This window comes from Amycolatopsis sp. NBC_01286, from assembly GCF_035982555.1.
Lineage (GTDB): Bacteria > Actinomycetota > Actinomycetes > Mycobacteriales > Pseudonocardiaceae > Amycolatopsis.
Window position 1 is genome coordinate 627,084 of the sequence record NZ_CP108428.1, and the last position, 57,026, is coordinate 684,109.

A 57,026-nucleotide genomic window follows, 5' to 3' on the forward strand; every position below is an offset into this window, starting at 1 on the left:
TGCAGACCGGCGGAAGCCCGGCTGTTCCCTAGTCTTTCGTCAGCTCAGCGCGGGCGCGACCTGTGCGGCGAACAGGTCGATGCCGGCGCGGTCGTACGCGGCTTCCGGGAAGTTGAAGATCGCGTAGGACATGCCGAGCTCGCCCATCGCGGCGAGCTTTTCGGTGACCTGCTCGGGTGTGCCGGTGGTCGGGCTGTTCTCGAAGTTGGCGAACCACCGCTCGGCCGCGTCCGCCGGGGTGTACTTGTGCAGGTGGGACTTCAGCCACGCCAGCTTGTCCTGGACGTCCTTTTCGGTCTCCCCGATCACGACGTTGTGGTTGACCGAGCGGACGATCGCGTCGAAGTCGGTACCGACGTCCTTGCAGTGCTGCGCGAGGATCTCCGACTTCCGGGTGAACGTCTCGGCGTCGCCGCCGAAGTTCGTGTACTTCGCGTACTTCGCCGCGATCTTCAGCGTCTTCTTCTCACCGCCGCCGGCGATCCACAGCGGGATCCCGCCTTCCTGCGGCGGCAACGGACGCAGGATCGCGCCGTCCGTCTGGTAGTGCTTGCCGTCCAGAGTGGACGTCCCGGTGGTCCAGAGGTCCCGCATGATCTGCACGCCCTCGTCGAGCTGCCCGAGCCGCTCGCCGGCGCCCGGGAAGCCGTAGCCGTAGGCCCGCCACTCGTGCTCGTACCAGCCGGCCCCGATCCCCATCTCGACGCGCCCGCCGGCGATGGTGTCCGCGGTCGCGGCGACCTTCGCCAGGTAGGCGGGGTTGCGGTAGCCCATGCAGGTGCACATCTGCCCGAGCCGGATGGTGTCGGTCGCGGCGGCGAAGGCCGAGATCAGCGACCACGCCTCGTGCGTGGCCTCCTCCGTGGGTACCGGCACGGTGTGGAAGTGGTCGTAGACCCAGATCGATTCGAAGGGCCCGGCCTCCGCGTGCTTCGCGAGGCCGAGCATGGTCTTCCAGTGGTCCGCGGGCTCGATGCCGGCGAGGTCGATCCGCCAGCCCTGCGGGATGAAGAGTCCGAAGCGCATACCCCCAACTTAACGCGGCCGACGCCGGGACGCGGTGTGGTTTTCGGCGCTGCCCGGCTGGAGTTGCTCCAGGTCAGCGGCGGGCTTTCCCGGCGCGGGCGAGAAAGCCGTGAAGGACTCCTTACCGGCTCTTACGGCCGGGAAGGGGGCCTTCACGGCTTTGCTCAGGCCAGGATGACCCGGGCCAGCTCCGCCGGTGTCGCCAGCAGGCCGTGCTTCGGCAGCACTCGGACCGTGTAGCCGATCGCTCCCGGCTGGGGGAGTTTCAGCCGGGCCGCGAAGGCGCCGATGCCGTCGCCCTCCATCGGGACCGTGACCGGGTCGCGCAGCTCGTCGTCGTCGGCCACCCGGCCGACCACCGCCTGGATGTCCACTTCGGACGGTTGCAGGCCGGCCAGGTCGATGCGCGCGCGGATCGTCACCTCGGTGCCCACCACCAGCGGCTCGGTCGCCTCGACCTGCAGCTCCGAGTCGAAGATCTTCACCCGCGGCCACGACACCTCGATCTTGGTGCGGTAGTCCGCCAGCGACAGCGCGCCGCGGTAGCCGTCGCCGGTGGCCGCCGCGACCGTGCGAGACGCCGGGAGGTACCCGTGGTCGACGTACTCGCGGACCATCCGGGAGGCCTGCACCCGCGGGCCGAGCGTCTCCAGCGTGTGCCACACCATCGACAGCCAGCCGGTGGGCACGCCGTCGGCGGACCGGTCGTAGAACAACGGCGAGATCTGCTGGCCGAGCAGGTCGTAGAGGGCCGCGGCCTCGAGGTCGTCGCGGCGCAGCGGGTCGGCGACGCCGTCCGCGGTCGGGATCGCCCAGCCGTTGCTGCCGTCGTAGCTCTCGTCCCACCAGCCGTCGCGGATGGACAGGTTGAGCCCGCCGTTGAGCGCCGACTTCATCCCCGACGTCCCGCACGCCTCCAGCGGCCGCACCGGGTTGTTCAGCCAGACGTCGCAGCCGCGGTAGAGGTAGCGCGCCATCGACATGCCGTAGTCCGGCAGGAAGACGATCCGGTGCCGGACGTCCGCGCCGTCGACGAACCGGACGATCTGCTGGATCAGCTGCTTGCCGTTCTCGTCGGCCGGGTGCGACTTCCCGGCGACGACGACCTGGATCGGCCGGCGCTCGTCGAGCAGCAGCGTGCGCAGCCGGTCCGGGTCGCGCAGCATCAGCGTGAGCCGCTTGTACGTCGGGACGCGGCGGGCGAAGCCGACCGTCAGCACGTCCGGGTCGAACACCGAGTCCACCCAGCCCAGCTCCAGCGGCGACGCGCCGCGCTGCAGCCACGCCGCGCGCACCCGGCGTCGCACCTCGAACACGAGCTTCTCGCGCAGCTCGCGCCGCAGCGCCCACAGCTGGGCGTCCGAGACGCCTTCGCGCAGCGGCTTGTCACCGGAGTCGAGGCCCCACTCGCGGCCGAGCAGCGTGCTCAGCTCGCGCGCCACCCACGTCGGGCCGTGGACGCCGTTGGTCACCGACGAGATCGGCACCTCGTCGTGGTCGAACCCGGGCCACAGCCGGGAGAACATCTTGCGCGTGACGCGGCCGTGCAGCTGCGAGACGCCGTTCGCGCGCTGCGCCAGCCGCAGGCCCATGTGCGCCATGTTGAAGAGGCCAGGGTTGTCCTCGGCGCCGAGCGCGAGCACGCGCCGCGGGTCGATGTCGGGCACCAGCCGCCCGTCGGCGAAGTAGCGCTGCACCAGGTCCACCGGGAAGCGGTCGATGCCCGCGCTGACCGGGGTGTGCGTGGTGAACAGCGTCCCGGCGCGGACCGCCGGCATGGCCTCGTCGAACGCGAGGCCGTCGGCCTGCACGATCTCGCGGGCCCGCTCCAGCCCGAGGAATCCGGCGTGGCCTTCGTTGGTGTGGAACACCATCGGCTGCGGGTGGCCGGTGATCTCGCAGTACTTGCGGACGGCGCGGAAGCCGCCGATGCCGGCCAGGATCTCCTGCCGCAGCCGGTGGTCGGCGTCGCCGCCGTAGAGCCGGTCGGTGACGCCGCGCAGGTCGTCGTCGTTGGCCTCGGTGTCGGTGTCGAGCAGCAGCAGCGGCACCCGGCCGACGCGAGCCTGCCAGATCTGCGCGCACAGCTCGCGCCCGCCCGGCATCGCGACGCCGATCAGCACCGGACGTCCGCCCACCGTCAGCAGCTCGAGCGGGAACGCGTTGGGGTCGATGACCGGGTAGTGCTCGACCTGCCAGCCGTCGAGCGAGAGCGACTGCCGGAAGTAGCCGTTGCGGTAGAGCAGCCCGACGCCGACCATCGGCACGCCCAGGTCGGACGCGGCCTTGAGGTGGTCGCCGGCGAGCACGCCGAGGCCGCCGGAGTAGTTCGGCAGGGCCTCGGTGACGCCGAACTCCATCGAGAAGTAGGCGACGGCCGGCGGCAGGCCGGCGTCGTCGCGCTGCTGGTACCAGCGCGGCTCGGACAGGTAGTTCTCCAGGTCCGCGGCGGCGACGCGGGCGCGGGAGAGGAAGTCTTCGTCGACGGCGAGCTCGTCGAGGCGGGCCGGCGGCAGCGCGGTGAGCATCCGGAGCGGGTCGCGGACGGCGTCGAACAGCTCGGCGTCCATCGACGCGAACAGGTCGCGCGTCGGCGGGTGCCACGTCCAGCGCAGGTTGGTGGCCAGCGCGCCGAGGCCGGAAAGGGACTCCGGGAGGCTGGCGCGAACGGTGAACCGGCGGACTGCACGCATGGACAGCGACGATATCGGGCCGCCCCGCGCGCTGCTCGGGGAGTACTTCGGGGATTACGCGCACACGCCCCGTAAGCCCTGGGTATGGTCCTGCCCGTCGGGTACGGGCAGGCTGGGAGTGGAGCGAGTGAAGATGACCTCAGGGGGAGGACGGCGCGCGCTGGTCGCGTTGCTCGCGATCGCGGCGGTCGCCGTGAGCGGGTGCAACAGCAAGAGCGGCTCCGGGAGCGGGCCGGTCAAGGACACCGGCGCGGGCTCGGTCGCCGGGCTGCCGGTGACGCACTTCGAGAGCGGCCTCAAGTCCGGCGCGCCGACCCCGAGCCTCGACGTCCGCAACGCCGACGGCGGCGAGGACGACAAGCTCGCCACCGCCGCGATCGACGACGTCCAGACGTACTGGGGCGAGATGCTGCCCTCGGACTTCGGCGTCCAGTTCGAGCCGGTGAAGTCGCTGCTGTCCTACGACGCGAACACCGACACCGAGGAAACCGGCTGCGGCAGCGTCAAGAAGCTCGTGAACGCGTTCTACTGCCCGACCGACGACTCGGTGGCGTGGGACCGCGGCGTGCTGCTGCCGATGCTGCGCAAGCGGTTCGGCCCGATGTCGGTCGTCGTCGTGCTCGCGCACGAGTTCGGCCACGCCGTCCAGTACCGGCTCGGCGACAAGGCCGGGATCACCAAGAGCACCCCGACCGTGGTGAAGGAGCAGCAGGCCGACTGCTTCGCCGGCGGCTACTTCCGCTGGGTCGCCGAGGACAAGAGCAAGTACTACCAGGTGTCGACGTCCGAAGGCCTGAACCAGGTGATGGCGTCGATGTTCCTGATCCGCGACCAGGCGGGCACCAGTGCCGCCGACCGCGGCGCGCACGGCACCGCGTTCGACCGCACGTTCGCGTTCCAGGCCGGGTTCGAGAAGGGCCCGAAGGAGTGCGCGGCGATGAACACCGACAACGTCAAGGCCCGGCTCACCGAGCGCCCGTTCGACAAGGGCGACAAGGGCAAGGGCGACGCGAAGTTCAACGACCAGGCCGTCGAGCTGCTGAAGAAGAGCCTCGACGAGGCCTTCAAGGGCGCCGGCGTGGCCGCGCCGGAGATCAACGACGGCGGCAGCTGCAACACGACGGCGCCGGCGTCCTACTGCCCGGACGACAACTCCGTGAGCATCGACCTGGCGAAGCTGGCCGAGCTGGCCCAGCCGATCGACCGCGAGGCGGAGATGAAGGGCGAGGACCCGGGCGGCATGGGCGACTTCGCGGCGTTCTCCGAGGTCGCATCCCGGTACGCGCTGGGCATCCAGAAGGGCGTGGGAGCGTCGATCGACAACCCGAACGCGGGCCTGCGCACGTCGTGCCTGGTGGGAGCGTGGGCGGCGTTCACGAACCGCCCGGGCGACCTGCGGCTGTCGGCGGGTGACCTCGACGAGGCGATCGCGGACCTGCTGCAGCCGGAGAGCCTGGTCTCGGCGGACGTCAACGGCAAGCGCCCGGACAGCGGTTTCGACCGGGTCGAGTCGCTGCGTCGCGGATATCTCGAAGGCTCGTCGGTCTGCTCGAAGCAGTACGGCTGAGGTTCACCGGTTCGAAAGGCCCCCGCCGCGAGGTGGGGGCCTTTTCGTGTCCCGAGGGAGTCGGTGTCGGCGCGAACGGGCCACTCGCGCTCGTTGCGGTGCGAACGGCCCTTTCGCGCCCGTCGCGCGAGGGCACGAACGGTCCACTCGCGCCTCCGGCGGCACGAACGGGCCACTCACGCACCAACACGAACGGTCCTTTCGCGCGCCCTCTCTGCGACGGCCTGCTCGCGCCGGGCCACCACACGCGAAAGGCCCCCGCCGCGAGGTGGGGGCCTTTCACGTGCTCAAGCCGAACGCCGTGAGGGGCACCCTCAGGGACGTAAGAGCCATGAGGGTGCCCTTCAGGACACGGCTCAGAAGAGAGCGGAAGCCAGGTCGCGGCGGGCCTTCATGACCCGGTCGTCGGCCGGGTCGAAGAGGTCGAACAGCGCCACCAGGTGCTCGCGCGCCTTGTTGCGGTCGTCGCCCGCGGTGCGGCGGACCACGTCGATCAGGCGCTTGAAGCTCGCCTCGACGTCGTTCTCCGCGATGTCCAGGTCGGCCGCCGCGAGCTGGGCGTCCAGGTCCGCCGGGTCGGCGTCGGCCTTCGTGCGGGCGTCCGGGTCCGCGGCCTCCGCCCGGGCCGTGAACTTGACCTGGGCCAGCGCGTTCTTCGCCAGCTCGTTGGCCGGTTCGACGTCGAGGATGCGCTCGTAGGCGGCCTGCGCGGCGGCGAAGTCGCCCCGCTCGAAGGCCTCCTCCGCCTCGGTGAAGCGCGGGTCCTCCGGCTCCTCGACCGGGCCGCCGCCGTTGGCCTCCGCCTCGCGGATCGCCGGCAGCTTGTCGCGCAGGGCGTCGAGCAGCGCGTTGATCCACTTGCGGATCTCGGGCTCGGGCAGCGCGCCGGAGAACGCGTCGACCGGCTGGCCGCCGCCGATGGCGACGATCGTCGGGATCGACTGCGCGCCGAACAGCTGCGCGATCCGCGGGTTGGCGTCGACGTCGACCTTCGCGACGATCCAGGCGCCGCCGGACTCGCCGGCCAGCCGCTCCAGCACCGGGGACAGCTGCTTGCACGGGCCGCACCACTCGGCCCACAGGTCGACGATCACCAGCTGGTGCAGGGACCGCTCCACGACGTCGGTCTGGAACGTCGCCTCGGTGACATCGATCACGGCCCCGGACGACGGGGCCGGCGGGGGTGCGTCACCCTCCGGGCCGGGGCCGCTCGCGGGCGGGGCCGGCGGCCGGCGCGCCGTTTCGGCACGGGCCTTGAGCGCGGACAGGTCGACCGCGCCGGACAGGGCGGCGGACAGGGCCGCTGACTTCGCTGCAGATCCGCGTGGTTGTGTCACGGTTCCATCCTGGCACGCGCGCCGGAGTGTTTCACCGGGTGCCCGGCACGTCCGCTTGGCAGGACGGCGTGGCTGGGGCAGGCTCGGCCGCGTGCACATCCGGCGGGACGTCAAAGTGGGGCTTTCGATCGCCGCCGCCGTCCTCTGGATCGGCGCGGTGACGCTGCTGATCGTGCACGAACCGGACCCGGGCGCGGCCACCCCCGCCGAGCTGCGCGACCGCCTGGCCACCGCGCTTGCCGCCCACGATTCGGACGCCCTCGCCGGCCTGCTCGACTACCCCGGCTCCGGCGCGGACGACTTCGCCAAGGACTACGTCGAGGTGCTGGCCGGCAACGGCGTCCACAGCGTCACGGTCCGCCTGGCCCCGGACGAGCGGGCCCCGACCCGCGCCACGGTCGACGGCGTCCTCGCCGACGGCCGCCCGTTCAGCTACCCGCTGACGGTGACGACCGACGACGGCCGCTGGACCGTCGCCTTCACCCCGCCGCTCCCGTAAGCCCGTCGTGAGTGTTTAGGGCGGTTCTAACCGCCCTAACCACTCACGAGCTGTCGCGGAGGTGGGCTTCGATCCGGTCCACCTTGGCCTCGAGCTGGTCGGCGAAGCCGGGGCGGATGTCGGCCTTCAGGACGAGCCCGACGCGGGCCGAGCCCGCCCCCGCGGCCTCGACCGCGCGCTTGACGACGTCCATCACCTCGTCCCACTCGCCCTCGACGTTGGTGAACATGGCGTTGGTCGAGTTGGGCAGCCCGGACTCCCGGACCACCTTCACCGCGCGGGCGACGGCCTCGCTGACTCCGCCGTCCGGCTCCCCGCCGGACGGGCTGACACTGAACGCGACGATCATGCTCGGAAGTCCCTTCTTCGGTGCTCTTTCCGCCGGTCGGGCGACACGCGCCGGTACCCGCTGGTAACTTCGCGTGTCATGAACCGTCCGCTGCCGTTCGACCCGATCGCCCGCGCGGCACAGCTTTGGGAGGCCCGGATCGGGCCCTCCGGCACCATGGCCGCGGTCACCGGCGTGATGCGGGTCCAGCAGATCATCCAGTCCGCGGTGAACGGCGCGCTCAAGCCGCACGGCCTGACCTTCGCCCGGTACGAAGCGCTGGTGCTGCTCACCTTCGCCCGCAGCGCCAGCCTGCCGATGCGGGTGATGGGCGAGCGGCTCCAGCTGCACCCCACCAGTGTCACCAACATAGTCGACCGGCTGGAGCGCGACGGGCTCGTGAAGCGCGTCGCGCACCCGACCGACCGCCGCACGACGCTGGTGGAGATCACCGCCGAGGGCCGCAAGCGCCGCGAGACCGCGACCGCGGCGGTCACCGAGATCGACTTCGGGCTCAACGGGCTGACCGAACGCCAGACCGAGCAGCTGACCGACCTGCTGACGAAGGTGCGCCGCGCGACCGGGGACTTCACCGAGTAGCCGCCCGTACACAAAGAAAGGCCCGCGTCCGAAGACGCGGGCCTTTCTCACGTACTGGGATCAAGCGGCGACGGGCTCGCGCACCTGGAACAGGCCGACACCGCCGTGGGTCAGCCGCTGCGGGCCGTCGAGCTTGCCGTTGCGCAGCGCCCACTTCTCGAACAGCCAGGTGAACAGCGGCGGGATGCTCGCGAGCAGCGCGAGGACCAGGGTCTTGGGGCGCCAGCCGAGCGGCTTCGCCACGGACAGGGAGACGACCACGTACAGGACGAAGATCACGCCGTGCACCATGCCGATGACAGGCACGCCGCCCTCACCGGAGGAGTGCACGACGTACTTGAGGAACATCCCGACAAGCAGCGCGGCCCAGGAAAGGGCTTCGGCGACTGCGGCCACGCGGAACACTAGAGCGGCCTTGCTGGACACTGCTTCCTCCTGTGGGGTCTCACCACTTTGGTCCTGACACACGAAAAACGCCCGACACACCGTCCAAGGCGGACTGCCCCGGACGTCAACGGCGTTGTCGGACGTGCTGGTACCCAGTGTGAGGCGTGACGGCGCTCACCGGAACACCGGGGCCCGTGACCCTGCTCACGAACGTGGCCCGGACCCCTGTCCATTGTGGTCCGGACCACGTTCGCGAGCGGCGCTATCTAGTCAGAACACGGGGAAATCGGTGCTGAGGACGGCGAAGTCCCCCACGTCGCCTTCGCGGCGTCGGTGGTCAGGCCGAAGTCCAGCGTCGTGCCGCTCTTCAGCTGCTCGAGACCGACGTACACCTTGTCGGACCGCTTCGAGCCGACCTCGAGGCCCGAGACGTACTGCAGCTTCGAGCCGTCCGCGCCGGGCGCCTTGATCGTGACGTCGCGGCCGTTCCGCAGGTGCAGCACGGACCGCTCGAACCGCGGCGCGTTGAGCACGAAGTTCCCAGTCCCTGGGACGGCGGGGTAGAGCCCGAGCGCGCTGAAGACGTACCAGGCCGACATGGTGCCGAGGTCGTCGTTGCCGGTGACGCCGTTGGGCGCGTTCGTGAACAGCGTGTGCGCGGCCCGCACGACCCCGGACGTCTTCGCCGGCTGCCCGGTGAGCGCGTACATCCACGGCGAGTGCAGGTCGGGCTCGTTGTTCGGGTTGTAGCGGAACTGGTCGTAGTAGTCGTACGGCCCGACGACCCAGTTCTCGCGGACCGCCGCCGCCGGGTCCTTCACCAGCTCGTCGTAGGCGAAGAAGTCGTCCAGCCGCTTCCCGGTCGCCGCCGGGCCGCCCATCCGCTGGACCAGGCCGGGGACGTCCTGCTGGACCAGCCACTGGTACTGCCAGGCCGTGCCCTCGTGGAAGCCGTCCTGGCTCTGCGGGCTGTACGGCCCGGTGGCGGGGGTGAACCAGTCGCCGCCCGCGACCTTCGGCCGGAAGAAGCCGGTGAAGCCGCGGTCGGTCTGCGACGCGTCCCAGAGCGTCCGGTAGGTCCGGGCCTGCTCCGACAGCGCCGCGGCGTCGGACTTCTTCCCGAGCGCCGCCGCCATGACCGACAGCGAGCAGTCGCCGAGCGCGTACTCGAGGGTGGCCGACGCGCCGTGGTTCGGGTCGGTGTCCTGCCCCTTCTTGGGGAAGTTCGGGTCGTACTGGACGAACCCGTCCTGCTGGTAGCTCGCGTTGCCCGAGCGGCCCTGGAACGGCGACGACGCGGGCGGGATCTGCGTCGAGTTCTGCAGCAACGCCTGGTAGGCGCGCATTTCGTTGCCCGACAGCGCGCCGAACCGCCAAAGGTCCACCAGGAACGGCGTGACCGGGTCACCGGTCATCGTGTTCGTCTCCTGGCTGGCGTACGCCCACCGCGGCAGCCAGCCGCCCTGGTCGTGGATGGCGAGGATGCTCTTCGCGATGTCCTTCGCGCGGTCAGGCCGCAGCAGCGCCAGGAGCTGGTTCTGCGTGCGGTAGGTGTCCCACAGGGAGAAGAAGTCGTAGTACGTCCAGCCGATCGCGCGGTGGACCTTCTTGTCGAAGCCGTAGTAGCGGCCGTCCGCGTCGTTGGCGGTCAGCGGCTGCAGCAGTGTGTGGTAGAGCGAGGTGTAGAACACCGTCCGGTCGTCGGGCGTGCCGCCCTTGATGTCCACACTGGACAGTTCCCGCCGCCAGGTGCGCTGCGCGTCGGCCTTAGCCGCGTCGAACGACCGGATGTGCTCGGCCGCCAGGTTGACCCGCGCGCCCTGCGCGTCCACCTGGGAGATCGCGGTGGTCGCGGTGACCTGGCCGCCACCGCCGAAGGTCAGCCACGCGCCGCGCAGGCCCGCGCCGCCACTCGACTCGCGCGAACCGGGCGTGCCGCCGGTCGGCGACCACGTGCCCGAGGACTTGAACGGCTTGTCGAACTTCGTCGTGAAGTACGTCGTGTAGGACTTGCCGCCGCAGAACGCCTGCGACTCGACCGTGCCTTCGACGGTCCGGTCGTCCACGACCCGGATGCTGCTGCCGGTCACCGGCTCCTTGTCGTTGGCCTGCCCGACGTTGACGAAGACGTTGGCGTCACCCGGTTTCGTGAAGGTGTACCGCTCGACGCCGGCGCGGGTCGCCGCCGTCGTCTCGACGTCGACGCCGCCGTAGCCGGTCAGGTGGACCTTGTAGTAGCCGGGCTTGCCGACCTCGCCGTCGTGGGTGAACGGCGCCGCGTACTTCGTCTGGTCGAAGGTCGCGGCCTTCGTCGTGTCGAACGCCTTGCCCGGCCCGATCTCGCCGGTCGTGGGCAGCGTCGAGACGAGGCCGCCCTGCTCCCAGCAACCCGCGCCGGACAGGAAGAAGTGGCCGAAGCCGCGGATCGCGGTGTCGGTGTAGCGGTAGCCGGCGTAGTGCGAGGTGATGGGGCTGACCTGCGTCATCCCGAACGGCGCCGACGCGCCGGGGAACGTGTTGCCCTCGTCCTGCGTGCCGATGAACGTGTTGACGGCGTCGAGGGCGTCCCCGCCGGAGGCCGAAGCGACGGCGGGACTCACCCCCGTCGCCACGACGGCGAGCGTCAACGCGCCCGCCAGGACCTTGCTCCTCATCGAGCTTCCTCCCTGAAACGACGAAAAGCCGTGAAGGCCTCCTTCCCGGCCATAAGAGCCGGTAAGGAGGCCTTCACGGACCACAACTGCTAACCGACGGCGATGGCGAAGACGTGCAGCACGCCGCCGCTGACGTTCGACGGCAGCGTCACGCTGGCCACCGTCTTGCCCGCGTCGAGGGTGATCGGGTTCGTGCCGAACACCATCGTGCGGATCTGCTGCGGGTCAGTGCCCGAAGCGTTGCGGTACGGCGTCGACAGCACGATCCGGTTGCCGAACGACGGCTGCGCGCCGCCACCGCCGAGCGTCCAGTCGGACGTCCCGATCGTGGCGGTCGACTTGCTGCCATCGGTGTAGGTGATGGTCAGCGTGCCCTGCGCGTTGCCGTTCGACCCGGCGCCGAGCAGCGCGAGCCGGGTGCCCGTGCCGGTGACGTTGACCGTCTGGCCGTTCGCGACCGCGTTGTCGGGGTCGCCGACCGGGAACGACGGCCAGGTGAACTTGATGCCGTCACTGGTCACCGTGCCCCCCGGGGTGGCGCCGGCCGCGGCCAGCGCGTCGGCCGAGTAGCTCCAGCCGCCGCCGTCGAAGTTGGCCGCCGACGAGTCGGAGTCCGGCGAGATGCCCGCGTTGTCGACCGTGGCCAGCCAGCTGTTCGGCTGGGCGACCAGCACCGTGAGCACCGCTTGCGTCGAAGCCACACCCGGTGCCGAGAACGTCACCGGGATGCGACGCGCACCGTCGGCCAGCCCCGCCGGCACCGAAACCGTCAGGTCGGCGTGCGCCTTGCCGCCCGCCGGGACGGCGATGCTGCCCGTCGCCGGCGTCAGCGTGATCCCGTCGACGCTGCCCGCGGTGTAGGTCCAGGTCCGGGCCGTGCCGGAGAGGTCCTGGACGCCGACCGACGCCTTCGACGTCGAGCCCGCCGGCGTCACCGCGCGCGACGGGTCCACAAAGGACAGGCTCGGCTTCTCCTGCTCGCGGAACGACGGCGGCGCGTCGGCCGCGGCGCTGCCCCACGAGGTGGCCGTGGCGGAGCGGGTGTAGTCGAGCGTGCCACCGCTGGAGATGAGCGCCTCCGGCAGCCACGCCTTCGACGACGCGCCGCCGTTGACCTTCAGGCTGCCCACGTAGTCGCCGGTGCCCGGCGCGTTGACGGTGATCTTCTTGCCCGCGCCGGTGGTGAGCACGGCGTGCTCGAAGCGCGGGGTGACGAGCAGCGTCTCGGCGCGGCCCGGGATCTCCGGGTAGATGCCGAGCGCGGACCAGACGTACCAGGCCGACATCTGGCCGAGGTCGTCGTTGCCGATCAGGCCCTCGGGACGCGGGTTGTACAGCTCGTCCATCGAGCGGTGCACGATCGCCTGGGTCTTGGCCGGGGCGCCGGTGTAGGAGTAGACGTACGGCGCGTTGGAGTTCGGCTCGTTGCCCATGAAGGCGTACGGCTCCTGCGTGCCCGCGTTCAGCTTCGTGAAGAAGGTGTCCAACCGGGACTGCGTCGCCGCCGGGCCGCCGAACGCCGTCACGACGCCGCCGAGGTCGTAGGGCACCATCCACTCGTACTGCGCGCCGTTGCCCTCGACCCAGCCCTGCGAGCTGGCGGGGTCGTAGGTGCCGGCGAACGAGCCGTCCGCGTTGCGCGGCTGCAGGTGACCGGTGCCCGGGTTGTAGAGGTTCTGCCAGTTCTGCGCGCGCTTCATGAACGTCGTGTACGTCGCGCTGTCCCCGAGCCGCTTCGCGAACTCGGCGATGGAGAAGTCGGCGCTGGTGTACTCGAGCGTGTCCGCGCCGGCGCCCGGCACGTAACCGAGCTTCTGGTAGTCGTCGAGGCCCGGCCGCTCGGTGTAACCCTGCGTCGGCTGGGTGGCGCCCTTGATCATGAGCAGCAACGCCTTCTGGGCGTCGAAGTCACGCGCGCCGAACGCGTACGCGCTGGACACGATGATGTGGTACGGGTCGCCGTTCATCACGCCGGTGTAGTCGTTGGCCACCGTCCAGCGGTCCCACGACCCGCCCTGCTCGGCGTAGGCCATCATCGACCGGACGATGTCCGAGGTCTCCTTCGGGTCGATCGTCGCCAGGAGGGGGGCCTCCGAGCGGTAGATGTCCCAGCCGGAGAAGTTCGTGTACATCGCGTGGCCCTTGTCGGCCTTGTGGATCCGCCCGTCGAAGCCCGGGTACTGGCCGTCCACGTCGGAGAAGACGTTCGGCTGGATCAGCGAGTGGTACAGCGAGGTGTAGAACGTCGTCAGGTCGGCGTCGGAACCGCCGGTGACGGCGATCTTGCCGAGCTGGTCGTTCCACGCCTTGCGCGCGGACGCGGCCACGGTGTCGAACGACTTCTTCGTGTTCTCGGCCTTGAGGTTGGCCTTCGCGCCGTCGACGGACACAAAGGACAGTCCGACCTGGACGTTCACCTGCGCGCCGTTGAGGTTGGCGAAGGTGACGTACCCGCCGCTGCCCGGGCCGCTGACGGTGGTGTCCTGCTGCTTGGCCTTGGCCGGACGCGCGATCGAGGCGCCGACGCCGTTGGGCTGCGCGACCTTCGCCTTGGCACCACCGGTTTCGGCGGACTTGCCCGGCGTCACGGCGCCGTTCTTCCAGGTGCCGATCGACTCGAACGGCGTGTCGAACTTGGCCGAGAAGTAGACGCGGTAGCTGTTCTGCGCGCCGCAGAACCGGCCGCTCGTGGCCCAGCCGCTGATGGTGTCCTTGCCGAGGGTGATCGACGCGTCGTCGGTGCCGTTGACCGAGCCGGACGTGTTCACCAGCAGCGTCGAGGACGCGCCGGCCGGGTAGGTCAGCCGCGCCGAGCCGGTGCGCTGGGTCGCGCTCAGCTCGACCTTCGCGCCGCTGTCGAGGGTGACGTCGTAGGCGCCCGCCGTCGCGTGTTCGTTGGCGTGCGAGAACTTCGACGTGTAGTGCGCGGGGTCGGTCGCCGGGGACGTCGAGACCTCGCCGACGAACGGGATGAACGGGATGTCCTGGTAGGTCGAGCAGCCCGCGCCCGAAAGGTGCGTCAGGCTGAAGCCGTTCAGCGCGTTGTCGTCGTAGAAGTACCCGCCGGGCTGGGACTTCACCGTGTCCGGGCTCCACTGGACCATGCCGAACGGCGCGACCGCGCCCGGGAACGTGTTGCCGGCACCGCCACCGGTGCCGTGGTCCTCGCCGCCGGGCCGGGTGCCGACGAACGGGTTGACCCACTTCGCGAAATCAGTCGCCTGAGCCGCGGCAACGGGCATCGCGGGGGCCACCGCGGCCACTACTGCCAAGCTCAGGAAGGTTAAACCGGCTCTCCAGCGCGCTCGCGCCATCGCCATCGCCTCTCCACCACATCAGCGCGACCAGAGGGTGAATGACAACCTTGTCGCGCGCTCGGTCGAACCGGGCCACCTTGGGCAGCGGCTCACGAGACAGTCAAGGGTGCTGTCAACACCTGTCCACTTCCGGACAAGCTGATCAGCCGTCTGACCTACAACTTCCGTAGTCGAATCGGCACAATCCGCGCCCAAGGCGTTGACAAGCACCGGGACCTTGGCGTTCAATCCCGTGCACTATGACAACGTTGTCTCCACCCGGCCGGGACCGGGACGGCAGCACGCGCACCGCGAGCCGCCGGGCCACGATGAGCGATGTGGCCAGGCTGGCGGGCGTGTCCATCAAGACCGTCTCGCGCGTGGTCAACGACGAACCGGCGGTGCACCCGGACACCGCCGAGCGGGTCATGGCGGCCATCGAGCAGCTGGGTTTCCGGCGCAACCTCGGCGCGCGCAACCTGCGCCGCGGGTCGACCACCGGGACCATCGGGCTGATCGTCGAGGACGTCGGCAACCCCTTCTACTCCGAGCTGAACCGCGCGGTGGAACGCATCGCGACGTCGTTCGGCCGGCAGGTGCTCACCGGCTCGTCCGAGGAGAACTCCGACCGCGAGCGCGAGCTCGTGCTGGAGTTCTGCGCGCGGCGGGTGGACGGCATCCTCGTCGTCCCGGCCGGCCTGCAGCACGGCTACCTGGTGCCGGAGATGCGCGCGGGCACGCCCGTGGTGTTCATCGACCGCCCGGCGGGCGACATCGTCGCCGACACCGTGCTCGTCGACAACCTCGGCGGCACCATCGAAGCCGTCACGCACCTGGCGAAACACGGCCACCGGCGGATCGCGTTCCTCGGCGACAGCCCGGACATCTTCACCGCGGCCGAGCGCCTGCGCGGGTTCCGCGAGGGCTGCGTGCGCAACGGCATCTCCTACGACGAGTCGCTGGTCTCCATGCGCACGCCGACCCAGGAGGGCGTCGGCGACGCCGTCAAGCGGCTGCTGCACGGGCCCGACGCCGCCACCGCGGTGATCGCGGGCAACAACCGGGTCGCCGTCCACCTGCTGCGGGCCCTGGCCCACGCCGAGTACCGCCCGGCGATGGTCGGCTTCGACGACTTCGAGCTGGCGGACCTGCTCGACCCGCCCGTCACCGTGATCGCGCACGACGTCAGCGCACTGGGCCACGCCGCGGCCGAGCTGCTCTTCGCCCGTGTCCAAGGAGATCAGTCCCCGCCGAGAAAGGTCGTCCTGCCCGTGCATCTCGTCGCCCGTGGTTCCGGTGAGGTCGCCCCGTGACCCTCGAACCGATCCGGCTTCCGGCCAACCAGCCGCCGCAGTTCTACCGCGGGGGCGACGCCATCGCGGCGTTGCGCGGCGCCTCGCCCGACAAGAAGTTCGGCCCGGAGGACTGGGTCGCCTCGGTCAGCACCATGTTCGGCCAGGAGACCAACGGCCTGACCCGGCTCCCGAACGGCGCCTGGCTGCGCGACGCCGTCGAGGCCGACGCCCCGGCGTGGCTCGGCGCCAAGCACGTCGAGGCGCTCGGGACGTCGACCGGGCTGCTGGTCAAGCTGCTCGACGCGGGCCAGCGGCTGCCGGTGCACTTCCACCCGTCCGACGCGTTCGCGAAGCAGCACTTCGACTCGCACTTCGGCAAGACCGAGGCGTGGATCGTGGTCGGCACCTACGGCGACGACCCGCGCGTCTACCCCGGCTTCAAGGAGACGCTCACCAAGGACACCGTGTCCGAGTGGACGCGGGAGCAGGACGTGCCGTCGATGCTGGGGGCGCTGAACAGCGTCCCGGTGACCGCGGGCGACACCGTCTACATCCCCTCCGGCCTGCCGCACGCGATCGGCGAAGGCGTGTTCGTCGTCGAGCTGCAGCAGCCGACGGACTTCTCGCTGACCATCGAGTGGCGTGACTTCCTCGCTTCGCCGGAGAAGGGCCACCTCGGCCTCGGCTTCGACACCGCGATCCAGGCGCTGGACACGTCCGGCTGGGACGCCGAGCGCCTCGAGACCATCATCAAGCGGACCGCGGGCGACACCGCGGCCACCGTCGATCTGCTGGCCGCCGGATCGGAGCGGTTCTTCCAAGCGGAACAGCTTCGCACGACCGAAGTGACAACGTTGTCACTCGACCCGTCGTTCGCGGTGCTGGTCGTCCTCGACGGCGCGGGCACCCTGCGCACCGAGCACGGCGGCGAGCACGCGCTGGCGAAGGGCGACACCTACGTGGTCCCGTTCGACGCGGGCCAGACCGAGCTGGCCGGCACCGCGACGGTGATCCGCTGCCGCCCGCCGGCCCTCGAAGGGCGGACCGGATGAGCGAAATCCTGCTGGACGCGGTCGACCTGACCAAGCACTACGGGTCGGTCGAGGCGCTGCGCGGGGCGTCGTTCCAGGCCCGCGCGGGCGAGGTGACGGCGCTGATCGGCGACAACGGCGCCGGCAAGTCCACCCTGGTCAAGTGCCTCTCCGGCGCGGAGCAGCCGACGTCGGGGAAGATCCTCCTGGACGGCGCGGAGGCGCACTTCGACTCCCCCACGACGGCCCGGCGCCTCGGCATCGAGACCGTCTACCAGGACCTGGCCGTCGCTCCCGAGCTGGATCCGGCCGCGAACCTGTTCCTGGGCCGGGAAATCCACCGCAAGGGGATCCTCGGCAAGCTCGGCATGCTGGACAAGGCCGAGATGCGCCGCCGGGCGATCGAGGAGTTCCAGCGGCTCGGCGTGACGCTGCAGAGCACCGACGTCCCGATCGGCTCGCTGTCCGGCGGGCAGCGCCAGAGCGTCGCGGTGGCGCGGTCGGTCGTCTGGGCGTCGAAGGTCGTGTTCATGGACGAGCCGACGGCCGCGCTGGGTGTCGTGCAGCGCGAGCGCGTGCTCGACGTCATCAAGAAGGTGCGCGACAAGGGCATCGCCGTCGTGCTGATCAGCCACAACATGCCCGAGGTGCTGTCGGTCGCCGACCGCGTCGAGGTGCTCCGGCTCGGCAAGCGGGTGGCCCGGTTCACCGGGTCCGACACCAAGCTGGAAGACCTCGTCGCCGCGATGACCGGCGCCCTCGTGCAGGAGGAGGCGGCGTGAGCGCCCCGGCCCCGGAAATCCAGTCCACTGTGGAGGAAGGCTTCGGCAAGCGCCCCTTGGGGAAGCGCCTCGTCGGTGCCAACACCTTCTGGATCGCGCTGGTGCTGGTGGCGCTGATCATCGTGTTCAGCGTGCTCGCGCCGGACGCGTTCCCGACGGTGTACAACTTCCAGCTGCTGCTCATCGAGACGGCCGTGCTGCTGGTGCTCTCGGTCGGCATGACGTTCGTGATCATCACCTCGGGCATCGACCTGTCGGTGGGCTCGGTGCTCATCTTCGCGGGCATGGTCGGCGGCAAGACGATGGAAGCCATGTCCGGCGGTGACGCCGGCGGCGCGGGCTGGGGCGTGATCGTCGTCGGGCTGGTCGTCGCCATCCTGGCCGGGACGGTGTGGGGCCTGGTCAACGGCTTCCTCATCGCGGTCGCGGGCATCCCGCCGCTGATCGTCACCCTCGGCACGATGGGCGCGGCGCTCGGCGCGTCCCTGCTCATCAACAACGGCAGCGACGTGCGCACGGTCCCGGTGGTGCTCAACAAGCAGCTCGGCTACGGCACGTCGTTCGGCGTCGTGCCGAACCTGGTACTGATCGCCGTGGTGATCACGCTGATCGGCGCGTGGCTGCTGCACACCACGAAGTTCGGCCGCTACACCTTCGCCATCGGCTCCAACGCCGAAGGCGCGCGCCGCGCCGGCATCGGCGTCACCGCGCACCTGATGAAGGTCTACACGCTGACCGGCGTGCTGGCCGGGCTCGCCGGGTTCCTGTCGCTGGCCTACTACAACTCGACCACCATCACCGGGCACACCAGCGACAACCTCAACGCCATCGCGGCGACGGTGATGGGCGGGACGAGCCTCTTCGGCGGCGTCGGCTCAGTGCTCGGCACCGTGATCGGCGTGTTCATCCCCGCGGTCCTGAAGAAGGGCTTCAACATCACCGGCGTCCCGGACTTCTGGCAGATGATCGCGGTCGGCGCCGTGCTGATCGCGGCCGTCTGGTTCGACCAGCGCCGCCGCCGCCAGCGCAACTCCCGCTGACCCCGCTCCCGAGACTCCCGAGTTCCCCCGAGTACAAAGAGGTGCTTCCGATGAACTTGACCAAGACGCTCGTCGCGGCCGGGGCGCTGGCGTCCGCCGCCGCGCTGCTCACCGCGTGCGGCTCCGGCACGGTGGGCGACACCGGCGGCGGCAGCAGCCAGGCCAACTCGGCCAACGCCAAGAAGCTGGCGCTGATCCCAGGCGTGCAGGCCGAGCCGTTCTACATCTCGCTGCAGTGCGGCGCGCAGGCCGAGGCCAAGAAGCTCGGCTACGAGCTGACCACGCAGGCGCCCCAGAAGTTCGACGCGCCCCTGCAGACCCAGCTCGTCAACGCGCTCGGTGCGAACCCGCCGGCCGCGCTGCTGATCGCGCCGACCGACGACACGGCGATGCTCGCGCCGATCCAGCAGGTCAAGGCACGCGGCACGAAGATCGTCGAGGTCGACACCTCGCTCAAGGACACCAGCGTGGCGGAGTCGTCCGTCTCGTCGGACAACGCCGCGGGCGGCAAGCTCGCCGCGCAGACCATGGTCAAGCTGGCCGCCGGCAAGAGCGGTTCGGTGCTGGTGCTCGACACGATCGCCGGGACGTCGACGACGGCCGCGCGCGTCAAGGGCTTCGAAGAGGAGCTGAAGAACACGCCGGCCCTGAAGTCCATCGGCGTCCAGTTCACCCAGAACGAGCCCGACCAGGCCGCGTCCAAGGTGACGGCCGCGCTGGCCGCCAACCCGGACCTGATCGGCGTCTTCGCGACCAACCTCAACACCGGTGAAGGCGCGGCGACCGGCCTCCGCAACTCCGGCAAGGTCGGCGCGGTCAACCTGATCGGCTTCGACGCCAGCCCGTCCGAGGTCGAGGGCCTCAAGAGCGGCCAGTACCAGGCCCTGATCGCCCAGGACCCGGCGTCGATCGGCACGCAGGGGGTCGACCAGGCCGTCGCGGCGCTCGAGGGCAAGCCGGTGACGCGGAACCTGACCGCGCAGCTGCACTCGATCACCAAGGACGACATGGACGCCAACTCTCAGTACTTCTACAAGCAGAGCTGCTGATCCCTTCCGGTCCGTCAGAGGCCCCGTGAGAGGTGTGCGCACCACTCACAGGGCCTCTGAGCTGGGCTTTCCCTCCCTGCCGGTCACCGTGGTGGGGGAACCGTTCACCGCATGACCCATTCCCCCGGACGGCCGACTTCCGTCACACTGGCTGCACATGCATCAGCACATGCATGTGTCGCCGGGAGGGGTGCGATGAACTACGAACGGCCGGCTGTGCACCGGACGATCTTCGCGGTGGACGTGGAGGGGTACGGCGACCCGCGCCGGACCACACCGCACCGCCTGGCGCTGCGCGAGGGCCTCTACCGGGCGCTGCGCCGGGCCTTCGACGACGCCGGTGTCCCGTGGGCGGGCTGCCGGACCGAGGACTGCGGCGACGGCGTCTTCGTCCTGGCCCCGCCGGAGATCCCCAAGGGGCCGTTCGTCGAGTACCTGCCGAACGCGCTCGCCGTGGCGCTGCACCGCCACAACCGCACGCACCACGCCGAGGCGCGGATCCGGCTCCGGATGGCGCTGCACGCGGGCGAGGTCGCTTACGACGACAACGGCGTCACGGCGCCGGCGATCAACCACTCGTTCCGGCTCCTGGAGGCTCCCCCGCTGAAGAAGGCCCTCAGGACGTCGCGGGGCGTGCTCGCGCTGATCACGTCGGCCTGGTTCTACGAGGAGGTCGTCCGGCACAGCGACGACCTCGACCCGACGACGTTCCGGCCGGTGCGGGTGGCGGTGAAGGAGACGCGCACGACGGGCTGGATCTCGCTGCCGGACCGGCCCTTCCCGAGCCGACTGGCCGAGGTGCCGGCCCCCGCGAGCGGCGAATACAGCACGTGGCGCCGCTTCCGGCGGCACGCCAAGGTGCTCGCCGACCAGGACGAGAGCCTCTAGCCGACGGACGGCACCGTAGGATCTACTGCCCTGGACACCGTCGCCGAGGGGAGCCCGATGACCGCGCTGCACCTGCGGGCGGCGTCCCGTGCCGATCCGCTGCCGGTGCTCGCCGCGGCCCGCCGGATCACCGACGACCTGCGCGACGGCCTCTCCGGCACCCGCGCCCGCCGCGCCGCGCACGGCCTGCGGCGGCTGTTCGGCTTCCCCGGCGTCGGCCTCACCGACCTGTCCGGCGTGCTGCTCTGGTCGGGCCGTCCCGGGCCGGACGACGTCGTCGCGACGGTGCTGGACGGCGTCCTGCACAGCGAGGAACCGGGCTCCGCCGACGACGTCCTCGTGCTGCCGCTGCACGCCCACGACGAGCTCGCCGGGGCGCTGCTGGTCGTCGGCGACGTCCGGGACTCCGTCGCCGGCCAGGCCGCGGACCTCGTCATCCGGGCGCTGGAACGCGGCCGGCTCGAAGCGTCCGCGGAACAGGCCGCGCAGGCCGAGCTGCGCGCGCTGCGGGCCGAGATGTCGCCGCACTTCGTCTACAACGCGCTCACCGTCATCGCGTCGCTGGTGCGCTCGGATCCCGATCGTGCGCGGGACCTCATGCTCGACTTCGCCGACTACACGCGCTACAGCCTGGCCCGGCACGGCGAGTACACCGTCGTCGCCGAGGAGTTCCGCGCGATCGAGACGTACCTGGCGCTGCAGCGGGCGGTGCTGGGCGAGCGGCTGCGCGTCCAGGTGCGGGTGGCGCCGGAGATCCTCGCCGTCGCCGTCCCGTACCTCGTGTTGGAACCGTTGGTGGAGAACGCGATCCGGCACGGCATCGAGCCGCGTCCCGAGGCCGGGCTGGTCCAGGTGCACGGCCAGGCGGAAGGGAACGACTGCGTGATCTTCGTCGAGGACGACGGGGTCGGCATGGATCCGAAGCGGGCCGCGGACCTGCTCGCCGGGCGCGTCGGCGAGGACGACCCGGCCGGTCTTGGATTGGCCAATGTGGACAGACGGCTGCGGGACGTCTACGGCGCCTGGTACGGCCTCACCGTGGAAACCGAGGTCGGGGCGGGCACCCGGGTGATCGTCCGGGTGCCGCTGTTCCAGCCGGGGGTGCTGCCGTGACGGGCCTGCGAGTGCTCGCCGTCGACGACCTGCCGCCCGCGTTGGACGAACTCTGCCGGATGCTGCGCGAAGCGCCCGAAGTCGGCGAAGTCGTCGGCGCGAGTGACGCGCTGAAGGCGTTGAAGCTGCTTCAGGCCGACCGGTTCGACGCGGTGTTCCTCGACATCTCGATGCCCGGGCTCGACGGGCTCGAACTGGCGTCGCTGCTGGCGAAGCTGAGCGAGCCGCCGGTGATCGTGTTCGTCACGGCGCACGACGGCCACGCCGTCACCGCGTACGGCATCGGCGCGGTCGACTACCTGCTCAAGCCGGTCCGGGCCGAACGCCTGGCCGCCGCGCTGGCGAAGGTCGGCCGGATGGCGACGCCGTCTTCGCGCTCGACGCCGGACGCGATGGCCGCGCTGCCGGTCGAGTCCGGCGGCCGCACCCGCTACGTCCGCCGCGACGACGTCCTGTTCGTCGAGGCGCACGGCGACTACGTCCGGCTGCACACGCGCGGCGGCGTGCACCTGGTGCGGATGCCGATCTCGCGGCTCGAGGAGTACTGGGAGGGCACCGGGTTCAGCCGGGTGCACCGCGGGTTCCTGCTCGCCGTCGGCGCGGTGCTGGAGCTGCGCAGCGACAGCGCGGGCGGGCTGCTCGCGCACACCGAGGCGGGCGACGTCCCGGTCAGCCGGCGCCACGCCCGCGACCTGCGGGACAGGCTGCTCGAAGCCGCCCAGCGCGGCCGGCTCGGGCCGGGCGCGCGATGAGCAGGATCCGGCGGGTGGCCGTGACCAGCCCGCAGACGCGCCTCGCCCACGCCCGACGTCGCTCACGCGGCCGCTGGCGCGTCCCGCGCCTGCCACCGGCGGAGACCCAGCGCGCCACGGCGCTGTACCGCGCGCAACGCCGGCACGGCCTGCCCGCGCTGGTGCTGATGTTCGCGTTGCTGCTGGGCCTGCCGGGCGTGTTCGCGATCTTCCCCGGCCTCGACTCGGTGCGGCTGCTGGGGATCCCGCTGTCCTGGCTGATGATCGCGGTCCTGCCGTACCCGTCGATGGCGCTGCTGGCACGCTGGCAGCTGCGTCGCGCCGAGCGCATCGAGGACGAGTAGTGGGCGTCGCGCTCGCCGTCGCGCCGGTCGTGCTCATGACGCTGCTGATCGGCGTCCGCGGGGTCGCCGCGATGCGCACGACGTCGGACTTCCTGGTGGCGTCCCGGCGGATCTCGCCGCTGGTCAACTCGGCCGCGGTGTCGGGTGAGTACCTGTCGGCGGCGTCGTTCCTCGGCGTCGCCGGGCTCGTCGTCAAGGACGGCATCGGCGCGCTCTGGTACCCGGTCGGCTTCACCGCCGGCTACATCGCGATGCTCGTGCTGGTCGCCGCGCCGATGCGGCGCTCGGGCGCGCTGACCGTGCCCGACTTCGCCGAAGCCCGGCTCAACTCCCCCGCCCTGCGCCGTCTCGCCGCGGTGGTGGTGCTGGTGATCGGCACGATCTACGTCGTCCCGCAGTTCCGCACCGCGGGTCTCGTGCTGACGGCGGTGGGCGGGACGCCGTACTGGGTCGGCGTCGTGCTGGCCGGCGCCGCGGTCAGCGTCACGCTCGCTTTGGGCGGGATGCGCGCGGCGACGTACGTCCAGGCGTTCCAGTTCGTGCTCAAGCTGCTGCTGTTCCTGATCCCGGCGATCTGGCTGGTGCTGCAGGCGGGCGCGGTGAACCGGGCCGACGCGCTGAACCCCGTCGAGTTCACCCACTTCACCCGCGAGACGCCGGTGAAGTTCGAAGTCGACGTCACCATGGTGATCCGCGAACCGACCGCCGTCGAGCGCAACGGCGTCGCGGAAACCTTGCCGCCAGGGGAGTTCACCGCGCACAGCCAGGACGTCGTCGTGTTCGGCGAAGGCACGGCGGTGCCCGCGGTCCGCGGCGGCGCGCCGCTGGGCGGCCCGGACTGGCGGCGTCCGCTGCTCGACCTCGGCGACCAGGGCTACCCGCTGCTGGGCACGTGGTCCGTGCTCATCGCGACCATGCTCGGCACGATGGGCCTGCCGCACGTGCTCATGCGCTTCCACACCAGCCCGGACGGCCGCGCCGCGCGCCGCACCGCCGCGATCACCGTGGCCCTGCTGGGGATCTTCTACCTCTTCCCCGGCATCTACGGCGTCCTCGGCCGCGTCCTGGTCCCCGGCCTGTACCTCTCCGGCGCGACCGACACCGTCGTCGTCGCCCTGCCGTACCAAGTGGACAGTGGCTGGGCCGGCGGGTTCTTCACGGCGTTGCTGACCGCGGGCGCGTTCGCCGCGTTCCTGGCGACGTCGCTCGGGCTGCTGCTGGTGATGTCCGGGGCGCTCGCCCACGACCTGGTGCCCGGCGGGCTGCGCCGGCTGCGGTTCGCCGTGTTCGGCGTCGCCGGCGTGATGGTGCTGCTGGCCCTGCGCTCGGCCGAGCTGGACGCCGGGGTGCTCGTCACGTGGGGCTTCACCGTCGCCGCGTCGACGTTCTGCCCGCTGCTCGTGCTCGGCATCTGGTGGCCGCGGCTGACCGCGGCGGGCGGCATCGCCGGCGTGCTGACCGGGCTGCTCGCGTCGTCCGGTTCGATCCTGTTCGCCCTCGCCGGCCCGCAGCTGCACGGCTGGGTGGCGATCCTGGTGCAGCAACCGGCACCCTGGTCGGTACCGCTGGCGTTCGGCGTAATGGCGTTGGTCTCCCTGCGCGGCCGGCCCCCGCTCTGGGCGACGTCGGCGATGCTCCGCCTGCACCTGGACGAACCCCGTTCGGCCAGGCCGCGCGACCGTTCGTCAACCGTTCGTCGTCTCGCGAGGCTGTTGAGCCGCTGATTCTTCACGCGGCCCTTACTCCTCCCTACGGTGACGCGGACCACATTTCGCAATGCCGCAAGGGAGCAGCATGAGCACGACGGAACCCGGCGGACCCCCGGACACGGCCGACGCCATCTGGGAACGCGCGCACGAAAGCACCGAGTTCCGGGAGCTGCGCAGCCGCCTGCGCCGGTTCGTCTTCCCGATGGCGGCGTTGTTCCTGCTCTGGTACCTGCTCTACGTCCTGCTCGCCGACTACGCGCACGGCTTCATGAGCACGAAGGTCTTCGGCAACGTCAACATCGGCCTGATCTTCGGTCTCCTGCAGTTCGTCTCGACGTTCGTGATCACCGGGCTCTACGTCCGCTACGCGAACCGCCGTCTCGACCCGATCGCGGAGAAGATCCGCGAGGACATCGAAGCCGACAGCACGAAGGGGGAGCAGGCGTGATCACCACCATCGCCGCGGGAGTCGAAGGCAGCAACCCGCTCCTCAACATCAGCATCTTCGGTGTGTTCGTGATCATCACGCTGGTGATCGTGTTCCGGGCCAGCCGCAACAGCAAGACGGCGTCGGACTACTACGCCGCCGGCCGCGCGTTCACCGGCCCGCAGAACGGCATCGCGATCTCGGGCGACTACCTGTCCGCGGCGTCGTTCCTCGGCATCGCGGGCGCGATCGCCATCTACGGCTACGACGGCTTCCTCTACTCCATCGGCTTCCTCGTGGCCTGGCTGGTCGCGCTGCTGCTGGTCGCGGAACTGCTGCGCAACACCGGCAAGTTCACGATGGGCGACGTCCTGGCGTTCCGGATGAAGCAGCGGCCGGTCCGGGCGGCGGCCGCGACGTCGACGATGGTCGTGTCGTTCTTCTACCTGCTGGCCCAGATGGCCGGCGCGGGCGGCCTGGTCGCGCTGCTGCTGGGCATCGAGGGCAAGACCGGCCAGTCGCTGGTCATCGTCATCGTCGGCGTGATCATGATCGCCTACGTGCTCATCGGCGGCATGAAGGGCACCACCTGGGTGCAGATCATCAAGGCCGCGCTGCTGATCGTCGGTGCGCTCGTGATGACGCTGTGGGTGCTCGGGAAGTACGGCTTCAACTTCTCGTCGCTGCTGCAAGGCGCCGTCGACAAGGCGGGCAAGACGGGTGAAGCGCTGCTCGGCCCGGGCAAGCAGTACGGCGCCACCGGAACGTCCAAACTGGACTTCTTCTCCCTCGGCATCGCGCTGGTGCTGGGCACCGCGGGCCTGCCGCACGTGCTGATGCGCTTCTACACCGTGCCGACCGCCCGCGACGCGCGTCGCTCGGTGGTCTGGGCGATCGTGCTGATCGGCGTGTTCTACCTGTTCACGCTGGTGCTGGGCTACGGCGCGGGTGCGCTGGTCGGCCCGGACAAGATCAAGGCCGCCCCCGGCGGCGCGAACTCGGCGGCACCGCTGCTCGCGCTCGAACTGGGCGGGCCGGTCCTGCTGGGCCTGATCGCGGCGGTCGCGTTCGCCACGATCCTCGCCGTGGTCGCGGGCCTGACGATCACGGCGTCGGCGTCGTTCGCTCACGACGTCTACGCCAGCGTCATCAAGAAGGGCAAGGCGACGCCGGGTTCGGAGGTGAAGGTCGCCCGGATCACCGCACTGGTGATCGGCGCGGTCGCGATCCTCGGCGGCATCCTGGCCAACGGGCAGAACGTGGCGTTCCTGGTCGCGCTGGCGTTCGCGGTGGCGGCGTCGGCGAACCTGCCGACGATCCTCTACTCGCTGTTCTGGAAGCGGTTCAACACCCAGGGCGCGCTGTGGTCGATCTACGGCGGCCTGGCCATCACGATCGTGCTGATCGTGTTCTCGCCCGCGGTCTCGGGCAAGCCGATCGACCCGAAGACGCACAAGAGCGCGTCGATGCTCCAGGGCGTCGACTTCCACTGGTTCCCGCTCGACAACCCGGGCCTCGTCTCGATCCCGATCGCGTTCTTCCTCGGCTGGCTCGGCACGGTCCTGTCGAAGGAGCACAACGCGAAGAAGTACGCCGAGATGGAGGTCCGCTCCCTCACCGGCGCGGGCGCCGAGAAGGCCGTCTCCCACTAGCGGCCCGCCCGACACCGAAGGCCGCCGCGAGGGTGTTCCCGATCCCCTCGCGGCGGCCTTCGGCCATTCCCGGTCAGTACGGCAGGGTGCCCTTGGCGACCTCGGCCAGCGTGTCGGCCAGGAACTTCCGGGTGCGGCCCCACAGGCCGCCGCCCAGCGAGATCCGCGCCACGCCCAGCTCGGCCAGGCCGGCGATGCCCGGGCTGCCCGGCCACGCGGGCGCGTTGACCGCGCCGCCGACGCCTCGCACGAACTCCGCGAGCACGTCCGGCGTCTGCAGGTGGATGGGGTAGACGCAGTCGGCGCCGGCCGCGAAGTACGCCTTCGCCCGGGCGACGTTGCCGGCCAGCACGTCACGGGGGTCACTCGCGCCGCGGAAGGCGTCGACGCGGGCGTTGATCACCAGGGCGTCACCGGCCGCTTCGCGCAGCGCGGCGATCCGGTCGGCCTGCACGGCGACCGGCCGGACCTGCCCGGTGGCACTGTCGGTGTCCTCGAAGTTGAGGCCGACGGCGCCGATGTCCAGGAGCCGGCCGGCCAGTTCGGCGCCGGACAGGCCGTAGCCGGACTCGGCGTCCACCGTGACGGGCACGCCGACGGCCTTCACGATCCGCGCGGCAGCCGCGAACATCTCGTCGACCGGGGCCTGCTCCCCGTCCGGGAACCCGAGCGCGGCCGCGACGGCGACCGAACTGGTCGCGATCACGGGGAACCCCGCGGCCTCGACGGCCTTCGCGGTGTCGGCGTCCCACGCGTTCGGCAGGACGAGCGGCGTGCCCGGGACGTGCAGGGCCTTGAGGGCGGCGGCGCTCACGCGTCACGCTTCGGCAGCGGCGTGTGGCTGGTGACGGCCACCCGGTTCCAGCTGTTGATCGCGATGACCTGCCACGCGACGGCGCGGTACTGGTCCTCGGTGAACACCCGCACGGCCTCGTCGTAGACGTCGTCGGGGACGCTCTGGGTCGCGGCCAGCTTGGTCATCGCCTCGGTGAGGGCGAGGGCGGCCTGCTCCTGCTCGGTGAACAGGGTCGTCTCGCGCCAGCCGTCGAGCACGAACAGCCGCCGCGGCGACTCACCCGTCTCGAGCGCGTCGCGGCTGTGCATGTCGAGGCAGAACGCGCAGCCATTGAGCTGCGAGGCGCGCATCTTCACCAGATCCATCAGCTTCTGCTCGACCCCCGCGTCGGCGGCGGCCTTGTCCACCTCGGCCTGCACGTTCGCCAGTGCCTTGTAGATCCCGGGCGCGTGCCCGAGTCCGATTCGCTTCGTCATGGTTACACGCTAGCCCGAACTGGCCCACGAGTATGGTCCAGTCACATGGCAGATTCGTGGACCAGTTCCGGCCTGGACGTCCACCTCGACTGGCAGCCGGAAACCGGGCGCACCGGCCTGGCCACGGCGATCCGCGCAGCGATCCGCGAGGGCCGCTGGCAGCCAGGCGCAACTGTGCCGTCGACCCGGGCGCTGGCCCAGGACCTGGGCATCGCCCGCGGCACGGTCACCCGCGTCTACGCCGACCTCGCCGCCGAGGGCTACCTGCACACGGCCCAGGGCGCCCCGACCCGCGTCGCGACGGCGGGCGCGCTCCCCAGTCCGCGCCCCGGCCGGCACCCCGCGACCCGGCCCCACGCTGGGACCTGCGGCCGGGCCGCCCGGACCTGACGGCGTTCCCCCGCCAGGCCTGGATCACCGCGACCCGCCGCGCCCTGCTGCGCACCCCGGCGGCGGCGTTCGGCTACGAGTCGGAACTGGGCGCCCCGGAGCTGCGCGACACGCTCGCCGCGTACCTGGCCCGCAGCCGCGGAGTGGTCGCGGACCCGGCGCGGATCGTGGTGTGCCACGGCTATTCCCACGCGATCGCCGTCCTGGCCCGGGCCCTCGCGGATCTCGGCATCACCGAGATGGCGTTCGAAAACCCGTCCCTGCGCATGTACCGCGACATCGCGGCGGCGCAAGGCCAGCGAATCGTCGGCATCGACGTCGACGAACACGGCATCGACGTGTCCGCAGTGGACAGTCCCGCGGTGGTCGTCACGGCGGCACACCAGTACCCCACCGGCGTGACCTTGGCCCCCCACCGCCGCACCCAGCTGACCCGCTCGGGCGCCCTGATCCTGGAAGACGACTACGACGGCGAGTTCCGCTTCGACCACCAGCAGGTCGGCGCCCTGCAGGCCCTGGCACCGGAACGGGTCGTCTACGCAGGCACAGCAAGCAAAACCCTGGCCCCCGCACTCCGCCTGGCCTGGCTGGTACTACCACGTTCCCTGATAGAGCCAGTCCGCGCAGCCCTATCGGACAGCGGCTCCCGCCCGGCCATCCTGAACCAGCTGGCCCTGGCGGAGTTAATCGACTCGGGCGCCTACGACCAGCACATCCGCCGCAGCCGAGCGGAGTACCGAGCCCGCCGCACGCACCTCCTGGCGGCCCTACCGGACTCAGTACGCCCCCACGGCATAGCAGCGGGCCTCCACCTCCTGCTGATGCTCCCTTCCGACGGCCCCACAGAAACAGAAGCCATGGCGGCGTGCCGCCGCCGAGCAATCGGCATAGAGGGCCTGGGCACCTACTGGATGACCCCAAACCGCCCAGGGGGCCTGATAGTCGGCTACGCAGCACCCCCCAAACACGCCTTCAAAGGAGCAGTCCAGACGCTGACAGAGGCCCTATGGGAAATCAACACCTAACCCACCCACCAGCCACGCCCCCCGCGCCCCACCTCCCAGCCACGGACCAGCCCCTCCAGACACGCGAACCGACCCTCTGGGCACGCGACCCGACCCTCCAGGCACGCGAGCCGACTCCCCAAGCACGCGAGTCGACCCTCCAATCACGCGTGATGCCCGTTCAATCACACGAGATGCCTCGCTGATCACGCGAATCCCGCCGCCAATCACGCGAGTCCCGCCTCTGATCACACGAGTTCCGGCCCCAATCGCACGAGCCCCGGCCCAGCCATCCCCGGCTCCGGCCCGGCCACCCCGGTCCCGGCCTCAAAACACGAGTCCCGGCTGCAGCCACCCCCGACTCCGGCCCAGCCACCCCGGTCCCGGCCTCAGCAACACGAGTCCCGGCCCCAACCACGCCAGTCACGAGCCCAATCACACGAGTTCCGGGCCCAACCACGCCAACCCCACTCAGCCACCCGAGTTTCTGGCCCCCGCCAGCCGAAGCCCGACCCCAATCGCGCCGGTTGCGGACCCGACCACGCCAAACCGCCTCAGCCGCCCAAGTTTCTGGCCCCAACCACATGAATTCCGGCCCCACTCACACCGGCGCGGGCCCCGCCCACACTAGGTCCGCCTCAGCCTCGCGAGTTTCCGGCCTCAACCACGCGAATCCCGGCCCCAATCACGCCAGTGCGGGCCCGACCACGCCAGATCCGCCTAAGCCGCGCGAGTTCTGGCCCCAACTGCGCGAGTTCCGGCCTCAATCACGCGAGTTCCGGTTCCAACCACGCGGGTTACGGGCCCAATCACGCCAGTCCCACCCTCAACCAGGCAAGCCCGTAACGAGCCGCGGGCCACCCCGTCGAGGCAGCCCGCGGTACCCGTCAGAACCAGCAGTCGGGCCGCACGCGCAGCAGTTCTGTCTTCAGCACCGGCGTCCCGTCGACCGGCGCCGGGTCGTCCGCGGTCGGCTGAATACCGCCGGCGGCAACCTTGTCCAGCGTCCGCAGGCCCGCGGCACCGACCGTGCCGAACACCGTGTAGTCCGGCCGCAGCGCGGAATCGCCGTACACGACGAAGAACTGCGAGCCGTTCGTCGCCGGGCCCGCGTTGGCCATCGCCAGCAACCCCCGCGCGTAAACCCGGCGCGCACCGGTCGGGTCGGTCGGTGCCGGCGGCAGGTCCACCGGCAGCTCGTCCTTGTACTTGTAACCCGGCCCGCCCTCTCCGGTCGCGGTCGGGTCGCCGCACTGCAGGACCTTCAGCGTCGGGTACGACGTCAGCCGGTGGCACACCGTGCGGTCGTAGAACCGGTGCTGCGCCAGGTGCAGGAAGCTCTGCACCGTGCACGGCGCCTTCGCGCGGTCGAGCCGCAACGGGAGCGCACCTTGACTGGTCGGGACCGCGACGTCGACCTTGCCGCGGTCCGGGGTGTGCCGCGGGTCGGGCGGCAGCGGCACCGGCCGGGAAGCCGGCTCGTCCGGCGTCTCGGTGTACTGGCAGGGGCCGTGCGTGGTCTTCGGCGGTGGCGCGGTGTCGTCCGCGGCGGCGACGCCGCTCCCGGCCGCGAACAACGCGCCGACCGCCAGCGCGGTGACCAGTGCTTTCTTCATCCTGCACGCCCTCCCAGTGATCGCCCGGTTCCGGAGCGTCCCGCAGTCTAGGGCCCGGCACCGACAAGAAGAACCGGCAAAAGTCGCCCATGTCATCCACTCGGGTGAACCGCGGCGCCGGACCCCGGAAATTGTCGGACCCCCGGAGCACGATCTCGATCACGCGGCAAAGCGCCGCCCGGCGAAGGGGGAAGTCATGACGGTCCACGTGGTCAACCGGCGAAGAACCACCGTGGCGGCAAGCCATCCCGGCGCGCTGATCGCGGACGTGACGTCGCGCGGACCGGAGCCGTGGGTGCGGTTCAGCCCGTTCTACCCGCACGGCGGGATCCCGGTGCCGTACTCACCGGGCGTCGAGAGCGCGTCGGTCGAAGGGATCTGGCAGGCGCTGAAAGTCTTCCGCGGCACCGGAATCGACGTCGGGAAGCTGGGCGTGACATCAATGAAGGGTCTGAAGCGCACGGTCCGCAAACACGGCGAGGTGGTGGGTCACCGCACCGGCGTCGAAGGCTCGGAGCTGCTGGCGTACGAACAGGCTCGGAGGCGGATCTACCTGCCGTCCTACCGCTGGGTCCTGGAGAACAAGCTGGCCGACCTGGTCGGCGAACTCCGCGAAGCGAGCGCGGAGCGGGACATCGTGCTGCTGGACTACACGACGAACGGCGAGGTCGAGAACCTGTCAAAACCGTTGTCCCACGCGGCACTGCTGAGAACGCACCTGACCGGGGAGTGGCCGTGGGCGCTCTGATCCTCCGGCTCATCAACCGCGTCGTGCGCCGGTTCCGTCCGACCGCGGAACCCGCACTAGCTCCGCAGGTCCGCGATCAGCGCGTCCGCGGCGGCGAACGGGTCCAGCTCTCGGGCGACGACCCGTTCGGCCACGCCGGCCAGCCGGCCGCCACCACGCAGGTCGGTCAGCTCGGCCCGCAACCGCCGGAGCGCGATGGCCTCCACCTCGTCGCGGGCCCGCGCCACCCGGCGGCGGCCCAGCTCGTCGTGGGCGACCAGCCAGTCGTGGTGCTCGGCCAGCGCGCGGACGACGTCGTCGACGCCCTCGCCCTTGGCCGCCACCGTCCGGACGATCGGCTGGCGCCAGCTCGGCCCGCGGATCTCACGGCGCGCCAGCGAGATCATCTGCTTGAGGTCGTGCACCGTGGCTTCCGCGCCGTCGCGGTCGGCCTTGTTGACGACGAAGACGTCGGCGATCTCCAGCACCCCGGCCTTCGCGGCCTGGATCCCGTCGCCCATGCCCGGCGCGAGCAGCACCACGGTGGTGTCGGCCAGCTTCACGACGTCCACTTCGGACTGTCCGACCCCGACGGTCTCGATCAGCACCACGTCGAAACCGGCGGCGTCGAGCACGCGCACGGCCTGCGGGGTGGCCCACGAGAGCCCGCCGAGGTGCCCGCGGGTGGCCATCGAGCGGATGAACACGCCGGGATCGGTGGCGTGCTCGGTCATCCGGATCCGGTCGCCGAGCAGCGCCCCACCGGAAAACGGCGAAGACGGGTCGATCGCGAGCACGCCGACCCGCTTACCCTCCGCGCGCAGCGCGGTCAGCAAGGCCGACGTCGAAGTCGACTTGCCGACGCCGGGCGGGCCGGTGAGCCCGACGATCCGGGCCCGCCCGGTGTGCGGCGTCAGCGCTCGCGCGATCTCCGCGACACGCGGGTGAGCGTCCTCGACGAGCGAAAGCAGCCGCGCGACGGCACGGGGTTGCCCGTCCCGCGCGCGGCCGACCAGATCGTCGAGGTCGAGTGCGCCGGCCACTTACGCGGACGGCACCCGCAGCAGCAGGGCGTCGCCCTGGCCACCGCCACCGCACAGCGCGGCGGCACCGAGGCCGCCACCACGGCGGCGCAGCTCGTGGATCAGGTGCACGGCCAGCCGCGCCCCGGACGCCCCGATCGGGTGGCCGAGCGCGATGGCACCACCGTTGACGTTGACCTTCTCCGGGTCGATGCCGAGCTTGTCGGTCGACACCAGGCCGACGGCGGCGAACGCCTCGTTGATCTCGATCAGGTCGAGCGCGTCGGCGGTGAGCTTCTCCTTCGCCAGCGCGGCGAGGATGGCGTTCGACGGCTGCTCGTGCAGGCTCGCGTCCGGACCGGCGACGACCCCGTGCGCACCGATTTCGGCGATCGCCGTGAGGCCCAGCTCCTCGGCCTTGGCCTTGCTGGCCACGACCACCGCGGCGGCGCCGTCGGAGATCTGCGAGGCGGAGCCCGCGGTGATGGTGCCGTCGGCGGCGAAGGCGGGGCGCAGCTTCGCGAGACCTTCGGCGGTGGTGTCGGCGCGGACACCCTCGTCGGTGTCGAAGACGACCGGGTCACCCTTGCGCTGCGGGATGGAGACCGGCGCGATCTCGTCGGCGAAGTAGCCGTTCTTGATGGCTTCGGCGGCGCGCTGGTGGGAGCGCGCCGAGAACGCGTCCTGCTGCTCGCGGGTGACGCCGTAGCGGGAGTTGTACTTCTCCGTCGAGGCGCCCATGGCGACCTGGTCGAAGGCACAGAAGAGACCGTCGTAGGCCATGTGGTCGACGAGGGTGGTGTCGCCGTACTTGAAGCCGGAGCGGGACTTGGGCAGCAGGTGTGGCGCCTGGGTCATCGACTCCTGGCCACCGGCGACGACGATGTCGAACTCGCCGGCGCGGATCAGCTGGTCGGCGAGCGCGATGGCGTCGAGGCCGGAGAGGCAGACCTTGTTGATCGTCAGCGCGGGCACGCTCATAGGGATGCCCGCGGCGACCGCTGCCTGGCGGGCCGGGATCTGGCCGGCGCCGGCAGTCAGCACCTGGCCCATGATCGTGTACTGCACCGCGTCCGGGGCGACCCCGGCGCGTTCGAGGGCCGCTTTGATCGCGACCCCGCCCAGCTGCGCCCCCGTGAGGTCCTTGAGGGACCCCAGCAGGCGCCCGATCGGTGTACGGGCGGCACCCAGGATCACGGAACCGGACACGGCGTCCTCCAAGCTTCGGCGCATGGGCAGTTCGCTCGACCATACCCGGGGGGTGGGCTTCTTGATGGAGCCAGTGTGAGGCGGGGCACGCGACGATTCCGGCTCGACGCCGTGCCGCGGCCGCCTATCCTGCCTCCATGAATGACGCCCTGCGGCCGTTCGTGACGGCCATCGACCACGTCGGCATCGCGGTCCCGGACCTGGACGCGGCCATCGAGTTCCACCGCGCACACTTCGGTCTCGAAGTGGCACACGAGGAGGTGAACGAGGAGCAGGGAGTGCGCGAGGCGATGCTGCGCGCGCCCGGTACAACGGGCACGGAGACGCAGATCCAGCTGCTGGCCCCGCTGCGCGACGACTCGGCGATCGGCAAGTTCCTGACGAAGAGCGGGCCGGGGCTGCAGCAGCTGGCATACCGCGTGTCCGATGTGGACGCCGCGGCGGCGGCACTGCGCGATCAGGGCCTGCGCATGCTGTACCAGGAGGCAAAGCGCGGCACGTCCAACAGCCGGGTGAACTTCGTCCACCCGAAGGACGCGGGCGGCGTTCTCGTGGAGCTGGTGGAGCCGGCCAAGGACGGCTCCGCACACTAGCGCGGACGCGGAACCCCGCCCGGCACAACAGTCCGGCGCGAGATCGCACGCAAGACACAACGGGGGCGGGGCGGGGCGGGGCGGGGCGGGGCGGGGCGGGGCGGGGCGGGGCGGGGCGGGGCGGGGCGGGGAAGCCTGACTCACATCGCCGGCCGTGCGCCACCCGGCAGCCAGCCGGTGCAGCACGCGGAGCCTGCGGTTCGATCGGCGCCGCAAGGCGCCGGCCGGCCGGCGCCCACAGGGCCCACGCGCGCCAAGCCCGCTGATTCCGGCGGCCCACTCCGCCCCGGTTATGTCGTGCGCTCGGTCTCGCGCCGGACTTGGTGTGCCGAGCGGCCCACTCCGGGTGCCCTGCTTGTCCGAGCGGTACGCCTCGAGTGCGTTCCGGGGGCGGCTCATGTCGGGCGGTGCAGGTCGGGCCCGCCACGCTCCCGCTAGGCGGTCGTGGCCTCGGCGGGTGCAGCCTCGGCGGATATGGCGCCAGGCGATGCGGCCTTGGCTGCGAGCGACTCCGCGATGAAGGTGAGCTCGCCGTCGAACTCGGCGGGAAGGTCGTCGTCGGAGTGGCGGGCCGTCGCGTGCCGGTGGCTGACCGCGCGGGCGAGGAGGCCCGACGCGCGGTCGACGTCGGCGTTCGACAAGTGGCCGCCGGTGGCCGCCAGGATCACCCAACGGACCTGCCGTACCAGGACCTGGAAGCGCGCGTGGAGGGCGTCGCGGACGACGTGGTGGGTGTCGGCCTCGCGCCACAGCAGGTGCGAGAGCCCGAGTGATCGGCTGAAGCGATGGTCCAGCTCACGGACGAGCCGGCGCAGGCTGCCCGCGAGGTCGCCGGGGACGACGACCGCGGCCGGTTCGATGCGCTCGTCGGGCAGCCGCTCGACGAGCGCGGTGAGCAGGTCGGCCTTGTGCCGGAAGTAGTAGTGCACCAGGCCCTTCGGCACGCCGGCCCGCTCCGCGATGCGGGAGGTCGGGGTGGCGTCGAAGCCGGACTCGGCGAAGAGCGCCTCGGCGGCGCAGAGGATGCGCTCTTTCGCCGAATCCTCGGTCATTCCGGTGCCTCCTGGTCGTTCGGTGCCGGTCGTTCGAGGCCGACCTCGCAAGTTGAGCGGTCTGCGCCGGGCGCCCGGTGCGGGACGGCCGGCGCAGACCGCTCAGTGTCGACGACTTAGTGCGACCGCTCAACTGCCAGCCGGTCAGCGTCGGCCCCTCAGGCACCGGTCACTCACCTACCGGCCGCTGAGTGCCGACGGCTCAAGCGCCGGCTGCTCACCTGCCAGCCGCCGGTACTGGCCGATCAGTGCCTACCACTCACGTGTCAGCACCCAAGCGCTAGCCACTCACCTGCTGGGTACCGACCAGTCAAGCACCGGCCGCTCAGGCACCGGTTACTCACGTGTCGACCGCTGAGTGCCGACCAATCACCTGCCGACCGCCGGGTGCCAGCCGCTCAAGCGCCAGTCAGTCAAGCGCCCGCCGCCCAAGCACCGGCCACTCACCCGCCGGCCGCTGAGTACCGACGGCCACACGCCGACTGCTCACCTGTCGGCTGCCGGGTACCAGCCGCTCAAGTACTGGCCACGATCGCTGGGCGCCCCCCACCTATGCCAGCTGGTCAGTGTTGGCCCGCCGTGCGGTGCGCCGCCGTTGCGACCGGCATCGCCGCCGCGCCGGCGACGATCGTCAGCACTCCGGCGATCCAGGACGTCCAGGACGCGCCGTCCAACCCGGTGTAGCCCAGCACCCCACGGTGCGATGAAGAACAGCACGCCGAGGGCTATCTTGATGCCTTCGCCGTAGACCGCGCCCGGCACCGCCAGCGAGGCTAGGCCGTCCAGGGCGATCAGCGCTCCCAGGACGACCAGCGTCCACATCGCGGTCGTGTCCGTGCTCAGCCAAAGGGGTGAAAGAGCGGCTACGGCCCCGATGACGACCTCGGCCCAGTCGTGGGGGCGGGTCCATGCGCGCGTGGAGACTTCACTCATTCGTGCTCACCTCCGTCGGTGATCCTGCTGGTCGGGTGGGTGTTCCCTGCTTTGATCGTGCGCTTTGACTGGCCAGCCGGTCAAGACTGCTCCGTCACAGTTCGAGGTGAATTCGTGCTGCTCGTCTCGTACAGTTGTGGACGCGAGTTACCGGCGAGTAATTTCTGCCGCCAACGCCGTTGACCCCGGAGGAATCAATGACGCAGCTCGGCGAGATCCAGCAGGCCATCCTGAACGGCGAGTCGGCCGCGGTCGGCTCGTTGCCCGTGCCGGAGAGCTATCGAGGGGTGACCGTCCACGCGGACGAGGTCGACATGTTCGACGGCCTCGAGAGCCGGGACAAGGATCCGCGCAAGTCGCTGCACGTCGATGACGTGCCCGTCCCGGAGCTCGGCCCCGGTGAGGCGCTGGTCGCGGTGATGGCGAGCGCGATCAACTACAACACCGTGTGGACGTCGATCTTCGAGCCGATCCCGACGTTCAAGTTCCTGAAGAAGTACGGGAAGCTCTCGCCGCTGGCGAAGCGGCATGACCTGCCGTATCACGTGGTCGGGTCTGACCTGTCCGGTGTCGTGCTGCGCACCGGGGTCGGGGTGCACACCTGGAAGCCGGGCGACGAGGTGGTCGCGCACTGCCTGAACGTCGAGCTGGAGAGCCCGGACGGGCACAACGACACGATGCTCGACACCGAGCAGCGGATCTGGGGCTTCGAGACGAACTTCGGCGGCTTGGCCGAGGTCGCGTTGGTCAAGGCGAACCAGCTGATGCCGAAGCCGGATCACCTGACCTGGGAGGAGGCCGCCTCGCCCGGGCTGGTCAACTCGACGGCCTACCGGCAGCTGGTCTCGCGCAACGGCGCGGACATGAAGCAGGGTGACGTCGTCCTGATCTGGGGCGCCTCGGGTGGGCTCGGCTCCTACGCGACGCAGTACGCGCTGAACGGCGGCGCCATCCCGGTGTGCGTCGTGTCCAGTCCGGAGAAGGCGGCGATCTGCCGGAAGCTCGGCGCCGAGCTGATCATCGACCGCAGTGCCGAGGCCTACAAGTTCTGGAAGAGCGACACCGAGCAGGACCCGAAGGAGTGGCAGCGTTTCGGGGCGAAGATCCGGGAGCTGACCGGTGGCGAGGACCCGGACATCGTGTTCGAGCACCCGGGCCGGGAGACGTTCGGCGCGTCGGTCTACGCCGCGCGCAAGGGCGGGACGATCGTGACCTGCGCGTCGACCTCGGGATACATGCACCAGTACGACAACCGGTACCTGTGGATGAACTTGAAGCGGATCGTCGGCTCCCACTTCGCGAACTACCGCGAGTCGTGGGAGGCGAACCGGCTGATCGCGAAGGGTCTGATCCACCCGACGTTGTCGAAGACGTATGCGTTGGAGGAGACGGGGCAGGCCGCGCTGGACGTGCACCGCAACGCGCACCAGGGCAAGGTCGGCGTGCTCGCGCTGGCGCCACAGGAGGGCCTCGGCGTGCGCAACGAGGAGAAGCGCGCGAAGCACCTCGAAGGGATCAACGCGTTTCGCGGGGCCTGAGCGGGAAAGGGGCCGGATCGCGGCGTCGGGATCCGGCTGGATCCGGCCCGATCCGGCAAGATCCTTTCGCCGCATCGGGCGGTACTTTCGGCGCAGGCCCCGGGTGCTCACCCTTCCGTGACCCGGCTGCGACTACGGTAGGCGCATGAGCCTTGGCGATGAACGGGAGCTTGTGCCGCTGGGAGCCGGCTTCGACGTGGCGAAGCGCGGGTACAGCCGAGCACAGGTCGACGAGCACCTCGAACGGCTGGACGCCGACCTGAAGATGCTCACCGCGGATCGGGACGCCGCCATCGCGCAGGCCGGCGACCTGGCCCGGCAGCTGGAGATCGCGCGCGGCGAGATCGCGGACCTGCGCGGGCAGGTCGACCGGCTGGCCCAGCCGCCCACCAGCGTCGAAGGCCTCTCGGAGCGGCTGCAGCGGATGCTGCGCCTGGCCCAGGACGAGTCCGCGGACACGCGGGCCCGCGCCGAAGCGGAGGCCGGCCACATCCGGGCCAAGGCCGAGACGGACGCGAGCGCCATGCGCGCCCGCTACGAGCAGCTGCTCACCGAGCTCGACCTGCGCCGCAAGGAGATGGAGGCGGAGCACCGCAAGGTGCTCGAGGACGCCCGCGCGCAGGCCGCGGAGATCACCGGCAAGGCCGAGGCCGAGCGCACGAAGCTCGACACCGAGTCGTCGGACCGCCGCACGAAGGTCGAAGAGGACTTCGAGATCGCGATGGCCGCGCGCCGCAGCGAGGCGATGCGGGTGCTGGCCGAGCAGGAAGCGGCGAGCAAGGCCGAGGCCGCGCGCCGCGTCCACGAGGCCACGCAGGACGCCGCCGACATCCGCACGAAGATCCTCGACGAGGAGAAGTCCGCGAAGGCCGAGATCGACCGCCGTCAGCGGGAGTCGGTCGCGGACGCGAACAAGCGCCGTCAGGACTCGCTCAACGAGGCCAACGCCCGCCTCGCCGAAGCCGCGGACGAGGCCCGGCGCCGCGTCTCGACGGCGACCGACGAGTCGAACCGGCGGATCACCCAGGCGAATGAACGCGTCGACTCGCTGCGCAAGGTCCGCGGCGGGCTGGCCGAGCAGGTGCGCGCGGCGCGGGCGGTGCTCGCCGAGGCGCACACCGTCCTCGGCGACGACGTCAAGGTGCCCGCGGAGGTCACGGCCGATCTGAAGGCGGCGGACCTGAAACCGGACCAGCCGGCGGCGGAATCAGACACCGGGAAAACCAAGCCGGTGAACGACGTCGAGGAGACCATCCGGATCCGGGCCTCGGACGTTCCGAAGCCGAAGCCGGCGGCGAAGCCCACCCCCAAGCCCACGCCGAAGCCCAGTCCGCGGCCAAGCGGAGCGCAGAAAGCGACTGGCGAGTAACCTTCGACCCGACACGAGCTCGGACGAGCCCGCGCGGTCGACGCCGACCGTCATCGTCCCTGCTCACGCGGGATCACGTGGAGGTTTTGCGCATGGGTGCGGCATATCGGACCGTGGTGGTGGGCACGGACGGCTCGGAGTCTTCGTTCGCGGCGGTGGACCGCGCGGCGGCGGTGGCCGGCGACGCGGGGGCGACGCTCGTCATCACGTGCGCGTTCTACCCGGCCAGCAAGACCGACGTCGACAAGGCCCAGGACGTCCTGGGTGACGAGGCTTACCAGGTCGTCGGCTCGGCGCCGGCCGAGGACACCCTGCAGTCCGCGCGCGACCGGGCGGTCCGCGCCGGTGCGGAGAAGATCGACACGGTCGCGGTGAAGGGTGACCCGGTCGAGTCGCTGCGCAAGGTCGTCCACGAGCGCGAGGCGGACCTGCTGGTCGTCGGCAACCGCGGGCTGAACACGATCGCGGGCCGGATCCTGGGCTCGGTGCCGTCGGAGGTGGCGCGCAAGTCCGGTGTGGACGTGCTGATCGTCCACACGACCTGACGTGACCGATTCGGGCGAAGGGCTTCAGCAGCGGCTCGAGCGGATCCTGCTCGGCGGCCGGCGGAAGTACACCCGGCTCGAAGTGGCCGAGAAGGCCGGCGTGCCCGACGATCGGTCGCGCCGGCTTTGGCGTGCGCTGGGGTTCGCGACCGTCCCCGACGATGAGGTGGTCTTCACCGACGCCGACGTCGAGGCCATGCGGACGGCGGATCAGCTGGTGCGGTCGGGCCTGATCGACCCGAGCATCGAGGTGGCGGTGACGCGCGCGCTCGGCCAGCACCTGTCGCGGCTGGCCGAGTGGCAGGTCGACATGCTGTTCGAGCTGATCAAGGAGCAGCCGGAGCTGGGCCGCAGCGAGCGCCAGGTGGCCCGGCTCGTCGACCGGCTGCTGCCGGAGCTCGAGCAGGTGCAGAACTTCGTCTGGCGCCGGCACCTGGCGGCGTACGCCGGCCGGGCGTTCGCCGCGCCGGACGAGAACCTCGAGACGCGCACCCAGGTGGTCGGGTTCGTCGACATGGTCGGCTACACACGCCTGACGCGCCAGATCGACGAGGACGAGCTGAGCCGCGTGCTCGACGTGTTCGAGCTGCTGGCGACGGAGACGATCGCCGAGCACCACGGCCGCGTGGTGAAGATGATCGGCGACGAGGTCCTGTTCGTCGCCGACTCGGCGGTGGCCGCGGCGGAGATCGCGCTGGCGTTGTCCGAGCGCACCTCGGCGGACGAGAGCATCCCGGCGGTCCGCGCGGGCATGGCGTCCGGCCGCGTCTTGAACCGCTTCGGCGACGTCTACGGCTCGGTGGTCAACCTGGCGGCCCGCCTGACGTCGGTGGCCCGCCCGGGCACGATCCTGATCGACCGCGAGCTGGCGACCGAGCTGGCGGAGGAACCGGCGTACGAGCTGCGCCAGCGCCGCCCGGTGACGGTCCGCGGCTACAACCGCCTCCGCCCCTCGGCACTGCGGCGCGCGCCAAAGGTCCCGACGGGCGCCTTCGCAAGCTCACAACAGCTGGCGGCGGAGATGCTGGGCCTCACGGAGCCGAAGACCGCGGAAGACGAGACCGCGCTTGTCGGCGAGGACACCGCCGAGACGCCCCGCTCACGCCGCCGTCGCCGCCGTCGCATGCTCTGACACACCTCACCACCAGCCGAAACTCCCCCACCGCTCCCAGGGGGGCGTCCCCAGGTCCAGTCTAGTGGCGACCACCGTCCGGACCCGGGGAAACGGGTCTGAAGGGCCGAGTTGTCCACAAGTGAGCACCCCTGTGGACAACAAGGTCTCAGGCGTCGTAGTCCACTGTGACTGTCTCCGAGACCGGGTATGACTGGCACGTCAGGACGAAACCCGCCGCTACCTCGACTTCTTCCAAGGCGAAGTTGCGGCGCAGGTCCACCTTGCCCTCCGTGACTCGCGCCCGGCAGGTGCCGCACACGCCGCCCTTGCAGGCGAACGGCAAGTCCGGGCGGAACTTCTGCGCGCCGTCCAGGACCGAGGACGTCCTGGGCAGTGTCATCGTCGAAGCGCGGCTGTCCAGGACCACCCGGACTTCCGAGGATTCTCCGGCGACCTCGGGGTCCAGGTGCGCGACCGGCTCCGGCGGGGTGTCCACGTAGAACAGTTCCTGGTGGATTCGTGCGCGCGGCACGTCAAGCGACGTCAGCAGCTCCTGTGCGCCCGTCACCATCTCGAACGGGCCGCACAGCCACCAGTGGTCCACTTCGGACACCGGGACCAGCGAGGAGAACAGCTGCCGCAGCTTGGGGACGTCCAGGCGGCCGGTGAACAGCTCCGCCTCGCGGGGCTCGCGGGACAGGACGTGGATCAGCTCCAAACGGGACGGTGCGCGGTCCTTCAGGTCCGCCAGCTCGTCCGCGAACATCACCGTGTCCGTGCGGCGGTTGCCGTACAGCACCGTCACCGTCGCGTCCGGGGTGGCCAGCAGCGACGACACGATCGACAGCACCGGCGTGATGCCCGAGCCCGCCGCGATCAGGACGTGGTGGCCGCCCTGCGTCAGGTCCGGCGTGAACGAACCCGTGGGCGGGGCGACCTCGATCGTGTCGCCCGCGCGGACGTCGTTCAGCAGCCACGACGAGAACAAGCCGCCCGGGACCAAACGGACGCCCACTCGCGGCGCCGTGCCCGCCGCCGCGCAGATCGAGTACGAACGGCGCTCGTCGCGGCCGTCCACCGAACGGCGCAACGTCAGCGACTGGCCCGGTTTGAAGTCGAAGTCCGAGGCCAGCGAAGGGGGCACGTCGAACGTCACGGCGACGGCGTCGTCGCACAGGCGCGCGATGCCCGCGACCTTCAAGGGGTGAAACGCCACCTAGATCTCCTTGACGTGCTCGAAGGGCTCCTGGCACGACCGGCAGCGCCGCAGCGCCTTGCACGCCGTCGCGCCGAAGCGGGACTGCTCCTCCGTGTCCGTGGACCCGCACAACGGGCACGGCACCGACGACACCGGCGCCGACAGCGTCAGCGGGATCGGGCCCGACCGCCGCGGCGCCGCGCCCGGCGGGGCGATCCCCGCCTCGGCCAGCTTGCGACGGCCTTCCGACGTGATCCAGTCCGACGTCCACGACGGCGCCAGCTGCGTCCGGATCTCGACGTCCGCGTAGCCCGCGCCGAGCAGCGCGTGCTCCAGGTCGTCGCGCATGGTGTCCATCGCCGGGCAGCCGGTGTACGTCGGCGTGATCGCGACGACGACGCGACCGTCCACTTCGGACACCGAACGCAGCACGCCCAGGTCGGCCAGCGTCAGCATCGGCAGCTCGGGGTCGGTGACGGTCGCGGCGACCAGAGACGCGGTCACCATTTCGCGTCCGGCATCGCCCGGGCCACGCTCTGCAGCTCCGCCAGCAGGAGTCCCAGCTGCTCGGTGTGGACGCCGTCGCGGCCCGTCCGGCCCGAGACGCCGGCGATGTCGCCGGACGACGGCCGACTCAGGGTCGACGCCAAAAGCACCTGGTCCAGCACCACATCGAACTCCGGGCGCAGCGAAGCCGCGTCCACCAGTTCCAGCGGGTGCGTCCGGAACAGCTCGCCGATGTACGGCCACACCGCGTCGAGCCCCTCCTGCATCCGCTCGTGCGACAGCGGTGTGCCGTCGCCGAGCCGGACCAGCCACTGCGCCGCGTAGTCGCGGTGGTAGGCGACTTCTTTGACGCCCTTGTCCGCGATCGCCGCGAGCACGGGGTCCACCGACGACACCAGGCGCTGCAGCAAGGCCAGCCGCCACGTCGAGAACACGAACAGCCGCGCGATCAGGTGCCCGAAGTGCCCGCCGCCCAGCTCCGCGAGCCGGACGTTGCGGAACTCGCGCTCGACGCGGTCGAACGCGAACGAGTCTTCCGAGCGCGACGAGCCGTCGGCTTTGCCGGCGCGCGCCAGCAGCAGCCGCGCCTGGCCGAGCAGGTCGAGGCCGATGTTCGCGATCGCGACCTCGTCCTCCAGCTCGGGTGCGTTCGTGCACCACTCCTGCAGCCGGTGGGAGAAGATCAGCGCGTCGTCACCCAGCATCAGGCAGTACGCGGACAGCTGGGCACCGTCCACACCGGACGGCACGGAAGTGTCCACACCGGACAGCGGGTCCTCGAAGCCGGTACCGAACGCCCAGCGGGCGTCGTTCTCCTCGGTCAGCGACTCGTAGACGTTGTCGAAGCTCATATGTGCGGCACCTCCTCGGGGATGTCGTAGAACGTCGGGTGCCGGTAGACCTTGTCGCCGCTCGGCGCGAAGAACGGGTCCTTCTCGTCCGGCGAGGACGCCGTGATGTCGGAGGCGCGCACGACCCAGATCGACACGCCTTCGTTGCGCCGCGTGTACAGGTCACGCGCGTGGTGCAGCGCCATCTCGTCGTCGGCCGCGTGCAGCGAGCCGACGTGCACGTGGTTCAGCCCGCGCTTGCCCCGGACGAACACCTCGTACAACGGCCAGTCGTGCTTGACCGGGCCGGGCGCGGCGGGAACGCCCTCGAGCGGGACGGCCCCGTGGCCGCCTTCGGCAGTCAGGTCGCTCACTTGCGCTCCTCTTTCTTCGCCGCGTGCGCCACCGCGGCCTCGCGAACCCACGCGCCGTCGTCGTGGGCGCGACGCCGGTGGGCGACGCGCGACGCGTTGCACGGGCCGTTGCCCTTCAGCACGTTCTTGAACTCGTCCCAGTCCACGGCGCCGAAGTCGTAGTGCTCGCGTTCCGAATTCCACTTCAACGCAGGGTCCGGGAACGTCACGCCGAGCGCGGAAGCCTGCGGCACCGACATGTCGACGAAGCGCTGCCGCAGCTCGTCGTTGGTGTGGCGCTTGACCTTCCACGCCATCGACTGCGCGGTGTTCGGCGAGTCGGCGTCCGGCGGCCCGAACATCATCAGCGACGGCCACCACCAGCGGTTCACGGCCTCCTGGACCATGTCCCGCTGCTGCTGGGTGCCCTTCATCATCGTCATCAGCAGCTCGTACCCCTGCCGCTGGTGGAAGGACTCCTCCTTGCAGATGCGGATCATCGCCCGCGCGTACGGCCCGTACGAGCTGCGGCACAGCGGCACCTGGTTGCAGATCGCCGCGCCGTCCACCAGCCAGCCGATCACGCCGACGTCGGCGAAGGTCAGCGTCGGGTAGTTGAAGATCGACGAGTACTTCTGCTTGCCGGTGATCAGCTTGTCGGTCAGGTCCGCGCGGTCGGCGCCGAGCGTCGCCGCGGCCGAGTACAGGTAGAGCCCGTGGCCGGCCTCGTCCTGCACCTTGGCGAGCAGGATCGCCTTGCGCCGCAACGACGGCGCGCGCGTGATCCAGTTGCCTTCGGGCTGCATGCCGATGATCTCGGAGTGCGCGTGCTGCGCGATCTGCCGGATCATCGTCTTGCGGTAGCCCTCGGGCACCCAGTCGCGCGGCTCGATGCGCTGGTCGCGCTCGATGGTGTGCTCGAAAAGCTCTTCCAGGTTTTCGGCTACAGCGGTCACGGCTGCTCCTTCGACACGAGGGTCAGGACGTCGTACTTCGCGACCGAATCGCCGTCCTGGTTGGTCACGTCGGCGTCCCAGCGGACCTCGCCGTACTCCTGGTCGATGCGCGGCGTGATCTGCTTGGCGGTGAGCGTCACGGTCAGCGCGTCGTCCACCTTCACCGGCGTCAGGAACCGCAGGTTCTCCAGGCCGTAGTTGGCCAGGACCGGGCCCGGCTCGGGCGAGACGAACAACCCCGCCGCGAACGAGACGACCAGGTAGCCGTGCGCGACGATCCCGCCGAACAGCGGGTTCGCGGCCGCGGCCGCGGGATCGGTGTGTGCGTAGAACGTGTCGCCGGTGAACTCGGCGAAGTGGTCGACGTCGGACTGCAGGACCGTGCGTGGCCCGGCGACGACGGAGTCGCCGATGCGCAGCTCGGCCAGGGACTTGCGGAACGGGTGGACGTCGCTCTCGGTGCGCGGCGCGCCGGCGACCCAGCGGCCGGTCACCGCGGTGAGCACCGCCGGCGAACCCTGCACGGCCGTGCGCTGCATGTGGTGCAGCACGCCGCGGATGCCGCCCATCTCCTCGCCGCCGCCCGCGCGGCCGGGGCCGCCGTGCACCAGCTGCGGCATCGGCGAACCGTGGCCGGTCGACTCCTTGGCGTCGTCGGCGTCCAGGACCAGCAGGCGGCCGTGGTAGGCCGCCGCGCCGAGGACGACGTCGCGGACGAACTCCTTGTCGGCGCTGACGATCGAGCCGGCCAGGCTGCCGCCGCCGCGCGCCGCGAGCTCGATGACCTGCTCGGTGGAGGTGTAGGGCAGCAGCGTCGAGACCGGGCCGAACGCCTCGACCTCGTGCGGCTCGGAGCGCTCCGGGTCGGCCTTGAGCAGCACCGGCGAGAGGAACGCGCCACGCTCGGCGTCGGCGTCGACGACGTCGACCTTCTCCGGGTCGCCGAACACGATGCTGCCCGCGTCGAGCAGGGCCTTGAGCGAGCGCCGGACCTCTTCGCGCTGCTCCAGGCTGGCCAGCGCGCCCATCCGGACGCCCTCGGCGGTCGGGTTGCCGACCGTCACCTTCGCGAGCCGAGCGGACGCCGCCGCGGCGACGTCGTCGAGCAGCTCGGCCGGGACGAACGCGCGGCGGATGGCCGTGCACTTCTGGCCCGCCTTGACCGTCATCTCCGAGGTCAGCTGCTTGACGTAGAGGTCGAACTCCGTGGTCCCGGGGCGTGCGTCCGGGCCGAGGATCGAGCAGTTCAGCGAGTCGGCCTCGGCGTTGAAGCGGACGGCGTTGCGGATGATCGCCGGGTGCGCGCGCAGCTTCTGCGCGGTGGACGCCGAGCCGGTGAACGACACCAGGTCCTGCGCGGTCACGTGGTCGAGCAGGTCGCCGACGCTGCCGGCGACGAACTGCAGCGAGCCCTCCGGCAGGATGCCCGACTCGACGATCAGCTCGACCAGCCGGGCCGTGAGGTAGGCCGTCTGGCTCGCGGGCTTGACCAGGCTCGGGACGCCGGCGAGAAACGCCGGGGCGAACTTCTCCAGCGGACCCCAGACCGGGAAGTTGAACGCGTTGATCTGGACGGCGACGCCACGCAGCGGGGTGGCGATGTGCTGGGCGACGAAGGTGCCGCCCTTACTGAGCGGCTCGACGGCGCCCTCGACGTAGACGGTGGCGTTCGGCAGCTCACGCTTGCCCTTGGAGGCGTAGCTGAACAGGACGCCGATGCCGCCGTCGATGTCGAACTTGGAGTCACCCAGCGTGGAACCGGTCTTCGCGGAGAGTGCGTACAGCTCCTCGCGGTGCTCGCGCAGGTGCGACGCCAGCGCCTTGAGCAGCGCCGACCGCTGGTGGAACGTCAGCTCGCGCAGCGCCGGGCCGCCGACCCGCCGGCCGTACTCGAGCGCGCCCGCGAAGTCGACGCCCGCCGAGGAGACCCGGGCGACCTCCTCGCCGGTCGTGGCGTCGTGCAGCGGAACACCGTCTTCCGCCGCCGTGTGCCACTCGCCCGAGACGTAGCTGCGCAGCAAACCCATCGAGTCCGACCTCTCCACCGAATTACCTACCGGACGTTCAGTAATTCCATCGTAGCCGCTGGCCGCCGAGATCGGAAGGCCCCGGCGCTTGACACCGGCCCGGACCTCTGCCTTTACTGAGGCGCACCACCGGATGACCGTCCATTCGGTCAGTCAACGGAGGGGTGCATTGACCAACGCCGCGCACACCATGTTCGCCGCCGACGAGGCGTCCCGCGCGCTGGGCATCGACCTCGTCGAAGCGGGTGACGGGCGCGCGGTCGCGACCATGACGATCACCGCGTCGATGGTCAACGGGCACGACATCGCGCACGGCGGGTACGTCTTCCTGCTCGCCGACACCGCCTTCGCCTGCGCCTGCAACACCCACGGCCCGGTCACCGTCGCCGCGGGCGCGGAGATCTCCTTCGTCGCCGCCGGCCGGCTCGGCGACCACCTCGTCGCGACGGCCACCGAGCGCACCCGCTACGGCCGCAACGGCATCTACGACGTCACCGTGCACCGGGAGACCCCCGCGGGACCGGAAACCGTCGCCGAATTCCGCGGCCGCAGCCGCGTCATCTCCGGGAAACGGGAAGAAGCATGATCGAGGCGAACATCTCCGCCGACGAGCTGGCCGCGCTGCAGCTCGAGCGTCTGCAGTGGACACTCCGGCACGCCTACGCGAACGTGCCCGCGTACACGAAGAAGTTCGACGACGCGGGTGTGCACCCGGACGACTGCAAGGAACTGGCCGACCTGGCGAAGTTCCCGTTCACCACCAAGCAGGACCTGCGCGAGAACTACCCGTTCGGGATGTTCGCCGTGCCGCAGGACCAGGTGCGCCGCATCCACGCCTCCAGCGGCACGACCGGCAAGGCGACCGTCGTCGGCTACACCGAGCAGGACATCGACACCTGGGCCACGGTGATGGCCCGGTCGATCCACGCGGCGGGCGGGCGGCCGGGCCACAAGCTGCACAACGCGTACGGCTACGGCCTGTTCACCGGCGGTCTCGGCGCGCACTACGGCGCGGAAAAGCTGGGCTGCACGGTGATCCCGGCGTCCGGCGGCATGACAGCGCGGCAGGTGCAGCTGATCACCGACTTCCGGCCCGAGATCATCATGGTGACGCCGTCGTACATGCTGACGCTGCTCGACGAGTTCGAGCGCCAGGGCGTCGACCCGCGGGAAAGTTCCCTGCAGGTCGGGATCTTCGGCGCCGAGCCGTGGACCGAGCAGATGCGCGCGGAGATCGAAGAGCGGTTCGCGATCGACGCCGTCGACATCTACGGGCTGTCCGAGGTGATGGGCCCCGGCGTCGCGCAGGAGTGCGTCGAGACGAAGGACGGCCTGCACATCTGGGAGGACCACTTCTTCCCCGAGGTGATCGACCCGTTCGACGAGCACGTGCTGGGCGGCGGCGAGACCGGCGAGCTGGTGTTCACGTCGCTGACCAAGCAGGCGCTGCCGATCATCCGCTACCGCACGCGCGACCTGACGGCGCTGAACCCGGGCACCGCGCGCCCGGCGTTCCGGCGGATGGACAAGGTCACCGGCCGCACCGACGACCTGATCATCCTGCGCGGCGTCAACGTCTTCCCGACGCAGATCGAGGAGATCGTGCTGCGGACGGCTTCCCTCAGCCCGCACTTCCAGCTCGTCCGGTCGACGCGCGGGCGGCTCGACCACCTGACCGTGCTGGTCGAGGCGCGCCACGACGCCGTCGCCGAGGACCGGGTGCGTGCCGCCGCCGAGCTGGTGACCGGCGTGAAGGACGGCGTCGGCGTGACGGTGTCGGTGGACGTCGTCGACCCGGACACCCTGGAGCGCTCGATGGGCAAGATGCGGCGCATCGTGGACCAGCGGGAGAAGCCGTGACGGCGCCCCGGCGCGGACGTCCCGGCTACGACCTCGAATCGCTGCTGCAGGTGGCGGTGAAGCTGTTCAACGAGCGCGGTTACGACGGCACGAGCATGGAGGACCTCTCCCGCAAGCTCGGCATCACGAAGTCGGCCATTTACCACCACGTGCCCAGCAAGGAAGAGCTGCTGCGGCTGTCGGTCGACCGGGCCCTGGACGGGTTGTTCGCCGTCGCCGAGGAGACGGCCCGGCTCGACGGGCGGGCGGTCGACCGGCTGGAGCACCTGGTGCGCGGCAGTGTGCTGGTGCTGGCCGACCGGCTGCCGTTCGTCACGCTGCTGCTGCGTGTCCGCGGCAACACGAAGGTGGAACGCGCCGCATTGGCTCGCCGGCGCGAATTCGACCTCCTGGTGACGGACCTGGTGAAGCAGGCCGAAGCCGAGGGCGACATCCGCCCCGACGTCGACCCGGCGGTGATCGCGCGGCTCATCTTCGGCATGGTCAACTCGCTGATCGAGTGGTACCGGCCCCGGCGCGGCTCGGCGGCGGAAGTGGCCGACGCGGTGTGCAAGGTGGCGTTCGAAGGCCTGCGCACGCCCTCGTGAGTGGTAATGCGGGTTAGAACCCGCATTACCACTCACGAGGGCCGCGGCAGGTCATCGCCGGAAGCTTCCTGGGGCGGTCGCCCCGCTTGCCAGAGAAGGGCATCGCGCAGCTGCTCGATGAGTTCTTCGTCGTCCGATTCGGAAGGGTCGACGCCGAGCGGGATCCAGCGCTCGGCCACTTTCGACCCCTGGTCGAAACTGGTGATCACGATTCCGGAGTACGACAAGGACTCTTCGTCGGCGCAATCGCCGTCCGGGAGCGGTTCGTCCGGTTCGAAGGCGTCGTCGAAGCTGACGTGACGATGCTGCAGGCGGACGCTCACCCAGCGTCCCGCCGGCCGGATCGGCGCGTCGTCTTCGATCATCTGCTCCTCCCCCGGCACACGGACCCCCTGCCGTCTCGTCGTGTCCGGACGCCGGGAAGTTACCGGCGGGTTGTTCCGGTTCCGTAACGGCAGCGGCTGACGCGCGACTTCGGTTGCCCACCACCGGAGTCACTCTCTTGACGAGAAGTCAATTACTTGTTGACAGCGTGCCGCTCCCCGGCGAGGCTGAGCGGATGACCAGCGGAACGCGGCCCCGCCGGCGGCTCGAGCCGGCCGAGCGGCGCGCCGAGATCCTCGCGGCCGCGCGGCACCTGTTCGGCGCGGGCAGCTACGCGTCGGTGTCCACTTCGGACATCGCCGCCGCGGCCGGGGTGGCGCGCCCGCTGATCAACCACTACTTCGGCGGGAAGCGCGAGCTGTACCTGGAAGTGGTGCGGCAGCTGATGATCGTGCCCGCGCCGGTCACCGAGGCGCTGCCGGACACCACGATGGAGCAGCGGCTGACGATCGGCGTCGAGCGCTGGATCGACGTCGTGGACCGCAACCGGGACGCCTGGCTGACCGTGATCGGGCCGGAGTCGGCGGGCCGCGACCCGGAGATCGAGCGGATCATGCTGGAGGCGGACGAGATCGCCGCCGACCGCGTGCTCGAAGCCGCGCTGATGACGGACGTGACCGAAGGCCGCGAAGAGCTGCGCGCGATGATCCGGTCGTTCGGCGGGATGCTGCGCGCGGCGTCGCGGGAATGGCTCATCCGCGGCACCCTGGACCGGACGGCGCTGCGTACGTTCCTCACCGATTCGATCCTCAACCTGCTGAAAATCACCTACCCGGCGGTACTTGCCGAGCAGCGCGGAAGCGACGGGCGAAAGCAGCGGGCGTCATCCCGGTCCAGCGCTTGAACGCGTAGATGAAGCTCGACGCCTCGGCGTACCCGAGCCGGTACGCGACGTCCTCGACGGACAGCACGCCGGTGTCGAGCAGCTCCTCGGCCAGCGCCTGGCGGACTTCGTCGACCAGCGCGCGGTAGTTGGTGCCGGCCTCGGCCAGGCGCCGCCGCAGCGTGCGCGTGCTGAGCGTGAGCTGGCGGGCGATCTCGTCCATCCCGGCGTCGACGCCGCCGAGCCGCACCAGGCGTTCGCGCACCTGCTGGGAGATCCCGGACCGCTGCCGCCGGCGGGCGACGAGGGCCTCGCACTGCGCGGCGCAGAGCGCGACGGTCTGCTCGTTGGCCTGCGGCAGCGGCAGCGTGAGGAACGCCGGGTCGAGGGTGGCGCGGCAGGCGTCGGCGCCGAACCGGGGCTCGACGCCGAACGCCGTCCGGTAGGCGTCCACTGTGGACGCTTCGTGGCGGAAGCTCAGGTCGTCCAGCGCGATCTCGGGCAGCAGGTCGCGCATCACGGCGAAGATCGCGGACAGGTCCCGCAGCACCAGGAACCGGGCGACGTCGGCGGGCACGCGGCTGTTGTCGAGCTCGATGGCGATGCGGTCGCCGTCGGCCACGACGTTCGGGATGCAGAACGCGAAGCTGAGGTCGAAGTAGCGCAGCGCCAGCAGCATCGCGTCCCGCAGCGTGGGGCTGCTGATGCAGGCGAACCCGAAGATGCCGAAGGTGGTGACGCGGTAGCGGCGCCCGAGCTCGAGGGCCGTCGCGTCCGAACCGTCCAACGCGGCCAGCGCGCGGACGACGGCCAGCTCCTGGCGCGCGTCGACCTGCGCCGCCGGGTCGGCGAGCAGGTCCGCGGACAACGACGTCGCCGCGAGGAGCCGGCCGGCGGCCAGACCGCGGTCGGCGGCGAAGCGGGTCATCAGCTCGATGCTCGCGGTGCCGCGCGGGAAGTCCCAGTCCCCGACGGCGGGGGCGGCGAACTCGGCCATGGCCGGAAGTATGGATCACGCCCGGCGAGGGAGCGAATCGAGGACCGGAACTGTCCGGGGTGATCGTTAGGGTGGCGCTGTGACGACGTTGAGCCGACGGGCGCTGAACCGCGCGACACTGGAGCGCCAGCTGCTGCTGCGCCGCGCGAAGCTGTCCCCCTTCGACGCGGTGGCGCACCTGGCCGGGCTGCAGGCGCAGGCGCCGTTCCCGCCGTACTACGCGCTGTGGGCGCGCCTGCACGGCTTCCAGCCGGCTGACCTGGCGGAGCTGCTGGAGAGCCGCCGGGTCGTCCGGATCGCGCTGATGCGCGGCACGGTCCACCTGGTGACCGCGGCGGACGCGCTGGCGTGGCGGCCGGCGGTGCAGGTGCTCTACGACCGCGACCTCAAGCAGAACACCCTGCACGCGCAGGCGCTGACCGGGCTGGACCACGACGTCGTCGCCGCGGCCGCCCGGGAGCTGCTGCTCGACGCGCCGCTGTCGAGCACCGCGCTGGGCGCCGAGCTGGCGCGGCGGTGGCCGGACGTCCCGACGGCGTCCCTCACCCACCTGGCCCGCGGCAGGCTGCCGCTGGTGCAGGTCCCGCCGCGGGCGATCTGGGGCAAGGCCGGCCAGACGACGTACGCCTGCCTGGACGAATGGGTCGGCGCGCCGCTGCCGCCGCCGTCGCCCGCCGCGCTGATCGCGCGGTACCTGCGCGCGTTCGGCCCGGCGTCGGTGGCGGACGTCCAGACGTGGGCGGGCATCACCCGGCTGGGCGAGGTCGCGGCGGAGATGGACCTGCGCCGCTACCGCGACCCGGACGGCCGCGAGCTGCTGGACCTGCCGGAGCTGTCCGTGCCGGACGAGGACGTCCCGGCGCCGCCGCGGCTGCTGGGGCCGTTCGACCAGACGATCCTGTCGTACGCCGACCGCACCCGGGTGATCGGCGACGAGCACCGCAAGCGCGTCATCACGCAGAACGGCCTGGTCAAGGGGACGCTCATGACGGGTGGGTACGTGCGCGGGTTCTGGGAACTCCGGAAGGACCGCAAGGCGGCGGCGGTGGAGCTGACGCCGTTCGAGAAGCTGCCGAAGCGGGACCTGGAGGCGCTGGAGAGCGCGGCGGCGCGGTTGCTGAGCTGGGCGGAGCCGGGCGCGGCGACCCACGACGTCCGGGTGCTGGCCTGAGCGGCGCCGTGGCCGGAAATCTCGATCGCGTGACCGCTCGTGTCCTGTTGTCACAGGCTCCGGGTGGGTAGCTTTCTTCAGCATGACTGGTTCGGCGAAGGGGCCGTCGGTGCTGATCGCAGGCACCGGGTTCGGCGGCATCGGCACGGCGATCGAGCTCAAGCGCGCCGGGTTCTCCGACTTCACGATCCTGGAGAGCGCGGCCGGGCCCGGGGGCGTCTGGCGGGACAACACCTACCCGGGCGCCGCCTGCGACATCCCGTCGCCGCTGTACTCCTACTCCTTCGAGCCGAACCCGCGCTGGCCGAAGCGGTTCTCGCACCAGCCGGACATCCTGGCCTACCTGCGCGGCGTCATCACGAAGTACGGCCTGGAGCCGCACATCCGGTACGGCGCCGAGGTCACCGAGGCCGTGTTCGACGACGGCGTCTGGCGCGTCGCGACCAAGAGCGGCGAGACCTACACGGCCGACGTTTTCGTGCCGGCCGTCGGGCAGCTGTCGCGGCCGGTCCTGCCCACCATCCCCGGGCGGGACCGGTTCGCGGGAGCCGCCTTCCACTCGGCGCGCTGGGACCACGACGTCGACCTGCGCGGGAAGCGCGTCGCAGTCATCGGAACCGGGGCCAGCGCCGTCCAGTTCGTCCCCGAGGTGCGGAAGCACGCCGCACGCGTGACGGTCTTCCAGCGGACGCCGCCGTACGTCATGGCGAAGTCCGACCCGACCTACCGCGACTGGCAGCACTGGCTGTTCGAGCACCTGCCGCCGACGCAGCTGCTCGGCCGGCTGCGGATCTTCCTGCTCGCCGAGTACGCGACGTACGCGATGACGCGCCACCCCGTGCTGGCGAAGATGTTCGAACTGCGGACCGCGCAGCTGCGCCGCCGGCACATCGAGGACCCGGAGCTGCGCGCGAAGCTGAAGCCGAGCTACCCGCTGGGCTGCAAGCGGATCCTCTTCACCAACGACTACCTGCCCGCGCTCGCGCAGCCGAATGTCGACGTCGAGACGGCGCGGATCAGCGAGATCACCGAGAAGGGCGTCCGGACCGAGGACGGCGTCGAGCACGAAGCGGACGTCATCGTCTACGGCACCGGCTTCGCCGCGACCGACTTCCTCGGCCGGATCGAGGTGCGCGGTCTCGGCGGCCGGACGCTCGAGGACGCGTGGTCCGGCGGCGCGCGGGCCTACCTCGGGATCTCCGTGCCCGGCTTCCCCAACCTGTTCTGCGTCTACGGCCCGAACACCAACCTCGGCGCCGGGTCCATCATCTACATGCTCGAACGCCAGGCTCGGTACATCCGTCAGGCTGTAGAACGGTTGGCCCGTCCCGAAGTGTCCACGCTGGACGTGCGGCCGGAGGTCGAACAGCGGTACGACGACGAGGTGCAGGCGCGGCTGGGCCGGAGCGTGTGGAGCGCGTGCACGAGCTGGTACCGCCAGGCCGACGGCCGGGTGACGACCAACTGGCCGGGCCTGGTCACCGAGTACGACCGCCGGACCAAGCGGTTCGACGTCGCCGACTACCGGGTGGCGTGATGGACTACGACGTCCTGGTGATCGGGTCGGGGTTCGGCGGCAGCGTCACCGCGTTGCGGCTGACCGAGAAGGGCTACCGCGTCGGCGTGCTGGAGACCGGCCGCCGGTTCGCCGACGACGAGTTCGCGAAGACGTCGTGGCGGCTGCGGAAGTACCTGTGGGCGCCGAAGCTCGGCTGTTTCGGCATCCAGCGGCTGACGCTGCTGAAGAACACCTTCGTGATGAGCGGCTCGGGCGTCGGCGGCGGTTCGCTGGTCTACGCGAACACGCTGTACGAGCCGCCGGACGAGTTCTACGCCGACCCGCAGTGGGCGCACATCACGGACTGGAAGGACGAGCTGGCGCCGTACTACGACCAGGCGAAGCGGATGCTCGGCGTGGTCGAGAACCCGGCGACGACGGCCGCGGACCGGGTGCTGCGCTCGGTGGCCGAGGACATGGGCATCGGCCACACCTACCGGCGCACACCCGTCGGCGTCTACTTCGGACAGTCCGGAGTGGACCCGTACTTCGGCGGCGCGGGCCCGGTCCGGCAGAAGTGCACGCTGTGCGGCGAGTGCATGACCGGCTGCCGCGTCGGCGCGAAGAACACAACCGTGAAGAACTACCTGTACCTGGCCGAAAAGGCGGGCGCGGTGGTGCATCCCCTGACCACGGCTGTTTCCGTCCGGCCGATCGAGGGCGGCTACGCGGTGGACACCGTCCGCACCGGGCGACGGGCTCGCCGGACGTTCACCGCGTCGCAAGTGGTCTTCTCGGCGGCGTCCCTCGGTACGCAACGGCTGCTGCACCGCTTGCGGGACAACGGGACTTTGCCTGATCTGTCACCGCGTCTCGGCCTGCTGGCGCGGACGAACTCCGAGGCCGTGCTGGCCGCGCGGTCGCTACGGGACGACACGGATTACACGCGCGGCGTCGCGATCACGTCGTCGATCCACCCGGACGCGGTGACGCACGTGGAGCCGGTGCGGTACGGGCGCGGCAGCAACTTCATGGGCCTGATGACGACGGTGCTGGTGGACGCTCAGTCCGGGCGCCGGCGCTGGGTGCTGGGGGCGCGCGAGCTGTGGCGGCAGCGGCGGAACGTCGTCAAGCTGCACAACCCGCGGCGCTGGTCGGAGCGGATGATCGGGCTGCTGGTGATGCAGACGCTCGACAATTCCGTGACGACGTACACGAAACGCGGCCTGTTCGGCCGCCGCATGACGACGAAGCAGGGCGCGGGCTCGCCTAGTCCCGAGTGGATCCCGGCGGGCCACGAGGTGACGCGCCGGGTGGCGGAGAAGATCGGCGGCCTCCCCCAGGGCGCGTGGACGGACCTGGCGAACATCCCGATCACGGGCCACTTCATCGGCGGCTGCGCGATCGGGGACTCGCCGGCCACCGGAGTGGTCGACCCGTACCAGCGGCTGTACGGCTACCCGGGCCTGCACGTCGTCGACGGCTCGGCAATCACGGCGAACCTGGGCGTGAACCCGTCTTTGACGATCACGGCCCAGGCGGAGCGGGCAATGGCCTTCTGGCCGAACGCCGGCGAGGCTGACCCACGCCCTTCGCTGGGCGCGGAGTATCGGCGGGTGGCGGCGGTGGCGCCGCGGACGCCGGTGGTGCCTGCGGAAGCGCCCGGCGCGCTGCGGCTGCCGATTGTGCCGCGGTGAGCCGCGCGTTCGCCGGGTTGCGAGTGGAAGATTCCCGCCCGGTGGGGGCGGTTTAGCAGCGCGCGTGGATGTGCGGCGACCCGGATCCGCGCCCTTCGCTGGGTGCGGAGTTTCGGAGAGCGGTGGCGCGGAAGCCTTTGGCATCCGCGAAAAGCACCCGGCGCGCTGCGTTTGCCGCTGGTGCCGCGGTAAGCCGCGCGTTCGCCGCGCTGCGAGTGGCAGATTCCCGCCAAGTGGGGACGGTTCAGCAGCGCGCCGAACGCCGGCGAGGCTGACCCGCGCCCTTCGCTGGGCGCGGAGTACCAGCGGGTGGCGGCGGTGGCGCCGCGGAAGCCGGTGGTGCCCGCGGAGGCGCCCGGCGCGCTGCGGCTGCCACTGGTGCCCAAGTGAGCCGCGCGTTCGCCGGGTTGCGAGTGGCAGTTTCCCGCCCGGTGGGGGCGGTTCAGCAGCGCGCGTGGATGTGCGGCTCCCCGATGTCGCCAGTTTATCCGGGGTCACCGACAGTTTCGGCCGTCAGCTCGGTCGTCACCGCGACGTACGCGCGGATCGCTTCGTTCTCCTCCGCCGCTCGCCAGACCGGGACCGCGATCATCGGCGGGATGCCCGTCACCGGGACCACCTTCAAACCCGGGAACGGGTAGCGCTCCAGTAGCGACAGCACCGTGATGTGCAGGCCGATGCCGCGCGCCACCAGGGAAAGCATGTCCTCGGCGCCGATGCGGGTGCGGCCGATCAGCTGGGGGACGTCGTCCTCCGTGCGGGGGATCGGGCGGCCCGACGGTGTTCGCGGCGGGGCCCATTGGTCTCGGGCCACCGGGTTCAGCGTTTTGCTCGGGTCCAGCAGGCGGTAGTCCGCGATGTCCTCCAGGGTCACCGAAGCCCGCGTCGCCAGCGGGTGGTCCTCGCGCATCAGGAGACCTCGGGGCAGGGACAGCAGCGGCGGGCCCGTGCGCAGGTTCGGCAGGTCGAACGACCGCGTGTCGCCGCCCGGAGACCAGTGCAGGACCAGGTCCAGGTCGCCCTCGGCGAGCAGGTCGTGCTCGGTCCAGCGGGCGCCGATGCGGGTCGGGGTCAGGCTCACCCGGCACGCCGGGTGGCGGCGCTCGAACTCCTGCGTCAGCCTTGTCACCAGGTCGCCGCCGAGGCTCGCGACGTACCCGACGCGCAGCCGGCCGCTGATCCGCCGGCCGGACACCCGCGTCTCGGTGAAGATCGCCGCCAGCTCCGCCACGCCCGCGCGGGCGCCCGTGCGCAGCCGCTCCCCCAGCTCCGTCAGCCGGACGCC

At 70.9% G+C, this 57,026-nt stretch carries 51 protein-coding genes and 2 pseudogenes (2 of these 53 cut by a window edge); 30 read left to right on the forward strand and 23 right to left on the reverse strand.

Annotated features, from left to right (window positions below; genetic code table 11):
- Window positions 1–32, forward strand: the final stretch of a protein-coding gene (locus tag OG570_RS02945; protein ID WP_326946810.1) for a rhodanese-like domain-containing protein. Its footprint begins 364 nt before the window's first position; 32 of the gene's 396 nt are visible here — the last part of the coding sequence; its start codon lies off the left edge, out of view; its stop codon occupies window positions 30–32.
- Window positions 33–39: 7 nt separating this feature from the next.
- Here the strand turns inward: OG570_RS02945 and OG570_RS02950 are convergent, their stop codons facing one another.
- Window positions 40–1,026, reverse strand: coding sequence for an LLM class F420-dependent oxidoreductase (locus OG570_RS02950; protein ID WP_326946809.1), 987 nt, complete (start codon window positions 1,024–1,026; stop codon window positions 40–42).
- 164 nt (window positions 1,027–1,190) lie between these two features.
- A complete protein-coding gene (gene glgP, locus OG570_RS02955; RefSeq protein WP_326946808.1) occupies window positions 1,191–3,719 on the reverse strand; it encodes an alpha-glucan family phosphorylase in 2,529 nt (842 codons plus the stop codon).
- Between the two features lie 133 nt (window positions 3,720–3,852).
- Between glgP and OG570_RS02960 the strand changes: the two genes are divergently transcribed.
- On the forward strand, window positions 3,853–5,286 hold the full coding sequence (locus tag OG570_RS02960; RefSeq protein WP_326955498.1) for a neutral zinc metallopeptidase: 1,434 nt from the start codon (window positions 3,853–3,855) through the stop codon (window positions 5,284–5,286).
- A gap of 356 nt (window positions 5,287–5,642) precedes the next feature.
- Here the strand turns inward: OG570_RS02960 and OG570_RS02965 are convergent, their stop codons facing one another.
- Complete coding sequence (locus tag OG570_RS02965) at window positions 5,643–6,623, reverse strand: tetratricopeptide repeat protein (protein WP_326955499.1); 981 nt, start codon at window positions 6,621–6,623, stop codon at window positions 5,643–5,645.
- 91 nt (window positions 6,624–6,714) lie between these two features.
- On the opposite strand from OG570_RS02965, the gene OG570_RS02970 reads away from it, so the two are divergent.
- A complete protein-coding gene (locus OG570_RS02970; RefSeq protein ID WP_326955500.1) occupies window positions 6,715–7,122 on the forward strand; it encodes a hypothetical protein in 408 nt (135 codons plus the stop codon).
- Between the two features lie 43 nt (window positions 7,123–7,165).
- Here OG570_RS02970 and OG570_RS02975 read toward each other — a convergent pair whose 3' ends face one another.
- Window positions 7,166–7,471 (reverse strand): thiamine-binding protein, encoded by a 306-nt coding sequence (locus OG570_RS02975; protein ID WP_326946804.1) that lies wholly within the window; start codon window positions 7,469–7,471, stop codon window positions 7,166–7,168.
- A gap of 78 nt (window positions 7,472–7,549) precedes the next feature.
- Between OG570_RS02975 and OG570_RS02980 the strand changes: the two genes are divergently transcribed.
- The gene (locus OG570_RS02980; RefSeq protein WP_326955501.1) at window positions 7,550–8,050 is read left to right on the forward strand and encodes a MarR family winged helix-turn-helix transcriptional regulator; all 501 of its coding nucleotides are present in this window, start codon (window positions 7,550–7,552) and stop codon (window positions 8,048–8,050) included.
- A 60-nt stretch (window positions 8,051–8,110) separates the two neighbouring features.
- Here the strand turns inward: OG570_RS02980 and OG570_RS02985 are convergent, their stop codons facing one another.
- The 3 genes from OG570_RS02985 to OG570_RS02995 all read right to left on the reverse strand — a co-directional run bounded on the left by OG570_RS02985 (window position 8,111) and on the right by OG570_RS02995 (window position 14,411).
- Window positions 8,111–8,476: a DUF3817 domain-containing protein gene (locus tag OG570_RS02985; protein WP_247061728.1), complete on the reverse strand. Its 366-nt coding sequence runs from the start codon at window positions 8,474–8,476 to the stop codon at window positions 8,111–8,113.
- A 227-nt stretch (window positions 8,477–8,703) separates the two neighbouring features.
- Entirely contained in the window at window positions 8,704–11,091 is a 2,388-nt protein-coding gene (locus OG570_RS02990) for a GH92 family glycosyl hydrolase (protein WP_326955502.1), read from the reverse strand.
- Window positions 11,092–11,180: 89 nt separating this feature from the next.
- Entirely contained in the window at window positions 11,181–14,411 is a 3,231-nt protein-coding gene (locus OG570_RS02995; protein WP_326955503.1) for a GH92 family glycosyl hydrolase, read from the reverse strand.
- A gap of 305 nt (window positions 14,412–14,716) precedes the next feature.
- Between OG570_RS02995 and OG570_RS03000 the strand changes: the two genes are divergently transcribed.
- The 12 genes from OG570_RS03000 (at window position 14,717) to OG570_RS03055 (ending at window position 26,469) form a co-directional block, all read left to right on the forward strand.
- A complete protein-coding gene (locus OG570_RS03000; protein ID WP_247064021.1) occupies window positions 14,717–15,700 on the forward strand; it encodes a LacI family DNA-binding transcriptional regulator in 984 nt (327 codons plus the stop codon).
- Entirely contained in the window at window positions 15,697–16,734 is a 1,038-nt protein-coding gene (locus OG570_RS03005; protein ID WP_326955504.1) for a class I mannose-6-phosphate isomerase, read from the forward strand. The genes OG570_RS03000 and OG570_RS03005 overlap by 4 nt, the downstream gene beginning before the upstream one ends.
- Window positions 16,731–17,495, forward strand: a complete 765-nt coding sequence (locus OG570_RS03010) for an ATP-binding cassette domain-containing protein (RefSeq protein WP_326946799.1) — start codon at window positions 16,731–16,733, stop codon at window positions 17,493–17,495. The genes OG570_RS03005 and OG570_RS03010 overlap by 4 nt, the downstream gene beginning before the upstream one ends.
- Window positions 17,492–18,535 carry an ABC transporter permease gene (locus OG570_RS03015; RefSeq protein ID WP_247061721.1) on the forward strand — a complete coding sequence of 348 codons (1,044 nt, stop codon included), beginning with the start codon at window positions 17,492–17,494 and terminating at the stop codon, window positions 18,533–18,535. The genes OG570_RS03010 and OG570_RS03015 overlap by 4 nt, the downstream gene beginning before the upstream one ends.
- A 50-nt stretch (window positions 18,536–18,585) precedes the next feature.
- Window positions 18,586–19,584 carry an ABC transporter substrate-binding protein gene (locus tag OG570_RS03020; RefSeq protein WP_326946798.1) on the forward strand — a complete coding sequence of 333 codons (999 nt, stop codon included), beginning with the start codon at window positions 18,586–18,588 and terminating at the stop codon, window positions 19,582–19,584.
- Between the two features lie 195 nt (window positions 19,585–19,779).
- Complete coding sequence (locus OG570_RS03025; protein ID WP_326946797.1) at window positions 19,780–20,472, forward strand: hypothetical protein; 693 nt, start codon at window positions 19,780–19,782, stop codon at window positions 20,470–20,472.
- 57 nt (window positions 20,473–20,529) lie between these two features.
- A complete protein-coding gene (locus OG570_RS03030; protein ID WP_326946796.1) occupies window positions 20,530–21,585 on the forward strand; it encodes a sensor histidine kinase in 1,056 nt (351 codons plus the stop codon).
- Window positions 21,582–22,337 (forward strand): LytR/AlgR family response regulator transcription factor, encoded by a 756-nt coding sequence (locus OG570_RS03035; RefSeq protein WP_247061713.1) that lies wholly within the window; start codon window positions 21,582–21,584, stop codon window positions 22,335–22,337. The genes OG570_RS03030 and OG570_RS03035 overlap by 4 nt, the downstream gene beginning before the upstream one ends.
- Window positions 22,334–22,681 carry a hypothetical protein gene (locus tag OG570_RS03040; RefSeq protein WP_247061711.1) on the forward strand — a complete coding sequence of 116 codons (348 nt, stop codon included), beginning with the start codon at window positions 22,334–22,336 and terminating at the stop codon, window positions 22,679–22,681. The genes OG570_RS03035 and OG570_RS03040 overlap by 4 nt, the downstream gene beginning before the upstream one ends.
- The gene (locus OG570_RS03045; protein ID WP_326955505.1) at window positions 22,681–24,405 is read left to right on the forward strand and encodes a sodium/solute symporter; all 1,725 of its coding nucleotides are present in this window, start codon (window positions 22,681–22,683) and stop codon (window positions 24,403–24,405) included. The genes OG570_RS03040 and OG570_RS03045 overlap by 1 nt, the downstream gene beginning before the upstream one ends.
- Before the next feature lie 70 nt (window positions 24,406–24,475).
- On the forward strand, window positions 24,476–24,838 hold the full coding sequence (locus tag OG570_RS03050; protein WP_326955506.1) for a DUF485 domain-containing protein: 363 nt from the start codon (window positions 24,476–24,478) through the stop codon (window positions 24,836–24,838).
- On the forward strand, window positions 24,838–26,469 hold the full coding sequence (locus OG570_RS03055; protein ID WP_326959846.1) for a solute symporter family protein: 1,632 nt from the start codon (window positions 24,838–24,840) through the stop codon (window positions 26,467–26,469). The genes OG570_RS03050 and OG570_RS03055 overlap by 1 nt, the downstream gene beginning before the upstream one ends.
- A gap of 73 nt (window positions 26,470–26,542) precedes the next feature.
- Here OG570_RS03055 and OG570_RS03060 read toward each other — a convergent pair whose 3' ends face one another.
- Together OG570_RS03060 and OG570_RS03065 are read right to left on the reverse strand one after the other, a co-directional pair.
- Window positions 26,543–27,283, reverse strand: a complete 741-nt coding sequence (locus OG570_RS03060) for an isocitrate lyase/PEP mutase family protein (RefSeq protein WP_326955507.1) — start codon at window positions 27,281–27,283, stop codon at window positions 26,543–26,545.
- Window positions 27,280–27,741 carry a carboxymuconolactone decarboxylase family protein gene (locus OG570_RS03065; RefSeq protein WP_326946791.1) on the reverse strand — a complete coding sequence of 154 codons (462 nt, stop codon included), beginning with the start codon at window positions 27,739–27,741 and terminating at the stop codon, window positions 27,280–27,282. Before OG570_RS03065 ends, OG570_RS03060 begins: the two co-directional genes overlap by 4 nt.
- A gap of 45 nt (window positions 27,742–27,786) precedes the next feature.
- On the opposite strand from OG570_RS03065, the pseudogene pdxR reads away from it, so the two are divergent.
- Window positions 27,787–29,156: pseudogene (pdxR, locus tag OG570_RS03070) on the forward strand (MocR-like pyridoxine biosynthesis transcription factor PdxR).
- A gap of 866 nt (window positions 29,157–30,022) precedes the next feature.
- Here the strand turns inward: pdxR and OG570_RS03075 are convergent.
- Entirely contained in the window at window positions 30,023–30,751 is a 729-nt protein-coding gene (locus OG570_RS03075) for a peptidylprolyl isomerase (protein ID WP_326955508.1), read from the reverse strand.
- Between the two features lie 196 nt (window positions 30,752–30,947).
- Here OG570_RS03075 and OG570_RS03080 point away from each other — a divergent pair, with 196 nt between their 5' ends.
- Window positions 30,948–31,499, forward strand: coding sequence for a DUF6939 family protein (locus tag OG570_RS03080; protein ID WP_326955509.1), 552 nt, complete (start codon window positions 30,948–30,950; stop codon window positions 31,497–31,499).
- A 56-nt stretch (window positions 31,500–31,555) separates the two neighbouring features.
- On the opposite strand, the gene meaB is transcribed toward OG570_RS03080, so the two are convergent.
- Both meaB and OG570_RS03090 read right to left on the reverse strand, forming a co-directional pair.
- Window positions 31,556–32,521 carry a methylmalonyl Co-A mutase-associated GTPase MeaB gene (gene meaB, locus OG570_RS03085; protein ID WP_326946787.1) on the reverse strand — a complete coding sequence of 322 codons (966 nt, stop codon included), beginning with the start codon at window positions 32,519–32,521 and terminating at the stop codon, window positions 31,556–31,558.
- Window positions 32,522–33,709 (reverse strand): acetyl-CoA C-acetyltransferase, encoded by a 1,188-nt coding sequence (locus OG570_RS03090; RefSeq protein ID WP_326955510.1) that lies wholly within the window; start codon window positions 33,707–33,709, stop codon window positions 32,522–32,524.
- A gap of 137 nt (window positions 33,710–33,846) precedes the next feature.
- On the opposite strand from OG570_RS03090, the gene mce reads away from it, so the two are divergent.
- Window positions 33,847–34,302 (forward strand): methylmalonyl-CoA epimerase, encoded by a 456-nt coding sequence (mce, locus tag OG570_RS03095; RefSeq protein ID WP_326955511.1) that lies wholly within the window; start codon window positions 33,847–33,849, stop codon window positions 34,300–34,302.
- Window positions 34,303–34,736: 434 nt separating this feature from the next.
- Here the strand turns inward: mce and OG570_RS03100 are convergent, their stop codons facing one another.
- Complete coding sequence (locus tag OG570_RS03100) at window positions 34,737–35,354, reverse strand: TetR/AcrR family transcriptional regulator (RefSeq protein WP_326955512.1); 618 nt, start codon at window positions 35,352–35,354, stop codon at window positions 34,737–34,739.
- Window positions 35,355–35,917: 563 nt separating this feature from the next.
- Window positions 35,918–36,287, reverse strand: a pseudogene (locus tag OG570_RS03105) (SPW repeat protein).
- A gap of 197 nt (window positions 36,288–36,484) precedes the next feature.
- Here OG570_RS03105 and ccrA point away from each other — a divergent pair.
- The 4 genes from ccrA to OG570_RS03125 all read left to right on the forward strand — a co-directional run bounded on the left by ccrA (window position 36,485) and on the right by OG570_RS03125 (window position 40,871).
- Window positions 36,485–37,825, forward strand: coding sequence for a crotonyl-CoA carboxylase/reductase (gene ccrA, locus OG570_RS03110; RefSeq protein WP_326955514.1), 1,341 nt, complete (start codon window positions 36,485–36,487; stop codon window positions 37,823–37,825).
- A 172-nt stretch (window positions 37,826–37,997) separates the two neighbouring features.
- A complete protein-coding gene (locus OG570_RS03115; protein WP_442788308.1) occupies window positions 37,998–39,194 on the forward strand; it encodes a chromosome segregation protein in 1,197 nt (398 codons plus the stop codon).
- A gap of 92 nt (window positions 39,195–39,286) precedes the next feature.
- Window positions 39,287–39,739 (forward strand): universal stress protein, encoded by a 453-nt coding sequence (locus OG570_RS03120; RefSeq protein ID WP_247061691.1) that lies wholly within the window; start codon window positions 39,287–39,289, stop codon window positions 39,737–39,739.
- 1 nt (window position 39,740) lies between these two features.
- On the forward strand, window positions 39,741–40,871 hold the full coding sequence (locus tag OG570_RS03125; protein ID WP_326946781.1) for an adenylate/guanylate cyclase domain-containing protein: 1,131 nt from the start codon (window positions 39,741–39,743) through the stop codon (window positions 40,869–40,871).
- A 148-nt stretch (window positions 40,872–41,019) separates the two neighbouring features.
- Here OG570_RS03125 and paaE read toward each other — a convergent pair whose 3' ends face one another.
- From paaE to paaZ, 6 genes are all read right to left on the reverse strand, one after another.
- Window positions 41,020–42,069, reverse strand: a complete 1,050-nt coding sequence (gene paaE, locus OG570_RS03130; protein ID WP_326955516.1) for a 1,2-phenylacetyl-CoA epoxidase subunit PaaE — start codon at window positions 42,067–42,069, stop codon at window positions 41,020–41,022.
- Window positions 42,070–42,558, reverse strand: a complete 489-nt coding sequence (paaD, locus tag OG570_RS03135) for a 1,2-phenylacetyl-CoA epoxidase subunit PaaD (protein WP_326955517.1) — start codon at window positions 42,556–42,558, stop codon at window positions 42,070–42,072.
- Window positions 42,552–43,409 (reverse strand): 1,2-phenylacetyl-CoA epoxidase subunit PaaC, encoded by an 858-nt coding sequence (gene paaC, locus OG570_RS03140; protein WP_326955518.1) that lies wholly within the window; start codon window positions 43,407–43,409, stop codon window positions 42,552–42,554. Before paaC ends, paaD begins: the two co-directional genes overlap by 7 nt.
- A complete protein-coding gene (gene paaB, locus OG570_RS03145) occupies window positions 43,406–43,672 on the reverse strand; it encodes a 1,2-phenylacetyl-CoA epoxidase subunit PaaB (protein ID WP_247064017.1) in 267 nt (88 codons plus the stop codon). Before paaB ends, paaC begins: the two co-directional genes overlap by 4 nt.
- An 86-nt stretch (window positions 43,673–43,758) precedes the next feature.
- Entirely contained in the window at window positions 43,759–44,697 is a 939-nt protein-coding gene (gene paaA / locus OG570_RS03150; RefSeq protein ID WP_326955519.1) for a 1,2-phenylacetyl-CoA epoxidase subunit PaaA, read from the reverse strand.
- On the reverse strand, window positions 44,694–46,724 hold the full coding sequence (paaZ, locus tag OG570_RS03155) for a phenylacetic acid degradation bifunctional protein PaaZ (RefSeq protein ID WP_326955520.1): 2,031 nt from the start codon (window positions 46,722–46,724) through the stop codon (window positions 44,694–44,696). The genes paaA and paaZ overlap by 4 nt, the downstream gene beginning before the upstream one ends.
- A gap of 190 nt (window positions 46,725–46,914) precedes the next feature.
- Between paaZ and paaI the strand changes: the two genes are divergently transcribed.
- The 3 genes from paaI to OG570_RS03170 are packed head-to-tail and all read left to right on the forward strand — an operon-like array spanning window position 46,915 to window position 49,171.
- On the forward strand, window positions 46,915–47,310 hold the full coding sequence (paaI, locus tag OG570_RS03160) for a hydroxyphenylacetyl-CoA thioesterase PaaI (RefSeq protein WP_326959847.1): 396 nt from the start codon (window positions 46,915–46,917) through the stop codon (window positions 47,308–47,310).
- Window positions 47,307–48,584, forward strand: a complete 1,278-nt coding sequence (paaK, locus tag OG570_RS03165) for a phenylacetate--CoA ligase PaaK (protein ID WP_326955521.1) — start codon at window positions 47,307–47,309, stop codon at window positions 48,582–48,584. The genes paaI and paaK overlap by 4 nt, the downstream gene beginning before the upstream one ends.
- Entirely contained in the window at window positions 48,581–49,171 is a 591-nt protein-coding gene (locus OG570_RS03170) for a TetR/AcrR family transcriptional regulator (RefSeq protein ID WP_247061674.1), read from the forward strand. The genes paaK and OG570_RS03170 overlap by 4 nt, the downstream gene beginning before the upstream one ends.
- 32 nt (window positions 49,172–49,203) lie before the next feature.
- Here the strand turns inward: OG570_RS03170 and OG570_RS03175 are convergent, their stop codons facing one another.
- Window positions 49,204–49,536 (reverse strand): hypothetical protein, encoded by a 333-nt coding sequence (locus OG570_RS03175; protein ID WP_326946773.1) that lies wholly within the window; start codon window positions 49,534–49,536, stop codon window positions 49,204–49,206.
- Between the two features lie 194 nt (window positions 49,537–49,730).
- Here OG570_RS03175 and OG570_RS03180 point away from each other — a divergent pair, with 194 nt between their 5' ends.
- Window positions 49,731–50,399: a TetR/AcrR family transcriptional regulator gene (locus OG570_RS03180; protein ID WP_326955522.1), complete on the forward strand. Its 669-nt coding sequence runs from the start codon at window positions 49,731–49,733 to the stop codon at window positions 50,397–50,399.
- On the opposite strand, the gene OG570_RS03185 is transcribed toward OG570_RS03180, so the two are convergent.
- A complete protein-coding gene (locus OG570_RS03185; RefSeq protein WP_326955523.1) occupies window positions 50,320–51,375 on the reverse strand; it encodes an AraC family transcriptional regulator in 1,056 nt (351 codons plus the stop codon). The two genes, OG570_RS03180 and OG570_RS03185, sit on opposite strands and share 80 nt — an antisense overlap.
- 79 nt (window positions 51,376–51,454) lie before the next feature.
- On the opposite strand from OG570_RS03185, the gene OG570_RS03190 reads away from it, so the two are divergent.
- From OG570_RS03190 to OG570_RS03200, 3 genes are all read left to right on the forward strand, one after another.
- A complete protein-coding gene (locus OG570_RS03190) occupies window positions 51,455–52,546 on the forward strand; it encodes a winged helix DNA-binding domain-containing protein (protein WP_326955524.1) in 1,092 nt (363 codons plus the stop codon).
- Window positions 52,547–52,628: 82 nt separating this feature from the next.
- Entirely contained in the window at window positions 52,629–54,083 is a 1,455-nt protein-coding gene (locus OG570_RS03195; RefSeq protein WP_326955525.1) for a flavin-containing monooxygenase, read from the forward strand.
- The gene (locus OG570_RS03200; RefSeq protein WP_326955526.1) at window positions 54,083–55,741 is read left to right on the forward strand and encodes a GMC family oxidoreductase; all 1,659 of its coding nucleotides are present in this window, start codon (window positions 54,083–54,085) and stop codon (window positions 55,739–55,741) included. The genes OG570_RS03195 and OG570_RS03200 overlap by 1 nt, the downstream gene beginning before the upstream one ends.
- Before the next feature lie 484 nt (window positions 55,742–56,225).
- Here OG570_RS03200 and OG570_RS03205 read toward each other — a convergent pair whose 3' ends face one another.
- Window positions 56,226–57,026: the final stretch of a BTAD domain-containing putative transcriptional regulator gene (locus OG570_RS03205; protein WP_326955527.1), read on the reverse strand. It continues 930 nt past the right edge of the window; only the last 801 of its 1,731 coding nucleotides appear in the window; its start codon lies off the right edge, out of view — the gene reads right to left on this strand; its stop codon occupies window positions 56,226–56,228.

Bases quoted from the DNA above. Each gene is read 5' to 3' on its own strand.
- OG570_RS02950 (WP_326946809.1), bottom strand. From the start codon at position 1,026: ATGCGCTTCGGACTCTTCATCCCGCAGGGCTGGCGGATCGACCTCGCC.
- glgP (WP_326946808.1), bottom strand. From the start codon at position 3,719: ATGCGTGCAGTCCGCCGGTTCACCGTTCGCGCCAGCCTCCCGGAGTCC.
- OG570_RS02960 (WP_326955498.1), top strand. From the start codon at position 3,853: ATGACCTCAGGGGGAGGACGGCGCGCGCTGGTCGCGTTGCTCGCGATC.
- OG570_RS02975 (WP_326946804.1), bottom strand. From the start codon at position 7,471: ATGATCGTCGCGTTCAGTGTCAGCCCGTCCGGCGGGGAGCCGGACGGC.
- OG570_RS02980 (WP_326955501.1), top strand. From the start codon at position 7,550: ATGAACCGTCCGCTGCCGTTCGACCCGATCGCCCGCGCGGCACAGCTT.
- OG570_RS02990 (WP_326955502.1), bottom strand. From the start codon at position 11,091: ATGAGGAGCAAGGTCCTGGCGGGCGCGTTGACGCTCGCCGTCGTGGCG.
- OG570_RS02995 (WP_326955503.1), bottom strand. From the start codon at position 14,411: ATGGCGATGGCGCGAGCGCGCTGGAGAGCCGGTTTAACCTTCCTGAGC.
- OG570_RS03000 (WP_247064021.1), top strand. From the start codon at position 14,717: ATGAGCGATGTGGCCAGGCTGGCGGGCGTGTCCATCAAGACCGTCTCG.
- OG570_RS03010 (WP_326946799.1), top strand. From the start codon at position 16,731: ATGAGCGAAATCCTGCTGGACGCGGTCGACCTGACCAAGCACTACGGG.
- OG570_RS03020 (WP_326946798.1), top strand. From the start codon at position 18,586: ATGAACTTGACCAAGACGCTCGTCGCGGCCGGGGCGCTGGCGTCCGCC.
- OG570_RS03025 (WP_326946797.1), top strand. From the start codon at position 19,780: ATGAACTACGAACGGCCGGCTGTGCACCGGACGATCTTCGCGGTGGAC.
- OG570_RS03030 (WP_326946796.1), top strand. From the start codon at position 20,530: ATGACCGCGCTGCACCTGCGGGCGGCGTCCCGTGCCGATCCGCTGCCG.
- OG570_RS03040 (WP_247061711.1), top strand. From the start codon at position 22,334: ATGAGCAGGATCCGGCGGGTGGCCGTGACCAGCCCGCAGACGCGCCTC.
- OG570_RS03050 (WP_326955506.1), top strand. From the start codon at position 24,476: ATGAGCACGACGGAACCCGGCGGACCCCCGGACACGGCCGACGCCATC.
- OG570_RS03065 (WP_326946791.1), bottom strand. From the start codon at position 27,741: ATGACGAAGCGAATCGGACTCGGGCACGCGCCCGGGATCTACAAGGCA.
- OG570_RS03075 (WP_326955508.1), bottom strand. From the start codon at position 30,751: ATGAAGAAAGCACTGGTCACCGCGCTGGCGGTCGGCGCGTTGTTCGCG.
- OG570_RS03080 (WP_326955509.1), top strand. From the start codon at position 30,948: ATGACGGTCCACGTGGTCAACCGGCGAAGAACCACCGTGGCGGCAAGC.
- mce (WP_326955511.1), top strand. From the start codon at position 33,847: ATGAATGACGCCCTGCGGCCGTTCGTGACGGCCATCGACCACGTCGGC.
- OG570_RS03100 (WP_326955512.1), bottom strand. From the start codon at position 35,354: ATGACCGAGGATTCGGCGAAAGAGCGCATCCTCTGCGCCGCCGAGGCG.
- ccrA (WP_326955514.1), top strand. From the start codon at position 36,485: ATGACGCAGCTCGGCGAGATCCAGCAGGCCATCCTGAACGGCGAGTCG.
- OG570_RS03120 (WP_247061691.1), top strand. From the start codon at position 39,287: ATGGGTGCGGCATATCGGACCGTGGTGGTGGGCACGGACGGCTCGGAG.
- paaD (WP_326955517.1), bottom strand. From the start codon at position 42,558: ATGGTGACCGCGTCTCTGGTCGCCGCGACCGTCACCGACCCCGAGCTG.
- paaC (WP_326955518.1), bottom strand. From the start codon at position 43,409: ATGAGCTTCGACAACGTCTACGAGTCGCTGACCGAGGAGAACGACGCC.
- paaZ (WP_326955520.1), bottom strand. From the start codon at position 46,724: ATGGGTTTGCTGCGCAGCTACGTCTCGGGCGAGTGGCACACGGCGGCG.
- paaI (WP_326959847.1), top strand. From the start codon at position 46,915: ATGTTCGCCGCCGACGAGGCGTCCCGCGCGCTGGGCATCGACCTCGTC.
- paaK (WP_326955521.1), top strand. From the start codon at position 47,307: ATGATCGAGGCGAACATCTCCGCCGACGAGCTGGCCGCGCTGCAGCTC.
- OG570_RS03175 (WP_326946773.1), bottom strand. From the start codon at position 49,536: ATGATCGAAGACGACGCGCCGATCCGGCCGGCGGGACGCTGGGTGAGC.
- OG570_RS03180 (WP_326955522.1), top strand. From the start codon at position 49,731: ATGACCAGCGGAACGCGGCCCCGCCGGCGGCTCGAGCCGGCCGAGCGG.
- OG570_RS03185 (WP_326955523.1), bottom strand. From the start codon at position 51,375: ATGGCCGAGTTCGCCGCCCCCGCCGTCGGGGACTGGGACTTCCCGCGC.
- OG570_RS03195 (WP_326955525.1), top strand. From the start codon at position 52,629: ATGACTGGTTCGGCGAAGGGGCCGTCGGTGCTGATCGCAGGCACCGGG.
- OG570_RS03200 (WP_326955526.1), top strand. From the start codon at position 54,083: ATGGACTACGACGTCCTGGTGATCGGGTCGGGGTTCGGCGGCAGCGTC.